The organism is Mycobacterium sp. 3-98 (assembly GCF_035918355.1).
GTDB classification, from domain to species: Bacteria; Actinomycetota; Actinomycetes; order Mycobacteriales; family Mycobacteriaceae; genus Mycobacterium; species Mycobacterium intracellulare.
Genome location: NZ_CP142360.1, coordinates 4,609,412 through 4,667,082, shown reverse-complemented (window position 1 = coordinate 4,667,082; position 57,671 = coordinate 4,609,412). Strand labels below are relative to the sequence as shown.

Below are 57,671 nucleotides of genomic sequence, written 5' to 3'. Positions count from 1 at the left end.
GCGAATCCGGCGTCGGGAAGTGGAACCTGGACCTCGGTGACCTGGTGCCGGCGCTCAGCGTGCGCGACGCGCACGGCTCCAACGGGGAGGGCAGCACCGCGCTGGTGCACATGCCCAGCTTCGACACCGTCGACGGCGAGGGCACCAGCGTGGCGCGCGGTGTCCCGGTGCGCCGCATCGGCAAGCACATGGTGTGCACCGTCTTCGACCTGATGCTCGCGCAGTATGGCGTCGCCCGCGCGGGGTTGCCCGGCGAATGGCCCACCGGCTATGACGACGCGACGCAGCAGAACACCCCCGCGTGGCAGGAAGCGATCACCGGTGTGTCGGCCGCCCAAGCCATCCGCGTCGCGCGGGAATTCGCCCACAGCGCCGAGGAATCCGGCGGCCGCTCCATGATCATCATGGGCGGGGGCATCTGCCACTGGTTCCACGCCGACGCCATCTACCGTGCGGTGCTGGCGCTGCTGATGCTCACCGGGTCGATGGGTCGCAACGGGGGCGGCTGGGCCCATTACGTGGGCCAGGAAAAAGTGCGCCCGCTCACCGGATTCCACACGATGGCGATGGCCACCGACTGGGTGCGCCCGCCGCGCCAGGTGCCCGGCGCCTCGTACTGGTACGCGCACACCGACCAATGGCGCTATGACGGTTACGGCGCGGACAAGCTGTCCAGCCCGGTGGGCCGGGGGCGCTTCGCGGGCAAGCACACCATGGACCTGCTGGCGTCGTCGGTGGCCATGGGATGGAGCCCGTACTACCCGCAGTTCGACCGGTCGAGTTTGGACGTCGCCGACGAGGCGCGCGCCGCGGGTCGCGACGTCGCCGACTACGTCGCCGAGCAGCTCGGCCAGCGCGAACTCAAACTCGCGGTGACCGATCCCGACAACCCCGTCAACTGGCCCCGGGTGCTCACCGTGTGGCGCGCCAACCTGATCGGGTCGTCGGGCAAGGGGGGCGAATACTTCCTGCGCCACCTGCTGGGAACCGACTCCAACGCATCGGCGCTGCCGCCCGAGGACGGGGTGCGGCCCGTCGACGTGACGTGCGAGGGGGAAATCCCCGAGGGCAAGCTCGACCTGATGATGTCGATCGACTTCCGGATGACGTCGACGACCCTGGTTTCGGATGTCGTGCTGCCGGCGGCGACCTGGTACGAAAAGTCCGACATCTCCAGCACCGACATGCACCCCTACGTGCACGCGTTCAGCGCCGCCACCGACCCGCCCTGGGAAACCCGTTCGGACTTCGACGCTTTCGGCGCCATCGCCCGCGCCTTCAGCGCCATGGCTAAGGAGCATCTGGGCACCCGCACCGACGTGGTGCTCAGCGCGCTGCAGCACGACACGCCCGACGCGATGGCCTATCCCGATGGCACCGAATCCGATTGGCTGCGCACCGGTGCGACGCCGGTGCCGGGCCGCACCATGGGCAAGCTCACCGTGGTGGAACGTGACTACGGCGCCATCTACGACAAGTGGCTGACGCTGGGGCCGCTGGTCGACAAGTTCGGGCTGACCACCAAGGGCATCACCGTGCACCCGTTCCGGGAGGTCGAGGAGCTCGCCGCCAAGTTCGGCGTGCTCAAATCCGGTGTGGCAGCGGGCCGCCCGGCCGTGACCACCGCCGCCCGGATGGCCGACGTGCTGCTGCTGCTGTCGGGGACGACCAACGGGCGCCTGGCGGTCGAGGGTTTCCACGAGCTGGAAAAGCGCACGGGACAGCGGCTGGTGCACCTGGCCGAGGGCAGCGAGGACAAGCGCATCAGTTACGCCGACACCCAGGCGCGGCCCGTGCCCGTGGTCACCAGCCCGGAATGGTCGGGCAGCGAAACGGGCGGTCGCCGCTACGCACCATTCACCATCAACATCGAAAACCTCAAGCCGTTCCACACCCTGACCGGGCGGATGCATTTCTATCTCGCCCACGACTGGGTCGAGGAACTCGGCGAGCACCTGCCGGTCTTCCGCCCGCCGCTGGACATGGCGCGCTTGTTCGGCGCACCGACACTCGGGCCGACCGAGGACGGAATCGGGCTCACGGTGCGATACCTGACGCCGCACTCGAAGTGGTCCTTCCACTCCACCTACCAGGACAACCTCTACATGCTCTCGTTGTCCCGCGGCGGCCCGACGATGTGGATGAGCCCCGGCGACGCAGCGAAAATCCAAGTGCGCGATAACGATTGGGTCGAAGCGGTGAACGTCAACGGCATCTACGTGTGCCGGGCGATCGTCTCGCACCGGATGCCCGACGGGGTGGTGTACGTCTACCACGTCCAGGAGCGCACCATCGACACCCCGCGCACCGAAACCAACAACAAGCGGGGCGGCAACCACAACGCGCTCACCCGGGTGCGGATCAAGCCCAGCCACCTGGCCGGCGGCTACGGCCAGCACGCCTTCGCGTTCAACTACCTGGGGCCGACCGGCAACCAGCGCGACGAGGTGACCGTCGTGCGGCGCCGCAGCCAGGAGGTGACGTACTGATGAAGGTCATGGCGCAGTTGGCGATGGTGATGAACCTCGACAAGTGCATCGGTTGTCACACCTGCTCGGTGACCTGCAAGCAGGCGTGGACCAACCGGCCCGGCACCGAATACGTGTGGTTCAACAACGTCGAAACCCGTCCCGGCCAAGGCTATCCGCGCACCTACGAGGACCAGGAGCGCTGGCGGGGCGGCTGGATTCGCGACAAGAAGGGCCGGCTGCGGCTGCGCGACGGCGGCCGCATCCAGAAGCTGCTGCGCATCTTCGCCAACCCGAAGCTGCCCGTCATCGGCGACTACTACGAACCGTGGACCTACGACTACGAGAACCTGACCACGGCTCCCGCGGGTGACACGTTCCCGACCGCCGCGCCCCGAAGCGCGATCAGCGGTGAGCCGATGAAGGTTTCGTGGGGGCCGAACTGGGATGACAACCTGGCCGGCTCGTCGGAGATCCTGGCCGGGGACCCGATCTTGAAGAAGGTCAACGAGGAGATCAAGCTCAAGCTCGAAGAGACCTTCATGTTCTACCTGCCCCGGATCTGTGAGCACTGCCTCAACCCCTCCTGCGTGGCGTCGTGCCCGTCGGGCGCGATGTACAAGCGCAGCGAGGACGGCATCGTGCTGGTGGACCAGGACCGCTGCCGCGGCTGGCGGATGTGCGTGTCCGGATGTCCTTACAAGAAGGTCTATTTCAACCACAAGACGGGCAAAGCCGAGAAGTGCACGCTGTGCTATCCGCGCATGGAGGTCGGGCTGCCGACCATCTGTTCGGAGACCTGCGTGGGCCGGCTGCGCTACCTCGGCGTGGTGCTCTACGACGCCGACCGGGTGCTGGAAGCGGCGTCGGTGGAAAAAGACACCGATCTGTATCGGGCGCAGTGCGAGATCCTGCTGGACCCTAACGATCCGAACGTCATCGCCGGTGCCCGGGCCGAGGGCATCCCCGACGAGTGGATCGAGGCCGCGCAGCGTTCCCCGATCTACGCGCTGATCCACACCTACCAGGTGGCGTTGCCGCTGCACCCGGAATACCGCACCATGCCGATGGTTTGGTACATCCCGCCGCTGTCGCCGGTGGTCGACGCGGTCAGCCGTGACGGGCACGACGGGGAGGACATCGGCAACCTGTTCGGCGCGCTGGACGCGCTGCGCATCCCGATGCAATATCTCGCCGAACTGTTCACCGCCGGCGATACCGCCGTGGTGGAAGGGGTGCTGCGGCGGCTGGCGGCGATGCGCTCCTACATGCGCGACATCAACCTCGGCCGCGACACCCAGCCACACATCCCGCATTCGGTCGGCATGACCGAAGAGCAGATCTACGAGATGTACCGGCTGCTCGCCATCGCGAAATACGAAGAGCGCTACGTGATTCCGACGGCGTTCGCCCCGCAGGCCCGCGAGCTCGAGGAGATGGGCTGTTCGTTGACGGGCGAGGGCGGCCCGGGCATGTACGAATCCGAACCGATACCGGTTTCGGTGGAAACGTTCCACGCGCTCCAGCGCGGCGGCTCCGCGGAAGCAGAACCCGCTCACGCCCGGCCGCGGGTGAACCTGCTCAATTGGGACGGCGGCCAGGTGCCCGCGGGAATGTTCCCCGAGGAGCAGAAGCGGTGAGGCTGCTGTCCGCGCTCCGGGAGCGTTCCACCGGCCGGGCGATGCAGGACCGCCTGGTGTGGCAGGCGGCGTCGCTGCTGCTGGCCTACCCGGACGACGGGTTCACCGAACGCCTGGACGCCGTCGACGAAATCCTCGGCCACATCAGCGGTCCCGCGGCGACGCTCCTCGGGCAGACGGTCGCGGCGCTGCGTGCCCGTGAGCCGATGGCCGCGGCGATGGACTACGTCGCGACGTTCGATATGCGCCGGCGCGCCACCATGTATCTGACGTACTGGACCGCGGGGGACACCCGCAACCGCGGACGGGAGATGCTGGCGTTCGCCACCGCCTACCGCGAGGCGGGTGCGCAGCCACCGAGCGGCGAGGCCCCCGATCATCTGGCCGTGGTGCTCGAATTCGCCGCCACCGTCGACCCGGAGGCCGGACGGCGGCTGCTGACCCAGCACCGTGTGCCGATCGACGTGCTGCGCGGCGCCCTGGCCGAGGCCGAGTCACCGTACGAGCCGGTCGTGGCCGCGATCTGCGAGACCCTGCCGGCGGCCACCGATCAGGAGGTGCGCCGCGCCGAGCGACTGGCGCAGGCCGGGCCGCCCGCCGAAGCCGTTGGGCTGCAACCGTTTACCTTGACCGTGCCACCCCGCAAAGGAACGCCAGGTGTTTAGCAACGTCCTGTTCTGGGATATCGCCCCATACGTCACGCTGTCGGTCCTGATCGTCGGGACCTGGTGGCGCTACCGCTACGACAAGTTCGGCTGGACCTCACGGTCCTCGCAGATCTACGAGTCGCGACTGCTCAGCATCGCCAGCCCCATCTTCCATTTCGGCATCCTGGCGGTCTTCGCCGGACACGTGGTGGGGCTGTTCATCCCGCCGAAGGTCACGCAGCTGATGAAGATGAGCGACCACGTCTACCACATGCAGGCGGTCATCGCCGGCTCGATCGCCGGCGTCGCCACGCTCGTCGGGATCGGGCTGCTCGTCTACCGGCGGTTCACCCGTCCCGCCGTGTCCATGGCTACCACCCGCAGCGACAAGGTGATGTATCTGGTGCTGGTGCTGGCGATCGTGGTGGGCCTGTACTGCGACTTGATCGGCACCGGCCCGCACGGCGGCGAATTCCACTACCGCTACACGGTCGGTTTGTGGTTCCGCCGGATCTGGATACTGCAGCCGCACGGCGAGGTGATGATCAACGCGCCGCTGGACTACCAGCTGCACGCGTTGATCGGCATGGTGCTGTTCACGCTGTGGCCGTTCACCCGGCTGGTGCACGTGTTCAGCGCCCCGGTCGTCTACCTGTTCCGGCCCTACATCGTCTATCGCAGCCGCGAGGCGACGGGCAAGGGCCAACAACTGGTGGGCACGGCGCCGCGCCGCCGGGGCTGGTAGCCGACGGCCAAGGCGCGAAGGCCCCGCCTCGCCGTTCGGTGTGCAACGTGGGCGTTGATTGTGAAGCCGCGCCGGCGACACGCCGATCCGCCGCGCCCCAGGCGCACACTCAACGCCGCTGACGCACACTCGAACGCCGCCCCCGGCGACCTGCCAGTTCGCTATCCACGGCCCCCGCTGCCACAATCTCCGACGTGTCATTTCGCAACGTCGCCATCGTCGCCCACGTCGACCACGGCAAGACCACCCTGGTTGACGCGATGCTGCGGCAGTCGGGTGCGCTGCACCACCGGGGGGACGACGCGGTCGAACGCCTGATGGACTCCGGGGACCTAGAGAAGGAAAAAGGCATCACGATCCTGGCCAAGAACACGGCCGTGCATCGCAAGAACCCGGACGGAACGACGACCGTCATCAACGTCATCGACACCCCGGGCCACGCCGACTTCGGCGGCGAGGTGGAGCGCGGCCTGTCGATGGTGGACGGGGTGCTGCTGCTGGTCGACGCCTCGGAGGGGCCGCTGCCGCAGACCCGGTTCGTGCTGCGTAAGGCCCTGGCCGCCCACCTTCCGGTGATCCTGGTCGTCAACAAGACGGACCGGCCGGACGCCCGGATCTCCGAGGTCGTCTCCGAAAGCCACGACCTGCTGCTCGACGTCGCCTCCGACCTCGACGAGGACGCGCAGAAGGCCGCCGAGGCCGCCCTGGACCTGCCCACGCTGTACGCCTCGGGACGGGCCGGCATCGCCAGCACGACGGAACCGGCCAATGGCGAGAACCCCGAGGGCGACAACCTCGATCCGCTGTTCGACGTGCTGCTCGAGCACATCCCGCCGCCGCAGGGTGATCCCGAAGCCCCGCTGCAGGCGCTGGTCACCAACCTGGACGCGTCGGCGTTCCTGGGCCGGCTCGCGCTGATCCGCATCTACAAGGGCCGTATCCGCAAGGGCCAGCAGGTGGCCTGGATGCGGGAAGTGGACGGCCACCCCGTCATCACGAACGCGAAGATCACCGAGCTGCTGGTGACCGAGGGCGTCGAGCGTTCCTCGACCGACGAGGCCGTCGCCGGGGACATCGTGGCCGTCGCGGGCATTCCGGAGATCATGATCGGCGACACGCTGGCCGACCCGGACCACGCGCACGCGCTGCCGCGCATCACCGTCGACGAGCCCGCGATCTCGGTGACCATCGGCACCAACACCTCGCCGCTGGCGGGCAAGGTGAAGGGGCACAAGCTGACCGCTCGCATGGTGAAGTCGCGCCTGGACGCCGAACTCGTGGGCAACGTCTCCATCAAGGTCGTCGACATCGACCGGCCCGACGCCTGGGAGGTGCAGGGCCGCGGCGAGCTCGCGCTGGCGGTCCTTGTGGAACAGATGCGCCGCGAGGGCTTCGAGCTCACGGTGGGCAAGCCGCAGGTCGTCACGCAGACGATCGACGGCAAGCTGCACGAGCCCTTCGAGGCGATGACCATCGACTGCCCCGAGGAATTCGTCGGCGCCATCACCCAGCTGATGGCCGCCCGCAAGGGCCGCATGGAAGAGATGACCAACCACGCCGCCGGGTGGGTCCGAATGGACTTCATCGTGCCCAGCCGCGGCCTGATCGGCTTCCGCACCGACTTCCTCACGCTGACCCGCGGCACCGGGATCGCCAACGCGGTGTTCGACGGCTACCGGCCGTGGGCCGGGGAGATCCGCGCCCGCCACACCGGGTCGCTGGTGTCCGACCGCGCGGGCACCATCACCCCGTTCGCCATGATCCAGCTCGCCGACCGGGGCCAGTTCTTCGTCGAGCCCGGCCAGGACACCTACGAGGGCATGGTCGTCGGGATCAACCCGCGCGCAGAGGATCTCGACATCAACGTCACCCGCGAGAAGAAGCTGACCAACATGCGGTCGTCGACCGCCGATGTCATCGAAACGTTGGCCCGGCCGCTCGAACTCGATCTCGAGCAGGCCATGGAATTCTGCGCGCAAGACGAATGCGTGGAGGTGACCCCGGAGATCGTGCGGGTGCGCAAGGTCGAGCTGGACGCCACCTCCCGGGCCCGCAGCCGGTCGCGCGCCAAGGCCCGGGGTTAACACCTGGTGGTCGGACGGGCCGCTGTGCGGCTGCTCGATACCCTGATCAGCGTGCCGAGACGCGTCCGTCGCTTGTTCATGGTGCTCGGCGGCCTCGTCTCGTTGGTCGGGCTGGTGGTTTCGGCGTGCACGGTCAACCCGCCGCCGGCGCCGCAGAGCACCGACACGCCGCACAACTCGGTGCCTCCGCCGCCCCGGGTCAGCGAGATCATCATGGGCATCGACTCGATCGGCGCGGGGTTCAATCCGCACCTGCTGTCCGACCTGTCCCCGGTGAACGCGGCGATCAGCGCGTTGGTGTTGCCCAGCGCCTTTCGGCCGGTTCCGGACACCGCCGCGCCGACGGGCTCGCGCTGGGAGATGGACCCGACGCTGTTGGTGTCCGCCGACGTGACCAGCCAGAACCCGTTCACGGTGACCTACAAGATCCGGCCGGAGGCGCAGTGGACCGACAACGCCCCCATCGCCGCCGACGACTTCTGGTACCTGTGGCGCCAGATGGTCAGCCAGCCCGGGGTCGTCGACCCGGCCGGGTATGACCTCATCACCGGCGTGCAGTCGCTGGAGGGCGGCAAGCAGGCGGTGGTGACCTTCGCCCAGCCGTATCCGGCGTGGAAGGAGTTGTTCAGCAACATCCTTCCGGCGCACATCGTCAAGGACGTGCCCGGCGGATTCGCGGCCGGGCTGGCCCGGGCCCTTCCGGTCACGGGCGGGCAGTTCCGGGTGGAGAGCATCGACCCGCAGCGCGACGAGATCCTGGTCGCCCGCAACGACCGCTACTGGGGGCCGCCGGCCAAACCCGCGCTCATCCTCTTCCGGCGCGCCGGGGCGCCCGCCGCCCTGGCCGACTCCGTGCGCAACGGCGACACCCAGGTGGCGCAGGTCCACGGCGGCTCGGCGGCCTTCGCGCAGCTGTCCGCCATTCCCGACGTCCGCACCGCCCGGATCGTGACGCCGCGGGTCATGCAGCTCACGCTGCGGGCCAACGAGCCCAAACTGTCTGATACCCAAGTCCGTAAGGCGATCCTGGGGTTGCTCGACGTCGACCTGCTGGCCGCCGTCGGCGCGGGCAGCGACAACACGGTCACGCTGGATCAGGCCCAGATCCGCGCGCCGAGCGACCCCGGCTACGAGCCGACCGCGCCGCCGGCGATGACGACGGCGGCCGCGCTGACCCTGCTGCAGGGGGCCGGGTACCGGGTCGAACCCAACTCGTCCGCTTCCCCCGCGCCGACCCCGGCGAACACCGGGCCGCCCGAGGTCATCCGCGGCCGGATCAGCAAGGACGGCCAACAGCTGTCGCTGGCGATCGGGGTGGCGGCCAACGACCCGACCTCGGTGGCGGTCGCCAACACCGCCGCCGACCAGTTGCGCAACGTCGGCATCGCCGCGACCGTGCTGGCGCTGGACCCCGTTACCCTCTACCGCGACGCGCTGAACGACGGCCGCGTGGACGCGATCGTCGGCTGGCATCAGGCCGGCGGCAACCTGGCCACCCGGCTCGCCTCCCGCTACGGCTGTCCCGCGCTGCAATCGACCCAGGTCCCGTCCACCGGCGAGACGACGCCGGTCTCGTCCGCTCCCGCCGGGCCCCCACCGTCGACCGGGCCGGGCACCACGACCGCGACACCGACGTCGGCGCCCCTACCCAGCCGCCCCGCGGATCCCAACGCCCTGGTGCAGGCGCCGTCGAACCTCACCGGCATCTGCGATCGCAGCGTCCAGTCGAACATCGACGCCGCCCTCAACGGCACCAAGAGCATCAGCGACGTCATCACCGCCGTCGAACCGCGGCTGTGGAACATGTCCACGGTGCTGCCGATCCTGCAGGACACCACGATCGTCGCGGCCGGACCGAGCGTGCAGAACGTCAGCCTGTCCGGAGCGGTTCCGGTCGGCATCGTCGGCGACGCCGGCCAGTGGATCAAGACCGGGCCGTAACCGCGCTCAGTCGGCGGACGGGCGTGACGCCCGCGGCGGGATCACGGTGTCGACGATGAGGGCCAGCTCGCGGCGGTTCGGCGGCGACCCGTTCAGCAGGAAGTGCTGGTTGATCAGCGCCGAGCCGATCCGGGCGGTCAGCGGCGTGATGGCCGTCGGATCGAGGTCGCCGTCGTCCACGGCGGCCTGCAGGATCGATTCGACGATTTGCAGGCGCGGGCGCACCACGGCATCGGCGAAGATGGCCCGCATCTCGGGTTCGTGCAGGAGCTGATGGATGACGTCCAAACTGGGGAAGGCGGTCTTTCCGGCCAGCAGGTCACGCTGGGCGGTGAACATCGCCAGCAGGTTCTCCCGGGCCGAACGGCCGGACCGCAGTTCGGGCACCGGTGGCAGCGCGAAAACCAAAGCGGCGTGCACCAGCTCGCACTTGGTGTCCCAGCGCCGGTAGAGCGCGGCCTTGCCGGTGTGGGCGCGCGCCGCGATCCCCTCCATGGTCAGGCTGCCGTACCCGACTTCGGTCAGTTCGGCCAGGGTGGCCTCGTAGAGGGCGCGTTCGAGGACCTCGCCTCGCCGGCGGCTCCGGCTGCCGGTCCGGTCTGCGTCCGTGAGCTGAGGCATTTCTTGATAGTAGCCGTGCGCGTTCCTATCTGCTGCTTGTCGGTAGGGTGCCGTCCATGCCTGAGACGCCGCGGCTGCTGTTCGTCCACGCACATCCCGACGACGAAAGCCTCGGCACCGGCGCCACCATCGCCCACTACGCCGCCCGCGGCGCCGACGTCCGCGTGGTCACCTGCACGCTCGGCGAGGAGGGCGAGGTGATCGGCGATCGGTGGGCCGAACTCGCCGTCGATCGCGCCGACCAGCTCGGCGGCTACCGGATCGGCGAATTGACCGCCGCGTTGCGGGCGCTCGGGGTCGGTGGACCCCGCTATCTCGGCGGCGCGGGCCGGTGGCGCGATTCGGGCATGCGCGGCACCCCCACGCGGCACCGGCAACGATTCATCGACGCCGACGAGCGCGAGACCGTCGGCGCGCTGGTGGCCCTGATGCGCGAGCAGCGCCCCCACGTCGTCGTCACCTACGACCCGGCCGGCGGCTATGGCCATCCCGATCACGTGCACGCGCACACGGTGACGACGGCGGCCGTAGCGGCGGCCGGCTCGTCGGGCGGCGCTGCCACGTTTCCCGGCGAGCCGTGGGCCGTGCCGAAGTTCTACTGGTCGGTCTTTTCCACCCGGGCGTTCGAGGCCGGCCTGGCCGCGCTGACGCCCGAGGATCTGCGGCCGGAGTGGTCGCTCCCGTCCGAAGAGGAGTTCACGTTCGGATACGACGACGGCGACATCGACGCCGTCGTCGAGACCGATGAGGATGCGCTGGCCGCCAAGCGGGCGGCGCTCGCGGCGCACGCCACCCAAGTGGTGGTCGGGCCCACCGGTCGCGCGTGCGCCCTGTCCAACAACGTGGCCCTGCCGATCGTGGGGGAGGAGCACTACGTCCTGGCCGCCGGCGACGCGGGGGAGCGCGACGGGCGTGGCTGGGAGACGGATCTGCTCGCAGGGCTCGATCTGACCGCGACCCGTACGCGGTAGGCTGCCAAACAGGCAGCCACGGAAGGAATTCGCATGGACCCCGACCTGGACCCTAATCAGCAGCACTGGCAGGACCGGCTCGACAGCCTGCAGTGGGTTATCGGCTCGATACTCTCCAACATCGACAGCGTTCCGACCTGACCGACACCCAGCCTCGCGTCGCGTCCGTCGAGGACGGCGGCGCCACAGACCCCGCGATCCGTTTCGTTGTCCTGTCCCTCCTGGCGGTCGATGGGGTTCTGTCCGCACTAGCCGGGGCCCTGCTGCTGCCTTTCTATATCGGGACGGTTCCGTTTCCCCTCAGCGGATTGATTTCCGGGCTGGTCAACGCGGCCCTGGTGTGGGCCGCGGGGCGGTGGACCCGGTCACCCCGGTTGGCGGCGCTGCCGCTGTGGACGTGGTTGCTGACGGTGGCGGTGATCAGCATGGGCGGACCGGCCGACGACGTCATCCTGGGTGGTCGCGGCCTGATGGCCTACGGGGCCCTGCTGCTGTTGGTGCTCGGCGTCGTGCCGCCGGTCTGGGTGCTGTGGCGGCGCGGCCGCGGCGGTTGATCTCGGCCTGTACCGAGTGGACATTTCGGCCGGGATGTCGCCCGCTTGCGCCTACGGGCGTGGGTCTACTGTTGACTGTTGCCCATACGGGACCCGCCATGGGTGTCACGAATTCACATGTTGGGACGCACGGATGAAATTCGATCGTGGGGAAGTTACACCAAGGTGCTGTTGACTCCGGGCGAGGAGCCTACCGCTTTGCCTGATCCACAGATTCCGGCGAAGGCCAGTGCGTCGAGGGCCGACGCGTCGGCGCTGCGACGGGTATTGCGGCGGGCCCGAGATGGCGTTGCACTCAACGTCGACGAGGCGGCGCTCGCGATGACCGCGCGCGGCGCGGATCTGGCCGACCTGTGCGCGAGTGCGGCGCGGGTGCGCGACGCGGGCCTGGAGTCGGCCGGACGGCGCGGCCCCGGCGGCGGGCTGCCGATCACGTACTCCCGCAAGGTCTTTATCCCGGTCACCCATCTGTGCCGCGACACCTGTCATTACTGCACCTTCGTCACCGTGCCCGGCAAGCTGCGCGCCCAGGGCGCCGGCATGTACCTCGAACCCGACGAGATCCTCGACATCGCCCGCCGCGGCGGCGAACTCGGTTGCAAGGAAGCGCTATTCACGCTGGGGGATCGGCCGGAGGATCGGTGGCCGGAGGCGCGTGAGTGGCTCGGTCAACGGGGCTACGATTCGACGCTGTCCTACGTGCGGGCGATGGCGATCCGGGTGCTCGAGGAAACCGGGTTGTTGCCACACTTGAACCCCGGCGTGATGAGTTGGTCGGAAATGGCGCGCCTCAAGCCGGTGGCGCCGTCGATGGGCATGATGCTCGAGACGACCTCGCGGCGGCTGTTCGAGACGAAAGGGCTTGCGCACTACGGCAGCCCGGACAAAGATCCGGCGGTCCGGTTGCGCGCATTGACCGATGCGGGCCGGCTGTCGATTCCGTTCACCACCGGCCTGCTGGTCGGCATCGGCGAGACACTCGCCGAACGCGCCGACACCTTGCACGCGATCCGCAAGTCGCACAAGGAGTTCGGCCATGTGCAAGAGGTGATCGTGCAGAACTTCCGGGCCAAGGAACACACCGCCATGGCCGCGGTCCCCGACGCCGGCATCGAGGATTACCTGGCGACGGTGGCGGTGGCGCGGCTGGTGCTCGGCCCGGGGATGCGTATCCAGGCGCCGCCGAACCTGGTCTCGCGCGAGCAGTGCCTGGCGCTGGTCGGCGCCGGAGTCGACGACTGGGGCGGTGTCTCGCCGCTGACGCCCGACCACGTCAACCCGGAGCGGCCGTGGCCGGCCCTGGACGAATTGGCCGCCGTCACCGCCGAAGCCGGTTACGAGCTGGTCCAGCGGCTGACCGCGCAACCCAAATACGTGCAGGGCGGCGCGGCCTGGATCGACCCGCGGGTGTCCGGACACGTGGCGGCGCTGGCCGACCCGGCGACCGGCCTGGCCCGTGACGTCAACCCGGTCGGGTTGCCGTGGCAGGAGCCCGACGACGTCGGTTCGGTGGGCCGGGTCGACCTCAACGCGGCGATCGACAGCGAGGGCCGCAACACCGAAACCCGCAGCGATATCGACAGCGCGTTCGGCGACTGGGAATCGATCCGGGCGCACGTCCACGAGCTGGCCGCGCAGGGCGCCACAGCGCCAGAACGCCTGGACACCGACGTGCTTGCCGCGCTGCGCTCCGCGGAACGCGACCCCGCCGGGTGCAGCGACAACGAATACCTGTCACTGGCCACCGCCGACGGTCCCGCGCTGGAAGCGGTCGCCGCACTGGCGGATTCGTTACGCCGCGACACCGTCGGTGACGACGTGACGTTCGTGGTCAACCGCAACATCAACTTCACCAACATCTGCTACACCGGCTGCCGGTTCTGCGCGTTCGCGCAGCGCAAGGGCGACGCCGACGCGTATTCGCTGTCCACCGACGAGGTCGCCGACCGCGCCTGGGAGGCGCACGTCGAGGGCGCCACCGAGGTGTGCATGCAGGGCGGCATCGACCCTGAGCTGCCGGTCACCGGCTACGCCGACCTGGTCCGGGCCGTCAAGGCGCGGGTGCCGTCGATGCACGTGCACGCGTTCTCTCCGATGGAGATCGCCAACGGTGTGACCAAGAGCGGGTTGAGCGTTCGCGACTGGCTGACCAGCCTGCGCGAGGCGGGCCTGGACACCATCCCGGGCACCGCCGCCGAAATCCTGGACGACGAGGTGCGCTGGGTGCTGACCAAGGGCAAGTTGCCGACGTCGATGTGGATCGAGATCGTCACCACCGCGCACGAGGTCGGGCTGCGGTCGTCATCGACGATGATGTACGGCCACGTCGACAGCCCGCGCCACTGGGTGGGCCATCTCAACGTGCTGCGCGACATCCAGGACCGCACCGGCGGTTTCACCGAGTTCGTGCCGCTACCGTTCGTGCACCAGAGTTCGCCGCTGTATCTGGCCGGCGCGGCCCGGCCCGGACCCACCCATCGCGACAACCGAGCCGTACACGCGCTGGCGCGAATCATGTTGCACGGCCGCATCTCCCAGATCCAGACCAGCTGGGTCAAGCTCGGTGTCGAGCGCACGCAGGTGATGCTCAACGGCGGCGCCAACGACCTGGGCGGCACGCTGATGGAGGAAACCATCTCGCGCATGGCCGGTTCGGAACACGGGTCGGCCAAGACGGTCGCCGAGCTGACCGCGATCGCCGAGGGCATCGGGCGACCCGCGCGCCAGCGCACCACCGACTACACACCGTTGGCCGCCTGACCGCTTGCCGGCCCGGCGCGACGGGTATACCCGACACCGTGACGCGACGAGTTGACGACGACCGGTTCCCGGAGTGGCGGCCATTCGCGGATGCCGTGCAACGGCACGGCCCGGACGCCGGAACCTGGTGTGAGGCCTGGACGGTGCGCGACATCGTCGTCCATCAGGCCGGAAACGCCGAGGAACTCGCCCGGGTGCTCGGCGGCCACCTCGCCGGTCAGCCGGTGGCCACCCGCGGGTTCGAGGAGCGCGAGGGCCCGTTGCGCGCCTTGAACGACGCGGACCTGTGGGACGCGCTGCTGGACCGGATGGCCGCCCTCGGTGACGTCGCGGAGGCGGCCGAAGGGGTGCCCGCCGACACCGACGTCGCCTGGACCGGCCGCACCATGAAGGTGCCGTGGTTCGCCGAGCACATGCGCGAAGAGCTCGTCCTGCACAGCTGGGACATCACCGGCGACGAGCCCGCGGCCCAGGCGAGGCTGGCCGAACCGTGGATGTCGACGCACAGCGTGCTCGCCGTTGGCAAGCCGCTGCTGGCCAAAGGCGCCAGACAGCTGGAGGTCGGCGAGCGGATCGACGCCCGGCTGCGGGCCGAGGGCACCGACGACATCGTTCTGACGGCCGGCGCGGATCAGGTCACCATCGGGTTCGCCGAGCCGGACGGCCCGGCGACCCTGGATACCGATGCGGCCGCGCGGGTGCTGCTGCTGTGGGGGCGCAGGCCCGCCGACCCGTCACGCATTCGCAGCCGCGTCGGACCGGAAACATTGGGACGCGTGCGCCGCCTGCTCGGCGGCTACTGAACCGCTTCGTGCGAAGCGATCGGCTCAGTAGTTGTTACAGGTGACCGCGACCTGGTTGATCGTGTTGTAGTACTTCTGCGCCGCCGGCATGGCCTGGATCTGCTGGGCCATCTGCTCGCGCTTGGGCGGCGGCGCTGCCAGGAAGTTGCGGATGTAGGACTGCGCCACGGGCGACGAGTTCAACTGCTGGGCAGCTGCCGGGTCGGTCGCGTTGAGCGCCGCAATCACCTGTCCGTAGTTACAGGTGGTGTTGATGATCGCGTCCGTGGGGTCGGCGGAAGCGATCCCGGCCGCGGCGGTCAACGCCACTGCCGCGCTGCCAACCGCAACGCCCAATTTGCTCAACGACACCCTCATGTGTGGACACCTTCCCCAGTTAATGCACCGCTCTTACGGCGAGAAAATCTGCCCAGCGGTTGCCGTCCTTCCGATGAGATTACCAGGCCCCGCGAGCGTGCTTGCAACGCAACAGATACCGAAGCGTACCCCGGGACCGAGACTCTGCGCAGGTCAGCGCGTTGGTCGTAGTGTTCGCCCTTGGCGAAACGGGGGCCGCGTGCGGGCCCCGAGACTGTCAGTCTTAAATCGGTATTTCGACAGGCGCGCCAAATGGTTGACCTGTATCTGCAACGTCTAGTATCAGTAACCGAAAGCTTCACCGGAAGAGGACGGACGCGCCGGTGCGAGCTGAACAGCAGCCCACATTGAGTAGTACATGGAGGAGACGTCTGTGACGTACACGATCGCCGAACCCTGTGTCGACATCAAGGACAAGGCCTGTATCGAGGAGTGCCCGGTCGACTGCATCTACGAAGGCGCCCGGATGCTCTACATCCACCCCGACGAATGCGTCGACTGCGGCGCGTGCGAGCCGGTCTGCCCCGTCGAAGCGATCTACTACGAAGACGACGTGCCGGACCAGTGGAGCCAGTACACGCAGATCAACGCCGACTTCTTCGCCGAGCTGGGATCGCCCGGCGGCGCCGCCAAGGTCGGCATGACCGAGAACGACCCGCAGGTGGTCAAGGACCTGCCACCGCAGGGCGAAGGCGACTGAGCGACCCGGTGCCACACCAGCTCAAAAAGCGGCGGCCCGCCGTTTCGGCGTCCCTGCCGGAATTCCCCTGGGACACGCTGGCCGACGCGAAAGCGCAGGCCAGCGCCCACCCCGACGGGATCGTCGACCTCTCCGTCGGCACCCCGGTCGACCCGGTCGCCCCGGTGATCTCCGACGCGCTGGCCGGGGCCGGCGCGGCGTCGGGGTATCCGGCCACCGCGGGCACCGCCCGGCTGCGCGAAGCGGCGGTCGCAGCCCTGGCCCGGCGGTTCGGTGTGACCGGGCTGGCCGAGGCCGACGTGCTGCCGGTGATCGGCAGCAAGGAGCTCATCGCCTGGCTGCCGACCTTGTTGGGCCTGGGCTCCGCGGACATGATCGTGGTGCCCGAGCTGGCATACCCGACCTATGACGTCGGAGCGCGGCTGGCCGGGGCGCGGGTGCTGCGCGCGGATTCGCTCACCCAGCTGGGCCCGCAATCGCCGGCGCTGTACTACCTGAACTCGCCGAGCAACCCGACCGGGCGGGTCCTGGGCGTCGACCACCTGCGCAAAGTCGTCGGATGGGCCCGCGACCGGGGTTGCCTGGTGGCCTCCGACGAGTGCTACCTCGGCTTGGGCTGGGACGCCCAACCGCTGTCGATCCTGCATCCGTCGGTCTGCGACGGCGACCACACCGGGCTGCTGGCGATCCATTCCCTGTCGAAGAGCTCGTCGCTGGCCGGGTACCGCGCCGGCTTCGTCGCCGGTGATTCCGACCTCGTCGCCGAGCTGCTCGCCGTGCGCAAGCACGCCGGGATGATGGTGCCGAGGCCGGTGCAGGCCGCCATGGTGGCCGCCCTGCAGGACGACGCGCACGAGCTGCAACAGCGGCAGCGCTACGAGCGGCGCCGGGCCGCCCTGTTGCCGGCCCTGCGCGCGGCCGGCTTCGCGGTCGACTATTCCGAAGCCGGCCTCTATCTCTGGGTCACCCGCGGCGAGTCCTGTCACGACAGCGTCGCCTGGCTGGCGCAGCGCGGCATCCTGGTGGCCCCCGGGGAGTTCTACGGCCCGCGCGGCGCACAGCATGTGCGCGTTGCCCTGACGGCCAGCGACGAGCGGATCGCTGCCGCGGTGCGCCGGCTCGCCTGACCGTCCGCAGTGCGCGCGCCGCCGCGGGCGGTCCGAACGTGCACAATGCTTCGGAGGCGTTTCACGTTCTTGAACCTCGGGTAAGGACGGTGCTTGTGACCAGTTCGACCGGCAAGCTGCGCATCCCGCTCTCGGTCGGGGACGTCGCCAGGCGTGTGTTTTTGGGAAAGCCACTGATCACCGAGGACATCGCGTCGGAGAAGTTGTCCAATGGCGTTGCGCTGGGGGCGCTTTCGCCGGACGCGGTGTCATCGGTCGCCTACGGTCCCGAGCAGATCCTGATCGAACTGTTGCCGCACGCCGGGTTGGCGGCGTTCCTCCTGTTGCTTCCAATCACCGGCGTCATCCTGCTCATCCTCGTGCTGGTGGCCGCCTCGTACCGGCAGGTGGTCATGGCCTACACCCGGGCCGGCGGCTCCTACATCGTGGCGCGCGACAACTTCGGGCCCCGCGTCGCTCAGATCGCCGCGGCGGCCCTGCTGATCGACTACGTGGTGACCGTCGCGGTGCAATCGGCGGCGGGGACGGTCGCGGTGGTCTCGGCGATCCCCGCGTTGGGTCCCTACAGCCTGGCGATCACGGTCGGCGTGGTGCTCATCATCTGCTACGCGAACCTGCGTGGATTGCGGGAAGCGGGAATGCCGTTCGCGGTGGCGACCTACTCGTTCATCGCCATGGTCGCGCTGACCATCCTGGTCGGAGTCGTCCGCGTAATCGGCGGGGGTTTACCGCTCTACGACCCGGCGCACACGGCAGGGGCCGTGCCGGTTCATCAGGGCAACGGGTTGGTGCTGGGCGCAACGATTCTGGTGTTGTTGCGCGCATTCGCCAACGGGGGTTCGTCGCTGACCGGCGTCGAGGCCATCTCCAACACGGTCGACTACTTCCGAAAGCCCCAGGGCCGCAACGCCCGTCGGGTGCTCACGGCGATGGCCTGCATACTGGGCTTCCTGCTCGCCGGGGTCGCCTACCTGGCCCACGTCACCCACGCCACCCCGTATTTGACCGAATATCCATCGGTCTTGTCGCAGATCGGTCGTGCCGTCTACGGCAACGGCGTGGTCGGTGACGTGTTCTACGTCCTGGTCCAGGCCTCGACGGCGGCCATCTTGTTCACCGGCGCGAACACCAGCTTCAACGGCTTCCCGGCCCTGGCCAGCTTCGTCGCCGAAGACCGTTTCCTGCCACGGCAGCTGACGAAACGCGGTCACCGCCTGGTGTTTTCGAACGGGATCATCACGCTTACGACGCTGTCGGTGGCGCTGCTGGTGGTGACCGGCGGCTCGGTCAACGCGCTGGTTCCCTTCTACGCGATCGGCGTGTTCACCGGATTCTCGATGGCCGGCTACGGCATGACCAAACACCACTTGACGCATCGCGAGCCGGGATGGCGGCACCGGCTGGCGATCAACCTGTCCGCCGCGATCCTGTCGACGATCGTGGTGGGCATCTTCGCGGTGGCGAAGTTCACCGAGGGCGCCTGGCTGGTGGTCGTCGTGTTCCCGCTGCTGGTGTTCGTCCTGACGCGGCTGAACCGCGAATACCGCGCCGAGGCCGCCATTCTCGAGATGTTCCGCACCGATCGCCCGGAACTGGTGAAGTACGCGCGGCACAAGGTGCTGGTGTTCGTCGACTCGGTCGACCTCGCGGTGATCGAAGCGTTGCGCTACGGCCGCGGACTGCGGGCCGACGAACTGGTTGCCGTGCACTTCATGGTCGACCCCGCCCACGCCACGCAACTGCGAAACCGTTGGGACCACTTCGGTCTCGACACTCCGCTGCGGATCGTGGACTGCCCCGACCGGCGGATCAGCAGGTCGGCGCAGCTGCTGGTCGCCAAGGCGCGCGACGAGCATCCGGACACCAACGTGACGGTCCTCCTGCCGCGCCGGACATTCGCGCCGCTGCTGGGGCGGCTGTTGCACGACCGGACCGCGGACAAGGTCGCCCAGGCCGTCAGCCTCATCCCCGACGCCGCGGCGACGATCGTGCCCTATGACGTGGAATCGCGGATCAGGGAGGCCTACCCGGACTCGTTCGAACAGCGCATCGCGCAGCAGATCGACAAGATCCAGGCCTGGGTCTCCCAGGACGAGGACGAGAAGGTCGAGGCCTACGAACACCCCGAACGGCCGTCGTCGGTGATCATGGTGGCCGGCCTGATCTCCGGGCAGCGCGCCACCATCGAAGGACGCGTCAGCGAGGTCGAAGACGTCGCCGAACGCGGGCGAACCCGGCGAGAGATCGTCGTCGGGGACAGCAGCGGGGAGATCACCGTGACGTTCCGCCCCGGGCGCGGGGGCGCCGACATCCAGCCCGGTCAACTGTTGCGGATCAGCGGCAAGGCCCGGCAGGCCGGCCAGCGTTCCCTGTCGATGGTCGATCCGACCTATCAGATCATCGAGGATCCGGCGAAGGAGGCCGAGTCCGGGGCCCCCGAACAAGCCGACCAGTCTTAGCGTCGGTGTGAAACGCACTGCGCAGCAAGGTATTTCGAACTTTCTGTCCCGACGCTCCCGCCCGCCGCGGCGGCCCCCTGGTGCCGCGGACGAAATTGTTTAATCCCGCTAACTGACGTGGCTCCGGTGGGTAAACTGACGCCTGCACAATTACGCCCGACCACGTGAGAAGCGATGGTGCGCCCGATACTCACGGGTGGTCGGGCGAGAAGAGGGGACTGCGCTTTGCGTGCCGCGAACGCCACACCGGTGGCCGTCATCGGGATGGCCTGCCGACTTCCCGGGGGGATCGATTCCCCGCAGGGCCTTTGGGAAGCGTTGCTGCGCGGTGACGATTTCGTCGGCGAGATCCCCGCCGACCGGTGGGACGCGGACCTGTACTACGACCCCGAGCCCGGTGTGCCCGGCCGCTCGGTGACCCGGTGGGGGGCGTTCCTCGACGACGTCGGGGGCTTCGACTGCGACTTCTTCGGGATGACCGAGCGTGAGGCCATCGCGGTCGACCCGCAACACCGCCTGCTGCTGGAAACGTCGTGGGATGCCGTCGAGCACGCCGGCCTCGCCCCCGGGTCCCTGGCCCAGACGCAGACCGGCGTGTTCGTCGGCCTGACACACGGCGACTACGAACTCCTGTCCGCCGATTGCGGCGCCGCCGAAGGACCATACGGGTTCACCGGCACCAGCAACAGCTTCGCGTCCGGACGGGTCGCCTACGCGCTGGGGTTGCACGGTCCGGCGGTCACGGTGGACACGGCGTGCTCGTCGGGGTTGATGGCCGTCCACCAGGCGTGCGGCAGCCTGGCCGCCGGCGAAAGTGACCTCGCCCTGGCCGGTGGCGTGGTGGTGACCCTGGAACCACGCAAGTCCGTTTCGGGTTCGCTGCAAGGCATGCTCTCCCCGACCGGCCGTTGCCACGCCTTCGACGTGCGGGCAGACGGCTTCGTCTCCGGCGAGGGCTGCGTCATGCTGCTACTCAAGCCGCTCGACGATGCGCAACGCGACGGCGACCGCATCCTGGCGGTGCTGCGCGGCACGGCCGCCAACCAGGACGGCCGCACCGTGAACATCGCGGCGCCCTCGGAAACGGCCCAGGTCTCCGTTTACCGAAAGGCGTTGGGCGTGGCGGACATCGACCCGAGGACAATCGGCTACGTCGAGGCGCACGGCACCGGCACCCCGGTCGGCGACCCGATCGAGTTCTCCAGCCTGGCAGCCGTGTACGGAACCGACGGGCCCTGTGTGCTGGGGTCGGTGAAGACCAACTTCGGCCACATGCAGTCGACGTCCGGGCCACTGGGGTTGATGAAGGCGATTCTCGCGCTGCAGCACGGCGTGGTGCCGCGGAATCTGCACTTCACCCGGCTTCCCGATGAGATGGCCCGGATCGAGACGGACCTGTTTGTGCCGCAGTCGAATACGCCGTGGCCCACCGGCTCCGCTCACCCGCGCCGCGCCGCGGTGTCGTCCTATGGAATGTCCGGCACCAACGTGCACGCCATCGTGGAGCAGGCGCCGGCAGACGCCCCCGCGTGGGCACCCGATGGTCCGGACACTCCCGGACCCGTTGGGCCACAACTATTTCCGTTGTCGTCCACCTCGGCCGAGCAGTTACGCGTCACGGCCGCCCGGCTCGCGAGTTGGGTCGACGCGCAGCGCAGCGCCGGTCCCGACCGCGACACCGGCGCCGCCCTGCGGGATCTGGGCTACACGCTATCGCGCCGCCGCGCGCACCGACCGGTACGGACGGTGGTGTGCGCGAATACCTTTGACGAGTTGAGCGCGAGGCTACGCGCGGTCGCCGACAACGTTTTTCCGTACGAGCCGTCCGTGGGCCACGACGACCGCGGACCGGTGTGGGTGTTCTCCGGGCAGGGTTCGCAATGGCCGCGGATGGGCGTCGAACTGCTGGCCACCGAACCGGTGTTCGCCGCCACGATCGCCGCCATCGAGCCGTTGATCGCCGGCGAATCGGGGTTTTCGGTCACCCAGGCCATGACGGCGCCGCAGACGGTGACCGGCATCGACAGGGTCCAGCCGACGATCTTCGCCATGCAGGTCGCGCTCGCCGAGACGATGAAGTCCTACGGGGTGCTCCCCGGTGCCGTCATCGGCCATTCGCTCGGCGAAGCCGCGGCGGCGGTGGTCGCCGGCGGGTTATCGCTCGACGACGGCGTCAAGGTGATCTGCCGCCGCTCGCGGCTGATGGGGCGGGTCGCCGGCAGCGGCGCCATGGCGTCGGTGGAACTGCCGGGCCAGCAAGTCCTTTCGGAACTGTCCATCCGCGGAATCTCCGACGTCGTGCTCTCGGTGGTCGCCTCGCCGACGTCGACCGTCGTCGGCGGCGATGCCCAGGCCATCCGCGACCTGGTCGCGGCATGGCAGGAGCAGGATGTGCTGGCACGCGAGGTGGCGGTGGACGTCGCCTCGCATTCACCGCAGGTGGAGCCGATCCTCGACGAGCTGGTCGAGGCGCTCGCGGACCTGCGGCCGGCGGCCCCCGAGGTCGCGTACTACTCCGCCACCCTGTGGGACCCACGCGAACGGCCGTCCTTCAGCGCCGGCTACTGGGCCGAAAACGTGAGGCACACCGTGCGATTCGCGGCCGCCGTGCAAGCCGCCCTCAAAGACGGCTTCCGCGTCTTTGGTGAGCTGTCGCCGCATCCGCTGCTCACCCACGCTGTCGAGCAGAACGCCGCCAGCCTGGACATGCCCATCGCCGCGCTCGCGGCCATGCGCAGAAGCGAGCCGGAGGCACCACCCGCTTGCGGGGGACAGCTCCCAGTTGGCTTGCGCGGCTTGGTCGCCGACGTGCACAGCGCCGGCGCGCTGGTGGACTTCTCCGTCCAATACCCCAGTGGGCGTTTGGTGGACGCACCGCTGCCGACGTGGACGCATCGCCGGCTGTTGCTGAGCCGCGAGTCGGTAAAGCGGGCGCACGGAGCCTCGCTGCGGGCCGTCCACCCGCTGCTCGGTGCGCACGTGCATCTGCGCGAGGAGCCCGAGCGCCACGTGTGGCAAGGGGAGGTCGGCACCGACGCCCACCCGTGGCTCGCCGACCACCAAATCCACGGAGTGGCAGCGTTTCCCGGCGCCGCCTACTGCGAAATGGCGCTCGCGGCCGCCGCCGCGGCGCTCGGCGAACGCGCCGAGGTGCGCGACGTCACGTTCGAGCGAACGTTGTTGCTGGCCGACCACACGTGGGCTTCTTCAACCGCCACGATCTCCGCGCCCGGGGCCCTCGACTTCACGGTGGACACGCACGAGGAAGGCGAACGCCTCCGCCGGGCCACCGCCGTCCTGCGCGTCGCCGCCGACGATGCGGGACCCGAGCCGCCCCCACACGACCTGGACACGCTGATCGCCAACCACCCGACCCGCATGGAGGGCGCCGAGTTGCGGAAGGCCTTCGACGCCATCGGCATTCAGTACGGGCCTGCGTTCTCGGGTCTGTCCGCGGTGCTGGTCGGCGACGCGGACACCACGACGGTGCTCGCGGAAGTCGCGCTGCCGGGGGCGATCCGCTCGCAGCAGTCGGCCTACTGCTCGCACCCGGCGCTGCTCGACGCCTGCTTCCAGTCCGTGGTCGTCGCACCGGAGGTGCAGCAGGCCGGCGACGGCGCTCTGCTGTTGCCGGTGGGGGTGCGCCGGCTGCGCAACCACCACTCGACGCGCAACGCGCAATACTGCCTCACCCGGGTCACCTCCTCGCGCCCCGGCGAGTGCGAGGCCGACATCGACGTGCTGGACCAATCCGGGACGGTGCTGCTGACCGTCGAGGGGCTACGGCTGGCCGGCGGCACGTCGGAACGCGAACACGCCCACCGGCTGCTCAACGAGCGTTTGTTGACCATCGAATGGGAGCCCCGCGAACTGCCCGAGCCGGCGCACAGCGAGCACGGATCCTGGCTGCTGCTCAGCGCGTCCGACGCCGCCGACGGCCACGACCGCCTGGCCGCACAACTCGCCGAAGCCCTGAATACCGATGGGGCGCAATGCGCGACGGCATCCGTCGGATCGGTGGACACCGCACAGTTGCGTTCGCTGCTGACCGGTGGCGGCCGGACCGCCCCCGACGGCCACGGGCCCCTCAAGGGGCTGGCCGGCGTCGTCGTGGTGACCGCGGCCCCCGACGACCACCCGGACGACCCCCAGGGCCGCCGGCGCGGCCGCGACTACGTGTCGCACCTGGTGACCATCGCCCGCGAACTCTCGGATCTTCCCGGAGAATCGCCGCGGTTGTTCGTGGTGACCCGTAACGCGGCGAGCGTCACAGCCGGCGACGCGCCGAACCTGGCGCAGGGCGGCCTGCGCGGACTGATGCGGGTGATCGATTCGGAGCACCCGCATCTGAGCGCCACCCAGATCGACGTCGACGACGCCACCGGCCCGGAAAAGCTTGTGCTGCAACTGAAGAGCGGCTCCGAAGAGGACGAGACCGCCTGGCGCGACGGCCACTGGTACACCGCCCGGCTGCGGCCCGGTCCGCTGCGTGCGGCCGAACGGCGCACCACCGTCGTCGACCACGAGCGTGACGGCATGCGGCTAGAGATCCGCACCCCCGGCGACCTGGAATCGCTGGAATTCACCGCGTTCGACCGGGTTCCGCCCGGACCCGGCGAGATCGAGGTGGCGGTCACCTCGTCGACCATCAACTTCGCCGACGTGCTCGTGGCGTTCGGGCGCTATCCGACGTTCGAGGGCTACCGGCAGCAATTGGGCGGCGACTTCGCCGGCGTGGTCACCGCCGTCGGGCCGGGCGTCACCGAGCACGAGGTCGGCGACCGCGTCGGCGGGGTGTCCCGGCACGGCTGCTGGGGCACCTTCGTCATCGCCGACGCGCGGCACGCGGTGACACTGCCCGCCGGGGTGCCGCTGGAAGACGCCGCCGCGGTGGCGACCGCGTCGGCGACCGCGTGGTACGGCCTGCACGACCTGGCCCGGATCGCCCCGACGGACAAGGTGCTGATCCACTCCGGCACCGGCGGCGTCGGGCAGGCGGCCATCGCGATCGCCCGGGCCGTCGGTTGTGAGATCTTCGCGACCGCGGGCAGCCCGCAGCGGCGGGAACTGTTGCGCACCATGGGCATCGAACACGTCTACGACTCGCGCAGCACGGAATTCGCCGACCAGATTCGCCGCGACACCGACGGATACGGGGTCGACGTGGTGCTCAATTCGCTGCCCGGCGCCGCGCAGCGGGCGGGCATCGAACTGCTGGCCTTGGGTGGCCGCTTCATCGAACTGGGCAAGCGCGACATCTACGGCGACAGCCGTCTGGGGCTGTTCCCGTTCCGCCGCAACCTCTCGCTGTTCGCCGTCGACCTGGCGCTGCTGACCGTCAGCCACCCGCACACCGTTCGGCGCCTGCTGACCACGGTGTACCAGCGCACCGCGGCGGGCAAGTTGCCGTTGCCGCGCTGCACCCGCTATCCGATCCACGACGCCGCCGCCGCGGTGCGCCTGGTCGCCTCCGCCGGGCACACCGGCAAGGTGGTGCTCGACGTGCCGCGCGCGGGCACCAGCGTGGCGACGGTGCCCCCGGAAAAGGTCCGGCCGTTCCGCGCCGACGGCGCCTACATCATCACGGGCGGGATCGGTGGCCTGGGCCTGTTCCTGGCCGGGAAGATGGCTTCGCGTGGCGGCGCGGCGGGCTGCGGCCGGATCGTGCTCAACTCCCGCTCGCAACCCAACGAGCAAGCGCGCCAAGCCATCGAGCGCCTCCGCGCCGCCGGGGCCGATGTCGTGGTGGAGTGCGGTGACATCGCCGAGCCGCGGACCGCCGAACGGCTGGTGGCGTGCGCGACGGCCACCGGGCTACCGGTGCGGGGGGTGCTGCATGCGGCGGCCGTCGTCGAGGACGCCACGCTGGCGAACGTCACCGATGAACTCATCGACCGGTGCTGGGCGCCAAAGGTGCACGGCGCGTGGAACCTTCATCAAGCGACCGCGGGCGAACCGCTGGATTGGTTCTGTTCCTTCTCGTCGGCCGCCGCGCTGGTGGGTTCGCCGGGGCAGGGCGCCTACGCCGCGGCCAACAGCTGGCTGGACGCGTTCGCCTATTGGCGCCGCGCTCAGGGCCTGCCGACCACCGCGATCGCGTGGGGGGCATGGTCAGAGGTCGGCCGCGCGACGTCCCTCGCCGACGGCGCCGGGATGGCGGTCAAGCCGGCCGAGGGTTTTCGCGCATTCGAGACGCTGCTGCGCTACGACCGCCCCTACTCGGGCTACGCGCCGATCATGGGCACGCCGTGGCTGACCTCTTTCGCGCAACGCAGCCGCTTCGCCGAGGCGTTCGGGTCGGTGGGGCAGGGCAATCCGGACACGGGCAAGTTCCTCGCCGAGCTGCAGGCGTTGCCGCGCGAGGAATGGCCGTCGGCAATCCGACGGCTGGTATCCGGCCAAATCAGCCTCTTGCTGCGGCGCACAATCGATCCGGATCGCCCGCTATCCGACTACGGCCTGGATTCGCTGGGAAATCTGGAGCTGCGGACCCGCATCGAAACCGAGACGGGCGTGCGCATCAGCCCCACCAAGATCACCACCGTCCGCGGTTTGGCGGACCACCTGTGCGACGAGCTGGCGGGTTTGGAAGCGGCGCCGTCGGCGTCTTGACTCGCGGTGTCGCTACCCGCCGTACGCCGGGCGCGGCATCTTGAAGATGCGACGTCCGTTGCGTAACACCGGGACACCGGCCTGCCCCGCGGTGCGCGTCGCGGGCAGGGGTCCCGGGACGTTGGAAGGGTCCGCCGCGGACGCCGACGCTGCTCGAAACATGGTGTCCGGCAACGGTTTGAGTGCGATACCGGCGGTGGGCGCGGGATTCGCAACCGTCCAGGTCTGCGGGACGGACAGCTTGCCCACCAGTGCCGCCCGGCCCAGGCCACCCAGCACGGGACCGCGGACGCCCGCGACTTGCGGCACCGCGGGCGCGGGGATGTCCGGCACGATGGGCACCCCGCCCTCGGCGGCCTTGGCGGCCTGGATATCGGAAAGGTCTAGCCCGTAACCCAATTGCCCCCATCCCAGCAGTGTGCGGGCCCCGGCCAGAAACGTCTGTCCCGGTGTGGTGATGAGTGTGTTGAAGTCGTCGACCGAACCGATAAGGGACAGACCGGATCCGGCCGCCGGCGCCTCGCCAAGGCCGGCCGAGGAAGCGTTCGTGACCACGCCCGACGCCAGCGCCGCGCGGGCCTGACCCGCGGCCGTGCCCACGGCTTCGTTGACCGCGGCGGCCTGGGCCGATTGGCCGTGCGCATTCGTGGTGCGGGGCGGCTCGGTGAACGGCGTGAAAACGGTGGCTGCCGACGACGTTGCGGCGTAGCCGTACATGGCGGTGGCATCCTGCGCCCACATCTCGGCGTAGGCGGTCTCGGTGGCCGCGATCGCCGCGGCGTTCTGTCCGAAGAAGTTGGTCGCGATCAGGGTGAGGAGCGCAAATCGGTTGGCGGCCACCACATGTGGCGGCACCGTTGCGGCGAAGGCCGCCTCATAGGCGGCGGCGGCTGCGCGTGCCTGCGCGGCGGTCTGGCCGGCCTGGGCCGCCGTGGTGGACGCCCACGCCACATACGGTTCGACCGCGGCGGCCATTGCCGTGGCAGCATCGCCGGACCACGCGCGTCCACGCAGTTCCGAAAGCGTGGCGGAGTAGCCGGCGGCGTGGGACTCCAGTTGCGCCGCCAGCGCGTCCCACGCCGAGGCGGCGGCCGACATCGGGGCCGAGCCCGGGCCGGCATACATTCTGGCCGAGTTGATCTCGGGCGGCAGCGCCCCGAAATCAAGCATCGGCGATCCTTTCTGAACAAGCGCACACGCGGTCGCTGCAGGTCCATGCCTGCACTGAAGAGTGGAAGTGGCGGCTATCCGCCCGCGGAAGGACGCGGCATCTTGAATTGGCGTGGGGCCACCCGCAAGACGTTGTTGACCGAGGGCCGCGACAGCAGCGCCGAGGATGCCCCCGCACCCGCCGCCGGAGCCCCGCCCCACATATTGGTCGCCGGCCCTTCGTGCCATGACGGCCCACCGTCGAGCTCGGCATCCGACAGCCAATGCGACTCGGCGACGGTGGCGATCGTCGGGTTCGTCGCCGCCCAGCTCTGCGGGACCGACAGCCGCCCCACCGCGCTCGCGCTGCCCGTGCTCGCGAGGGTCGGCCCGGCGACGCCCGCCGTGCCGGTCGAGACACTCGCCGCCGCGGCGGGGGCGGCGGCTTTGGCGGCTTCGCTCGCCGCCTGCAGGTTGGCGCGGAAGGCCCCGGTGCCGAAGGTGCCCGCCGACGTGACGGTGCGGCTCATGGCGTCGCCGAGATTCACCGGCGCCGTCAGCGTGTTGAAATCGTCGACGGCGTCGAGGGCGGAGCCTGTCGAAGTGCCGCCAGAAGGTGGCGTTTCGGAGAGGTTTTGCAACTTCTGCGGCACGGTCGACATCGTCCGGGACAACGCGGCATGAGATTGCGACGCGGCCGAGCCGTTCGTGGCCTGGGCGACCGCGGCGGCTTGCCCGGGCTGGCCGTCGGCGTTGGTGGTCCGCGGAGGCTCGTGGAACTGCGTCAGCGTCGTCGCGCCCGACGACGAGGCGGCGTAGCCGTACATGGCGGCGGCATCCTGGGCCCACATCTGTTCGTAGGCGCCCTCGGTCGCCCCGATCATCGCGGTGTTCTGTCCCAGGAGGTTGCTCGCGACCAGTTGCGCCAGGAGGGTGCGGTTGGCCGTGACCAGCGCGGGCGGCACCGTCGCGCCGAAGGCCGCCTCGTAGGCGGCCGCCGCGGCCCGCGCCTGGCTGGCCGCCTGTTCGGCCTGGGCCCCCGCGGCCGCCAGCCATGCCACGTACGGGGCCGCCGCGGTGGCCATCGCGGCCGCGGCGCTGCCGGTCCAGCTCTCACCTTCCAGCTGGGCGATCACCGCGGAGTACCCGCGCGACGCGGTCTCCAGCCCGTTGGCCAGCACGTCCCAGGCGGCCGCCGCGGCGACCATCGGCGCCGAGCCGGGGCCGGCATACATTCTGGTCGAGTTGATTTCTGGTGGCAGGGCCCCGAAATCGAGCATTGGTACTTCCTCTTCGTCGGTCGGCCCCGGGAGCATTCCGCCACCAGGCGGCAGAGCCGACTGGCGGTGAACCCGGGACCGTCGCTAGCTCTCGCGGGCGACGACGGCCTCGTGCGTTGCGGCCCAGGCGCGTCGACGAGCAGGCAATGGCAAGCGAGTCAAGGGACTTGATCATCGGAATGTTAAATGAAATTTACTTGGTGTTTACGGCCGCCTCGGCGTCGCCTCGTCTGCTGCAAATTTGCCGGCGACATTGCGGCATGTTCGCCGGATTGTCGACGATCGAGGCTCACGCGCGGTTATGACGGGCTTGCGCGTCTGGCGTCCTGGCCCTTTGGCGCCGGGGGCGGCGCGAAAGCAAATTTTTCTCTGCTTGAGTAAAACCCAACGACCCGCATTCGACGGCCAGAAGCGGTTGACGCACAAGCGATCGACAGCCGGGGTCACCAGCGGGCCGAGTGTCGACGCGCTCGTCAGTTAATTGCGTCCCGGGCCGGTGTTATAGCAAACACGGGTCGCCTCCCGCGTCACGGCGAAGACCGCGCCGGCCGGCGTCGCTCGACCCCTGGGGATTTCGTTTGCTGGCCGAACCCCGTGCGGGGACCGCGGGGGCGCGATCCCCGCCGCCAAAAACTCCGTAAGTTGACCATCTTTACTTGTAGGCTGGTTCTGATCGGGTTTGGTTGATAAGCAATATGGTGAAGGTGTGTGGCGGCGGCGCCGTAGCTGCGCATCGACTTCGTTGCGAACAGGATCGAGAAATGCCGAACAACATCACCTGGCACGAACACAAGATCAGCCGCGGCGAGCGCGAGGAACTCAACGGCCACCAGGGTTGCGTCATCTGGTTCACCGGGCTGAGCGGCAGCGGCAAGAGCACGGTCGCCAACATCGTCGAACAAAAGCTCTACGAGCGGGGCATCCGGAGCTATCTCCTGGACGGCGACAACGTCCGCTACGGGCTCAACGCCGGTCCGGAGCTGCTCGAGGAACGCCATGGGCCCGAGTTCGCCAAGCGGTTCGGGCTGGGATTTTCCGCCGAGGATCGTGAGGAGAACATCCGCCGCATCGGCGCGGTCGCGAAGCTTTTCTGCGAGGCCGGCGTCATCGCTTTGACGGCCTTCATCAGCCCTTACGTGCGTGATCGGGACGCGATCCGGGCCACGCTGGGTGACGGCGATTTCCAGGAGATCTTCATCGACACCCCGATCGAGGTGTGCGAACAGCGCGATCCCAAGGGTCTCTACAAGAAGGCCCGGGCCGGTGAAATCAAGGGATTCACCGGGATCGACGACCCCTACGAAGCCCCGGCGCGCCCGGAGCTGCGCCTCGAGGGCGGAACGAAGGACGCGGACACGCTGGCCGACGAGGTGATCGCCCACCTCGAGAGGGCGGGCATCATCCGGGCCTTGCACCGAGTTCACGACGGCCTGGAGAGCAGCGAGGTCACGGCATGAGCTACACAGGTCACAACGGGAAGCCGATCGTGGAGCGGGTGGCCACGGACGACGCGAGCGGCCGGATCGAGGGGTTGGCGCGCGTGCCGATCTCGAAGGCCACCGCGCACGAAGTCATCAGCCTTTCCTACGGTTTCTTCACCCCACTGACCGGCTTCATGGGCCGCCAAGAGGTCGACGGGACCCTGGACAACTTCGCGCTGCCGGACGGAACGTTGTGGAGCATTCCGATCGTCTTCGACATGTCCGCCGACGACATCGCGGAACTCGATATCAAGGAAGGCGCCAGCGTCGTTCTCGACTATCTCGGGGCCCCCATGGCCGTCTTCGACGTCACCGAGATCTACGAATACGACCTCGAGCGCATGGCCGAAAAAACCTACGGCACAACCGATCCCCGACACCCCGGGGTGAAGAAGACCATGGGCTACGAAAACCGGTTCATCGGCGGGGATGTCACGCTGATCAACGAACCCGTTTTCAACGAGCCCTTCGCAGGCTTCTGGCTCACCCCCAAGCAGCACCAGGACGCGTTGGCCGAGCGGCATTGGCAGCGGGTGGTCGCCCACCAGACCAGGAACGTTCCGCACACCGGGCACGAGGCGTTGATGAAACAGGCGTGGCTGGCCGCGAACGAGGATCAGCCCGTCGACAATCTGAACACGGGCGTGCTGGTGAACGCGATCATCGGCCAGAAGCGGGTGGGCGATTACATCGACGAGGCAATACTGTTGGCGCAGAACGCCCTACGCACCAGCGGATATTTTCGCGAGAACGTGCACATGGTGTCCTTCACCCTCTGGGACATGCGGTATGCGGGGCCGCGCGAGGCCATCTTCCACGCGATCCTGCGGACGAACCTGGGCTGCACGCATCACATGTTCGGGCGAGACCACGCGGGTGTGGGCGATTTCTACCACCCGTACGATTCCCAGAACATCCTCAAGCAGTACCGGGACCAGCTGGGCATCAAGCCGGTGTTCCTGCGGGAGAACTGGTATTGCCCGGTGTGCCTGGAGGTCACCAACTCCGCCCTGTGCGGCCATGATTCACGAGCGCAAAGCTTCAGCGGCAGCCTGATCCGAAGCATCCTGACCGACGAAGTCAAGCCGACGCAGAAGGTGATGCGCCACGAGGTGTTCGAGGTCGTGATGGAGTGCGCCGCAAAGCACGGTCAGGGTTCGCCGTTCGTCACCGAGGAGTACTTGCGGGACAGGCTGCCGGTCTTCACGCTCAACCAATTGGAGGGTTCGTGAGCAGCGACGACAAACACTTCAAGGTCAACGTCTGGATCAACGAGGAGCGGCTGGAGGCGCTGGCGAACGCCGGGATGGCCGACCTGGCCAACGAGGCTTTCGCAGGCATGAAGCTGCTGGAGATATACACCACCGAAGAGCAGAAAAATATTGTCCTGCAACGCTATCCGGGATCCAAGTACGATTCCGCCACCACCCGCTCCATTGAGCTGCTGCCCAAGCAGGCCAAGGACAGGCTGTTGGAGCTGTCGATCGCGATGCATTCCACCGGTCCGGACGTGATGGGCCGCTTCCTCGAGGAAACGAAGCCCTGAGCCGACGGTAGTGCCGCCGCCGCTGTCAGAGATCGGCCAAGCCCGCCGCCAGCAGGACGAGCCCGACCGCGACGAGCAGCGCGGCGACCTCGATGCGACGCCGCGACCGTATCCAGTCCTGCAGCGCGGTCATCGCCGCGCGCGTCGCCGTCGGCGCCAACAGGTAAGCGACCAATGGAATCTCGACAAGTGAGAACGCGATGACGTTGAACATCAGCAGCGCACCCAATTGCGTCATGACCGGCGCTCCGGACGCCAGGATGACCGCCAGGGCGGCTAGGTAATCCACCGACGGCAGCGCGATGCCGAGGCCCGCGGCGGCGGCGACCCACAGGGAACGTCCGTCGAGCAGTCGTCGGAGCCGAGTCGTCAGCCAGGCGGGCCCGCCGCGGTCGCGGTCGGGAGGAACGCCGCGGGATCCCCGCCGCCGGTCCGCGACGATCTTCGCCGCCAGTCCCGCGGCGGCCGCCAATGCCAGTGCGCCGATGAGGATCTGCACGCGGGGCAAGGTGAAGTATGTCGAGCGCAGCAGTACGCGCCGCAGAAGGAACAAGACGGTCGCACCCACCGTCAACCCCATCGCGAACCCGCCGGCCACAAATGCGAGCAACTGCAGCAGCGGTTTGGGGCGATTGAGCATCAGCACCGTCATGCCGATCCGGAACGGCTCCAGGCTCACGGCAAGGGCCATCACACCGATGGTGAACAACATCGCAGATACCGGACCGGTCAGGCGTCCAGCCGGGTGAACTGTTGCCGTCGGTACCGCTCGACGCACGCGGCCCGCCGGATCTTGCCGCTCGTCGTGGTGGGAATCGATCCGGGCGCCACCAGCACCAGGTCGGCCACGTTGAGCCCGTGCGAGTCCGAAATCGCCGCGGTCACATCGTTCTTGAGGGCGTCGAGTCCGCGCTGCCCGTGCTCGCCGGAATCGCCGCGGTTCTTCAGTTCGATGATGGTCACCAATTTCTCGGTCTCGTCCACCGGCACCGAGATCGCCGCGACGCGGCCACCGGTGATCGTCTGCACGGTCGACTCGATGTCCTCCGGATAGTGGTTGCGCCCGTAGACGATCAGCAAATCCTTCATCCTGCCCACGATGAACAACTCGCCGTCGCAGAGAAAGCCGAGATCGCCGGTGCGCAGCCACGGGCCCTCGGGGGTGCCCGGCGACGGGTCGGCCAGGACGGCGCCGAAGGTGCGCTGCGTTTCCTCCGGCTTTTGCCAATAGCCGTCGGCCACGTTGTCGCCGTGGACCCAGATTTCGCCGACCGTTCCGTGCGGGCACTGCGTGCCGGTGTCGGGGTCCACGATTCGTACCGTCGGTGATTGTGGCACGCCGTAGCTCAGCAGCGGCGAGCCGGTCCGTGTGGAGGACGGCTGGGCATTGCCCTCGGCCAGCTTCTCCGGGTCGAAGTGAACGACTTTCGGGGCGCCGGCCTGTGCGCGGCTGGCCACGTAGACGGTCGCCTCCGCCAGGCCGTAGGAGGGTTGCATCATGTCTTCGCGAAAGTTGTACGGGGCGAACCGTTTACAGAACCGGTCGAGCGTTGCGGGATGAATCCGTTCGGCGCCGCTGACGATGCTGATGATGTTGCCCAGGTCGAGCCCGGCCAGGTCCGCGTCCGTCGACTTGCGCGCCGCCAGTTCGAAGGCGAAGTTCGGTGCGGCCGAGAAGACCGGAACGGCTTGGGCCATCGCCTGGATCCACCGTGCGGGCCGCTGCAGGAACGCGACCGGGCTCGTCAGCACGCCGGGGTAACCGCCGAGGATCGGAGCGATGACGCCTTGCATCAGGCCCATGTCGTGGTAGAAGGGCAGCCACGACACGCACACGCTGTCGCGGGGGGCCACGCCGTTGAAATCCGGGAAGTAGGCGGCCATCAGCTGCTGGAAATTCACGTGCAGGTTCCGGTGCGAGACCATGACTCCGGCCGGAAGGCGGGTGGAGCCCGACGTGTACTGCAGGTACGCGATGCTCGGGACGTCGCTGACGCGGATGCCCGGCGGATTCGGATCGTCGAGGCTCAGGGCGTCGACCTCGATGACGGCCGGGGTCGCACCGTGCGCCCGCTGCAGATATTCGTCCACGGCCGCGGCGGCCGTGGAGGTGGTGAGAACGACGGCCGGCCCGGTGTCGGCCAGGACGGCACTGACCCGCTCGTCGTGCGTGCCCGGCTGCGGAACCATCAGCGGTACCGCGATCAGCCCGGCCTGTATCGCGCCGAGGAACGCCACGATGTAGGGGAGGCCTTGGGGGGCAAGGATCACGGCCCGCTCCCCGCTGCTGGCGGTCCGCGTGACCTCGTGCGCAACGTGCAGGGTCCGCCGATACAGCTGCGCCCACGTCAGCGATTCGGTGACGCCCGCCCAGTCCTGCTCGTAATCGGTATAGAGAAAGGCTAACTCGTCGGGCTGCAGACCGGCGCGTTCCCGCAACAGGGAGACGACGGACGTATGTTGCATGCGGGCCAGGTTACCGCCTCGGCCCTTTCGCGTATGACGGTCGTGCGAGGCCCGGGGTGCGAGAAACCGTGGCGGGCCAAACGGCCTATGCGCCTTACGTTTTAGAACCCGTCGCGCCAGTGTCCCAGGTTCCCGGCATCATCGGCGTGCGGGGGCCGTCGTCGAACTCGTCGACGACGAGTGCGCTCAATCCCGCCGGTGCGGCGGCGGTCTTCGTGGGGACGGTTCCGGCGAACCCCATCGTCGGCGCGGGCCGGTCCGAGGCCGTCGTCGCCGGCTCGGGCTCGAGATCCATGTATTCGTAGCCCCGGCCGAGCTGGGAGACCTTGACCCGTTGCCGGCGCTTCTTCGTCGCGTCTTCCTCCGGCAGGGCCACGGCTTCGGCCTCGGCGGCGTCGGCCGCCGCCGCCCTTCGGGCGCGGGCGCTGGTGCTCGCGGCCCGGCGCGCGTCCGCGGCCAGGCCACCGACCATGTAGCCCAGGCCTTGCATCGCCGCGACCGGCGGTCCCGCCGGTGTGGGCGGCGGGGCGCCGGGCGCGGGCGACGCGGGAGCCGCGGCGGGTGTGGAGGCCGGCGTGGGCGCCGGAGATGGCGCCGGGGTCGGCGTGGGCGGCGGGGTGGGTGCCAGTGCCACGGGGACGAGTGCCGGGGCCGGGATGATCGGCACGATCGGGATGGCGTGCAGCCCGGCCAGGCCCGTCAGGCCCGCCAAGCCTCCGATCAGGGTGGGGACGACCAGCGGGACCACGGCGACGGTCAGCAGCGGCACGATGAGCGGAATCAGCACGATCATCTGCTCGAGCAACGTCTTGATCAGCGCGATGGTGTCGGTGATGACCGTGCCGATCACTTCGATGGTGGTGAACAGGATGGTCCACGCGATCGTCGCGGGGTTGCCCGAGGCGAATGCCGCCGCCAGGTCCGCCGCGACGAAGCTGAACATCTGCCCGAGATAGGCGAAGTACGAACCGAAGTCCATCGGGTAGCCCAGCGCGAACGCGATGTTGAACGGGTTCAAAAAGCTCAACGGGTTGCCCAGTGAAGGCAGCCACGGGTCGAAACCGGAGAACATGGACTGGAAGAACGGATTGTTCATCAGCTGGTCGATCAACGGCTGGATGAACCGGTTGTAGAAGTCGACGAACCCGGTCTTCTCCAGCCAGTCCATCCACTGGTCCTGCGTGTCGGGGGGATACGACGACGACTGCTCCGCCGTGGCGGCCAGCGCGGTGGCCTTCATGACCTCGGGAGCCGGCTCGGCCGGCGGCGCGGTGGCCACCGCGGCGGTCGCCACGCCCTCGTAGGTGCTCATCACCGTGGCCGCCTGAACCCACATCCGCGCGTAGTCGGCTTCGTTCACCGCGATCGGAATCGTGTTGATGCCAAAGAAATTCGTCGCCGTCAAGACGGCGTGGGCGGCGTGATTGGCGGCCAGCTCGGGCATCGTCGGCATGGCCGCGAGGGCCACGGTGTAGGCGGTGGCGGCGAGGTCCTGCTGGGCGGCCATGGTCGCGCTGTCGGCGCTGGCCTGCGCCAGCCAGGCGAGATACGGCGCGTGCGCGGCCGCGTACTCCGCGGCGCTCGGACCGTCCCAGCTGCCGGCCTGCACGGCGTCCAGCAGCGCGGTCAGCTCGTCGGCCGTTTCGGCATATTCCACGCTCAGCGAGCTCCAGGTCGCCGCGGACGCCAGCAGCGGGCCCGGCCCCGGTCCGCTGCTGAGCAGCGTCGAATGCACCTCGGGAGGGGAGGCCATCCAGATCGGGGCGGTCATCGCTCGCCGCCGCGCGGATCGGTGTGACGGGAGTGGGCGCGGCGGCACCGCGCCGCTGTGGCGGCGGCATTGAAGGCCACCCATGCCGGACGAAACATGGACGTTGACAGCTCTCTCGGGGTACACCCGCCCCGGGTCGCAGTACGCGATGACGCGAGTGTCCTGGCTCTCGGATCGCCGCTCGCCTCGCCTTCCAGCTTTTCAGCCGTGGCCGTTGAGGTTCGCTCCCCGATGACAGTGGCGGGACCGCGCCGGATTCGCACCGGCTTCCTGCGTCGTCATCACCTTACGGGGTGACATTCTTGCATCCCCTCCGAGCAAATGTCGTCAAATCGTCCCAAGGCGGTCGGCGCGGACCGGCGTGCCCGTGTGTCGGCGCCGTTCCAGGATCCGCAGTCCCAGCGAGAACAGCAGCCGGACCTCGGGGTCGGCCAGCGAGGTCGACAGCAGCTTCTCGATTCGCCGCGCGCGGTAGCGAACCGTATTCGGATGCACCCGCAATGCCTGTGCGGCCGCGGCGATGTCGCCGAAGGCGTCCAGGTAGGTCCGCAGCGTTTCCGCGAGCACCGGATCGTCTTCGCCCAGCTGCACGATCCGCGGATCGATCAGGCGCTCGTCGCTGCCGACCAGGGTCACGATCTCGTCGACCAGGACGGTGGTGCGCGCTTCGGCCAGCGAAGTCACCTGCCCGAACGAAATGGGATGGCGCTCAGCGCTGTCCAGCACGCGATCCACCTCGACGCGCGCCGCGGCGGCCCCGGCCAGGCCCGCGACCGGAGCCGCGATGGCCGCCCGCAGCTGCACCCCGAGCTCGGCGCGCATGGCGCCGATGGTGCCCCGCACCCAGGAGATGACCGACCGATGCTGCGTCTGGGTCCGGGCCACGGGAAGCAGCACGTACGTTCGTGAACCGTTCGAGGCCACCTGGGCGTCGCGGCGGAATGCGCTGGCGCTCAGCGCAATTATGTCGGCGAGCCGGGCCTGGCCGGCCGAAGCGTCGGCGGCGTCCCACCCGATCAGGGCTGCGGTGGTGTCGGCGGCCAGTCCGAGTTCGCCGGCGATGATCGCGGCGTCGACGGGTTCGTCGGCCAGGCCCAGCAATTGCTGGACCCGCCGGGCGTGGGTGGAGGGCCGGGCCGCCAGCCGCCACATGATGCGGGCGGCCAGCACGGCGGCGCCGCGCAACATCTCCTCGGCGTCGTCGGCCAGCGGTGGTGAGCCCTGCTGCACCCAGATGGTTCCGGCGAATTCGCGCGGGCGCCGCGCGTCGGTCGCGGGCTGGTGGATCCCGATGGCCAGCCGCGGGCGCAGGCCCAGCTCGGGCCGCTCGTCGACGCGCACCACCTCGGTGCCCGATCGCAGGGCATCGAAGATGCCCCATTGGCCGATCCACTCCAGATGTTCGGGCGGGCCGGCCCTGCCCAGGATGGAAAGGCGCCGCAACTCGTCGGCTTCGTCGTTGGACGCCGAGTAGGCCAAGACATGGGATTGCGCGTCCTCGATGCTGACCATGCCGTGGATGCGGTCGGCAAGCGACTGCGCCAGCCCGAACAAGTCGGTGCCCGAGTCGTCCATCGCGTCGGCGCGGTCGCCGTGATGCTCGAGGACGTGATTGACCAATTGGTAGAGGCGTTCCCACCGGGCGCGCGGGTCGACGGCCACCACCGCCGCGCCCGCCGCGACGGCCGTGCTCACCAGCGCGGGGGAGGGCTCTTTGACGAAGATGGCCACCGGCACGCGCTCGCGCGCCTGCCTGCCCATCCAACGCATCGCCTCGTCGTCGGCGACCCCCAACAGGAAGAAGACGTCGGCGGCGCCCGCCGCGGCCGCGAGACCCAGGCGCACGTCGTCGGAGTCGATCAGCGCGGCCGAACCCACCGGCAGGTCCAGGCCACGGGGGGCATCGGCGAGGCTGACCAGGGTCGCGTCCAGCGCGAGCAACAGCTGACCCAGCCCCACACCGGCCATGTTGTCCGATTCTACTATGAATCCAGTCGGGTATTGTCCGATCAGCTAACTCCGTGCGCGATCGCCGCGAGGATCCTGGCGTCATGGACGCCGTCACTCAGGTCCCGATGCCGGCCAACGAGCCGGTCCACGACTACGCGCCGCGTTCCCCGGAACGCACCCGGCTGCGCGCCGAACTGACCGCGCTCGCCGAGCATCCGATCGACCTGCCGCACGTCATCGGCGGCGATCACCGGATGGGCGAGGGTGAGCGCATCGATGTCGTCCAGCCGCACCGGCACGCCGCGAAGCTGGGCACCCTGACCAACGCCGTGCACGCCGACGCGACGGCGGCGATCGACGCCGCGATGGCCGCCAAAAGCGGCTGGGCGGCAATGCCGTTCGACGAGCGGGCGGCGGTGTTCCTGCGCGCCGCCGACCTGCTGGCCGGGCCGTGGCGGGAGAAAATCGCCGCCGCGACGATGCTCGGCCAATCCAAGTCCGCCTATCAGGCCGAGATCGACTCGCCGTGCGAGCAGATCGACTTCTGGCGCTTTAACGTGGCGTTCGCGCAACAGATTCTGGCGCAGCAACCGATCAGCGGGCCGGGGGAGTGGAACCGCAGCGAGTACCGCCCGCTCGACGGCTTCGTGTACGCGATCACGCCGTTCAACTTCACCTCCATCGCCGGCAACCTGCCGACCGCCCCGGCGCTGATGGGTAACACCGTGATCTGGAAACCCTCGATCACCCAGACGTTGTCGGCCTATCTGACCATGCAGCTGCTCGAGGCCGCCGGCCTGCCGCCCGGGGTGATCAATCTGGTGGCCGGCGACGGCTTCGCGGTTTCCGATGTGGCGCTGGCCGATCGGCGGCTGGCCGGCATTCACTTCACCGGTTCGACGGCCACCTTCCAGCGGCTGTGGTATCAGGTCGGCACGAATATCGGTCACTACCACAGCTATCCGCGCCTGGTCGGCGAGACCGGCGGCAAGGACTTCGTGGTCGCGCACGCGTCCGCGCGCCCGGATGTGTTGTGCACGGCCCTGATTCGCGGGGCCTTCGACTACCAGGGGCAGAAATGCTCGGCGGCATCGCGGGCCTTCATCCCGCAGTCGGTGTGGCGCCGCATGGGTGACGACTTTTTGGGGGAGACGGCCGCGCTGCGCTACGGCGACGTCACCGATCTCGCCAACTTCGGCGGCGCGCTGATCGACCGGCGCGCCTTCATCAAGAACGTCGACGCCATCGAGCGGGCGAAGGGCGCGCCACACGTGACCATCGCCGTCGGCGGCGAATATGACGACCGCGAAGGCTATTTCGTACGCCCTACCGTCCTGCTGTCCGATGATCCGACCGATGAGTCGTTTTCCACCGAATACTTCGGGCCGCTGCTGTCGGTGCACGTCTATCCCGACGACGATTACGACAGGATCCTCGACGTCGTCGACCGCGGTTCCCGGTACGCGCTGACCGGCGCGGTGATCGCCGATGACCGGGACGCCGTGCTGACGGCCCAGCACCGGCTGCGGTTTGCCGCCGGCAACTTCTACATCAACGACAAGCCGACGGGCGCGGTCGTCGGGCGCCAGCCGTTCGGGGGCTCGCGCGGCTCGGGCACCAACGACAAGGCCGGATCGATGCTGAACCTGTTGCGCTGGACGTCGGCCCGCACCATCAAGGAGACGTTCGTCCCGGCCACCCGGCACACCTACCCGCACATGGGCGCCGAGTGATGCCCGGAGTCTTCGCGAGCACCCTGCGCCCGGCGATCCTGGCGGCGGCACGAGGCGACGTGGTGCGCCGCGCCGCCCAGCGGTTGCCGGTCACCCGTCGCGTGGTGCGCCGCTTCGTCCCCGGGGAGACGATCGGATCCGCGCTGAATGGCGTTGCGGCGCTGCGCTCGTCGGGCCGGCTCGTCAGTGTCGACTATCTGGGCGAGGACGTTCTGAGCGCCGACGACGCCGACGCGGCGGTGCAGGTCTACCTGGAGCTGATCGACGGTCTGGGGCGCCTCGATGCCGGGGGCGGCGTGGTGCGGCCGCTGGAGGTCTCGATAAAGTTGTCCGCGCTGGGGCAGACGCTGGGGCGCGACGGGCACAAGATCGCGCGGGAGAACGCGTGGTCGATCTGCGATGCGGCCGGGCGCGCGGGCGTGTGGGTGACGGTGGACGCGGAGAACCACACCACCACCGAGTCGACGCTGTCCATCGCGCGCGATCTGCGGGCCGAGTTCCCTTGGCTGGGCGTGGCTTTGCAGGCATATCTGCGGCGCACGCCGGGCGACTGCGAGGAGTTCGCGGCGTCCGGGGCCCGGGTCCGGCTGTGCAAGGGCGCCTACGACGAGCCCGCGTCGGTGGCGTATCGCGGGCGGGCCGAGGTGACGGAGGCGTACCTGGCCTGCCTGCGGGTGCTGATGACCGGGACTGGCTACCCGATGGTGGCCTCCCACGACCCCGCTGTGATCAACGCGGCCAGCGCCATTGCCCGCGAATCGGGCCGTGGCGCCGGCGAATTCGAATACCAGATGCTGTACGGCATCCGCGACGACGAGCAGCGCCGCCTCACCGGGGCCGGTAACCACGTGCGCGTGTATCTGCCGTTCGGCACGCAGTGGTACGGGTACTTCATGCGGCGACTGGCCGAGCGGCCCGCCAACCTGACGTTCTTCTTGCGGGCTTTGGTCGGGCGCTGAGCCGGTCGCGTTGAGTGTGCGCTCACGGCTTCGAGTGTGAGCGTACGGCGGCGACACGCCGATGATCCCCGCCGAGGATCCACACGCAAAGCCGACGATTCACACGCAAAGCCCAGGATTCACACGCAAAGCCCTGTCACTGAGCGCGGCGGGGCCGCGGCCGGTCGCTGGCGAAGCCGCGCACCACGTGGGCGCGCACGAACTCCGCCGCCACATCGGGATCGTCCATGTCCAGGGTCGACGACGGAGTGCTGAAGAGCGAGAACAGGATCCGAGCGAACCACTCGCCGGCCGCCTCGACATCGAGATCCTTGCGCACCTCACCCGTGAGCCTGGCGGCCGACAGTTACGGGGCGAAGAACTCGACGCATTCGCGCAGCAGCACGCGGGCGTCCTTGGTCAACAACAGACTGATCGCATCCTCGTCAAAATACTTCTCGAAGGCAATGGTCCGCCGCGCCTGGGTGACGAATACCGCTGCGCGACTGAGCTTGTCCTCCAGCGTGCTGCCGCGGCTCATCGCCTTGGTCATCTCGCGGTAGAACTGCTGCGACGCGTGCTCGGCGCACGCCTCGACAATCGCGGCCTTGTCGCTGAAGTATTCATAGATGGTGCTGCGGGATACCCTCGCTTGCTTGGCGATGTCGACGATCGTCGCCTTGTCCAATCCCTGCTTGCCGAAACACGTGAACGCCGATTCGACGATGAGCTCGCGGGTGTCTGCGGCCTGGGCCGGTTGAGTCGTCACAAGACCAACGCCCCCTCAACCCGCCGGCGCGAGGATCAGCCCACTGGTGGGCACGCCGGTTCCGGAGGTGACCAGAACGTGCTCGACGTTGTCGACCTGGTTGTGCGAGGTGCCGCGGACCTGGCGCACCCCCTCGGTGATGCCGTTCATCCCGTGGATGTACGCCTCACCCAACAGGCCGCCGTTGGTGTTGATCGGAAGATCGCCGCCCAACGACAGCCGCTCGACGGTGGCGAAGTCCTTGGCCTCGCCGCGCCCGCAGAAGCCCAGTTCCTCGAGCTGGGTGAACACGAACGGCGTGAAATGGTCGTAGATGAAGGCGGTTTGGATGTCTTGCGGCTTGAGACCCGAATCGCGCCACAGCTGACGGGCCACCACCCCCATCTCGGGCAGACCGGTGATGTCGTCGCGGTAGTAGCTCGTCATCATCTCGCCGTTGTAGGCCGCGCCCTGCGCGGCCGCGGTGATGATGGCAGGGGGCTGCCGCAGGTCGCGGGCGCGTTCGGCGCTGGTGACGACGAGCGCGACACCGCCGTCGCTCTCCTGGCAGCAGTCCAGCAACCGCAGCACAGGTTCGACGATCCAGCGCGAATTCTGATGATCTTCCAACGTGATCGGACGCTCGTAGAACCAGGCGTCGGGGTTTGTCGCCGCATGCTTTCGGTCGACGACGGCGATCCGGCCGAAGTCCTCGTTGGTGACGCCGTACGTCGACATGTACCGCTGGGCGTGCATCGCGACCCAGGCCGCGGGAGTGAGCAGCCCGAACGGCGCGTAATGCGCCATGAACAACGGGGTTTCGGCCATGCTGCGCCCACTGCCGCCGAACCGGAACCCGGAACGTTCGTTGAAGGCGCGCCAGCACACCACCACATCGGCGACGCCCGTGGCGACCGCCATCGCCGCGTGCACCACCGTGCCGGCGGCGGCGCCCCCGCCGTGGTGCACGCGGGAGAAGAAGCTCAGATCGCCGATGCCCACGTTGCGGGCGATGTCGATCTCGTCGCTGGAATCCATGGTGAACGTGACCATGCCGTCGACGTCGCCGGGGGTGAGGCCGGCGTCGTCCAGTGCGGCGCTGACCGCCTCGCACGCCAATTGGAGTTCGCTGCGCCCGGATTCCTTGGAGAACTCCGTCTGACCGATCCCGACGATGGCCGCCGCGCCCGGCAACCGGCTCATGCGCCCGGCCCGTCGAGAAGGCTGAGCACCGCGGTGCCGGAGACGTGGTCGCCCAGGCTGTTGGCCCCCGCGAAGGTCACCTCGACGAAGTTCTCGCCCCCCGAGCCTTCACGCTTTCCGGTGACGCTGCCGGTGAACCGCAGCGGATCGTCCGGAAAGCACGGCACGCCCAGGCGGATCGACAGGTTCTTGACCATCGCCTCGGGCCCCGCCCAATCGGTGAGGAAGCGTACGCAATAGCCGTTGGTGGTCAGGATGTTCATGAACAAGTTCGGCGAACCCTGCTGCTTGGCGTAGTCACGGTCGTGATGCACGGGCATGAAGTCACGGGTGGCGATCGCGCCGGCAACGATCATCGTTGTGGTGATCGGGATTTCCAGGGGCGTGACCTCGTCACCGACCGAAATGTCCCGCCACTGCAAAGTGCGGTTCGCGGTGGTCGTCATGCCTGTCCTTCCGAATCGATTGCGTCAAGGCGCGCTGACCGACCGCGGGGCCGGAATTGATGCAACACGAGGCCGTCGTCGAACGTCTGGTAGTAGACCTGTACCGCCAATCCGGTTGTCACGTCGGGGGGATCGATGCCGGTCAGGTTGGACACCAGCCGCACCCCTTCCTCGAGTTCCACCAGCGCGACGACGTAGGGATACTCGAAGAACGGAAACTTGGGTTCGTGTGGCATCACGTAGCTGTACACCGTGCCGAGGCCGGAAGCCTCGATCGTGTCCCACTCGAGAGAACGGCAGTGCGGGCACATTGGCCGGGGCGGGTGCCGGAGCTGCCCGCAGCCACCGCATTGCTGAATCAGGAGTTTGTTCTCCCGCAATCCATTCCAGAAGAATTCGGTGTCCGGGGTGATCGCCGGCGCCAGACGGGCCGCCATCAGTTCGCCGGCCTGAATCGCAGCACCCGGAATCGCTGCCGCCCCAACACTTCGCCGTTCTGGTCGGTGTAGGTGGTCAGCCACGTCAGGAAGAAACCGGTGCCCAGCGCCGTCTTCTTCTCGTCGGAGACCGATTCGTAGACCGTCGTCGCGCTGATCACATCGCCCAGCCGAGGGTAACGTTCGATCTCGAACTCCGAATTGGTCGCCACCGTGCTGGTGTAGCCGGCCTCGTCGAGGAATTCCGTTGGGTTGCTTTTGATCTCGATCGGCGCCCCGCCCCGTTCGCCGATTCCCTCCAGTATCGGCGATGGCATCGTCCACGTCTGCAGCATCACCGGTGGCGACACGATGCCGCCGAACCGGGACGAGGCCGCGAACTCCGGGTCGAGGTACACCGGGTTCATGTCGGCCATCGCGTACGCCCAGTGCCGGATCATCGGCTGGTTCACCGGGTCCGGCGCCACCGAGGGCTTCCCGGTGCCGCCGGTCGGCTGCCCGACGAGGGCCCGCACCTTGGCGCTGACGGATTCTGGGTCGGTCACGTAGCAAGCCCCTCTCGCAGAACACCTTGATCCGACAGATTGATGCGATCTGTCTCGCGAGTTGTGTGTACTCTGCGCCGTCGCATGGTGTCAATACAACAGCAAAGTGCGCGAGGAGCTCCGGAATTCATGCAAATGACGATTGACGGCGGCCGCTGGGACGGGTACACCAAGTGATCAGATGACCGGAGGAAGCACATGGCCGATTCGCCCGCCCTTGTTCAGTCCTATCCGCTCTACATCGACGGCGACTGGGTCGAGCCGCAGGACGGCCGCTATGACGACATCTCTCCGTCCACCGAGGACGTGATCGCCACCGCGCCCGACGCCAGCATCGCCCAGGTCGGTGAGGCGATCGCCGCCGCGCGCCGCGCGTTCGACAGCGGACCCTGGCGCACCATGAGCGCCGAGGAGCGCGCCGGGTGCCTCAACCAGTTGGGCGAGGCGCTGAGCAAACACGCCGACGACTTCTTCGCGCTGTCCCAGGTGGAGTGGGGCTGCGTTGCGAACGAACGCATCATGCAGATCGACGGCGCCGGCTTCATGTCGATGCACGCCGCCCAGCTGGCCACCCAGTTGAAGGACGAAGCGGTCACCGGGATGGGCGCCGGCACCACGTTGCTGCGCCATGAACCCCTGGGTGTCGTGTCGGTGTTGACCCCGTGGAACTTCCCGCACTGCCTCAACGTGATGAAGCTGAATCATGCTCTGGCCGCAGGCAATACCGTCGTGCTCAAGCCCTCGCCGCTGACCCCACTGGCCGGGCTGGCGCTCGCGCGGATCATCGACGAACACACCGATATCCCGCCGGGCGTGGTCAACGTCGTCACCCCCTCCGGGGTCGAGGCGGCCAAGTTGCTGACCACCGATCCGCGGATCGACATGGTGAGCTTCACCGGCAGCTCGGTGGTCGGCCGCCAGGTCATGTCCGCCGCCGGCGACACGATGAAGCGGATCCTGCTCGAGCTCGGCGGCAAGTCCGCCAGCATCGTCCTGGACGACGCGCAGGTGACCGACGAGATGCTGCAGCAGATGCTGTTCGACTGCTGCTCGCTGCACGCCGGACAGGCCTGCATCCTGCACAGCCGGCTGCTGCTGCCGGACTCGCTACACGACGACGTCGTCGACCGGCTCGCCGCGCTGGCGCGCGAGGTCAAGGTGGGCGATCCCACCGATCCCGACGTTCAGATGGGCCCCCTGATCAGCGCGGCGCAGCGCGACCGGGTCGAGGCCCACGTCGCCGGTGCGCTCGACGACGGGGCGAAGCTGGTGACCGGCGGCGGCCGTCCGGCCGGCTTGGACATCGGGTTCTACTTCGAACCGACGATTCTGTCCGATGTCGAGCCGAATTCGACCATCGCGCAAGAGGAAGTGTTCGGTCCGGTGTTGACGGTGCTGCGCTACCGCGACGACGACGACGCCGTCGCCATCGCGAACAATTCGCAATACGGCCTCTCCGGGGCGGTGTGGGGCGGCGACGTCGACCGCGCCGTCGGCGTCGCACGCCGCATCCGCACCGGACAGATCGCGGTCAACGGCTGCGGCCCGGGCGGCGCGCCGTTCGGCGGCTTCAAACTCAGCGGGCTGGGCCGCGAGGGCGGCGGCATCGGCGGGCTACACCAGTACATGGAGCCGATGGCCGTCGGCGTCCCCGCGTGACGGGCTCCGCTCCACGAAATGCCCTGCGCCAGAGGCACATCCGACGCCGACATGATGCCTTAACGTCGGGCCCGCCGGGCGCCGGCCCGGTCCACCTTTGGTAAACCGTGCGTCCCATGCCAAGCTGCTGACATGGCCATCGAGATCGCCCGCCCCAAACTCGAAGGAAACGTCGCCGTCGGCGAAGACCGCCAGATCGGCTTCGCCGAATTCGGTGACCCGCAGGGCCGCGCGGTCTTCTGGCTGCACGGCACCCCCGGCGCGCGCCGCCAGATCCCCACCGAGGCCCGCCTGTACGCCGAGAACCACAAGATCCGGCTGATCGGCCTGGACCGCCCCGGGATCGGCTCGTCGACACCACATCGGTACGAGAACATTCGCGCGTTCGCCGAGGACGTGCGGACCATCGCGGACACGCTCGGCATCGACAAGATGGCCGTCATCGGCCTGTCCGGCGGCGGTCCGTACGCGCTCGCCTCGGGCGCGGTGTTGTCCGATCGCGTCGTCGCCGCCGGCATCCTCGGCGGCGTCGCGCCCTTCCTCGGCGACGAGGGGATCACCAGCGGCCTGATGAATCTGGGCAAGCGGGTGGCGCCGCTGCTGCGGCTGGGCGGTGACCCGCTGCGGATCGGTGCGAGCCTGGTGGTCCGGGCGATCCGCCCGGTCGCGAACCCCGCGCTGTTTTTGTATGCCGCGATATCGCCCGAGGGCGACCGGCGCCTGCTGACCCGGCCCGAGTTCGGGGCCATGTTCCTCGACGACCTGCTCAACGGCAGCCGCAAGCAGCTGGCGGCCCCGTTCAACGACATCATCCTGTTCACCCGGGACTGGGGATTCCGGCTCGACGAGGTCAAGGTCCCGGTGCGCTGGTGGCACGGCGACAGCGACCACATCGTGCCGTTCGCCCACGGCGAGCACGTCGTGGCCAGGCTGCCCGACTGCGAGCTGATCGTGCTCCCGGGCGAAAGCCACCTCGGCGGGCTGGGGCGCGGCGAGGAGATCCTGTCCACCCTGATGAAGATCTGGGACGAGCGGGGCTGACCTCGTCCGGCGCCGGGTAGCCTGCTGACGTGCTGCTGGCGTCCCTTGATCCCTCGGTCCTGACCGCCACCGATGTCGCCGACGCGGTGCGCATCGACGGCACCGTGCTCAGCCGCAGCGACCTCGCCGGAGCCGCGACGTCGGTGGCCGAACGGGTGGGCGGCGCGGGCCGCGTCGCCATCCTGGCCGCCCCGACCGCCGCGACGGTGCTGGCCGTCACCGGCTGCCTGATCGCGGGTGTGCCCTTCGTCCCGGTGCCCGCCGACGTCGGCGCCGCCGAACGCCGCCACATGCTCACGGACTCGGGAGCCCAGGCCTGGCTTGGGGCAGCGCCCCCAAAAGACTCGGCGCCCGAGGGGCTGCCGCACATCCCGGTGCGGCTGCACGCTCGCTCCTGGCACCGCTATCCCGAGCCCTCGCCGGACGCCACCGCGATGATCATCTACACCTCGGGCACCACCGGGTTGCCCAAAGGGGTGGTGCTGAGCCGGCGCGCGATCGCCGCCGACCTCGACGCGCTGGCGCAAGCCTGGCAATGGACGGCCGACGACGTCCTGGTGCACGGCTTGCCGCTCTTTCACGTGCACGGCCTGGTGCTGGGCCTGCTCGGCTCGTTGCGGGTCGGGAATCGCTTCATCCACACCGGGAAGCCGACGCCGGAGGGCTACGCCCAGGCCCGCACCGACTTCGGCGGCACGCTGTTTTTCGGCGTGCCCACCGTGTGGTCGCGGGTCGGCGCCGACGAGGCGGCCGCCCGGGCGCTGGGCCCGGCGCGGCTGCTGGTCTCCGGAAGCGCACCGCTGCCGGTTCCGGTGTTCGACCGGTTGGCCGCCCTCACCGGGCACCAGCCCGTCGAACGCTACGGCGCCTCGGAATCGCTGATCACCATTTCGACGCGGGCCGACGGCGAGCGGCGACCGGGGTGGGTCGGCCTGCCGCTGGCCGGGGTGCAGACCCGGGTGCTCGACGACGACGGCGCCGCGGTGCCGCACGACGGCGAAACCGTCGGAAAGCTCCACGTTCGCGGTCCGATGATGTTCGACGGCTACCTGAACCGGCCGGACGCCACCGCCGAGGCGTTCGACGCCGACGGCTGGTACCGCACCGGTGACGTCGCCGTCATCGACGGCGGGGGGATGCACCGCATCGTGGGACGCGAGTCGGTCGACCTGATCAAGTCCGGCGGCTACCGCATCGGTGCGGGCGAGATCGAGACGGTGCTGCTCGGTCATCCGGGCGTGCAGGAGGCCGCGGTGGTCGGGATGCCCGACGCGGACCTGGGTCAGCGCATCGTCGCCTACATCGTCGGATCCGCCAACGGCGACGAACTGATCGACTATGTCGCGCAACAACTTTCGGTGCACAAGCGACCACGCGAGGTGCGCGTCGTCGACACGCTGCCCCGCAACGCCATGGGTAAGGTCCTCAAAAAGGAGCTGCTGTCCGACGGCTGAGCGCCTTGCGCGCGAGCGCAACCCCACCGCGAATTTCGGCTCGATTCTTCGCAGTCCCGTTACGCCCGCGGTCCCAGCGGCGGCAGGTACCGTCGTAACGGTGCAAGGACGGAACGTACCCCCCGCCGGCGCCGCCGCGACCGTCGTAACCGCGCCCACGCCGATGCGGCGGATCGCCGTCGCCTGCCTCGTGGGCTCGGCGATCGAGTTCTACGACTTCATGATCTATGGCACCGCGGCGGCACTGGTGTTCCCGATGGTGTTCTTCCCGCACCTCAGCCCCTCCGGAGCCACGATCGCCTCGATGGGGACGTTCGCGACGGCTTTTCTGTCCCGGCCCCTCGGCGCGGCCGTGTTCGGATACTTCGGGGATCGGCTGGGGCGCAAGAAGACCCTGGTCGCCACGCTGCTGATCATGGGCGTGTCAACGGTGTGCGTCGGCCTGGTCCCCAGCTCCGGGGTGATCGGTGCCGCGGCACCGCTGATCTTGGTCGCGCTTCGGCTGCTGCAAGGGTTCGCCGTCGGCGGCGAATGGGCGGGGTCGGCGTTGCTGAGCGCCGAATACGCGCCGGCCGACCGGCGCGGCCGATACGGCGTGTTCACCTTGATGGGCGGCGGCATCGCGGCCGTGCTGAGCAGTGCGACCTTTCTCGCGGTCAACCTCACCATCGGCGAGGGCAGTGCGGCGTTCCTGCAGTGGGGATGGCGGGTGCCGTTTTTGCTCAGCGCGGTGTTGGTCGGGCTCGCGCTGTATGTGCGCCTGAACATCGAGGAGACCCCGGTGTTCGCGGAGGAGAAGGCGCGGCAGCTGATCCCCAAGACCCCGCTCGCGGAGCTGCTGCGGCTGCAGCGCCGTGAGATCGCGCTGGCCGCGGGCAGCATCCTCGGCGCGTTGGGGTTCATCTACATGGCCCACACCTATCTGGCCATGTACGCGCACTCCCACCTGGGGTATTCGCGCAACTTCATCTGGTTCGTCGGCGCGCTGTGCGGGGTCGCGAGCATGGCCTTCATGGCGGTCTCGGCCACTCTGTGCGACCGGCTCGGGCGCCGCCGCATCATGCTGGTGGGGTGGAGCTGTTGTCTGCTGTGGTCGTTTCTGGTGATGCCGCTGCTGAACACCGGCAAACCCGTGGGGTACGCGGCGGCGATCGTCGGCATGTGCACGGCCGCGGCGATCGGCTCCGGCCCGACGGCGGCGTTCATCCCCGAACTGTTCGCCACCCGCTACCGCTACAGCGGAACGGCGCTGGCGCAAAACCTCGCCGGCATCGTCGGTAGCGCGTCGCCGCCGCTGATCGCCGGGACCCTGCAGACGACATACGGCAGCTGGGCGATCGGCTTCATGCTGGCCGCCCTCACGGCGGTCAGCCTGGCGTGCACCTATCTGCTGCCCGAAACCAACGGCACGGCGCTCGGCGTCGGTTAGTTGGCGTGCAGGTCCTCGTTGAGGGCGATGCCCTGGCCGCCGCGCGCCACCACCTCCACGGCCCCGCTCAGCGAATTGCGCCGGAACAACAGATTATTGCCGCCGGAGAACTCCCGCGCCTTCATCTGTTTGCCCTCGGGTGTGATGACCTTGGTGCCCGCCGTGACATAGAGGCCGGCCTCCACGACGCAGTCGTCGCCCAGTGAGATGCCCAGGCCGGCGTTGGCGCCGAGCAGGCACCGCTTGCCGATCGAAATGACCTCGGTGCCACCGCCGGACAGCGTGCCCATGATCGAGGCCCCACCGCCGACATCGGAGCCGTCGCCCACCACCACGCCGGCCGAGATGCGGCCCTCCACCATCGACGCTCCCAGCGTGCCGGCGTTGTAGTTGACGAAGCCTTCGTGCATCACCGTCGTCCCCGGGGCCAGGTGGGCGCCGAGCCGCACCCGGTCGGCGTCGGCGATGCGCACCCCGGTCGGCAACACGTAGTCGACCATCCGCGGGAACTTGTCGACGCCGTAGACCGTCACCGGTCCGTGGCGGCGCAGCCGGGCCCGCACGGCCTCGAACCCCTCGACGGCGCAGGGCCCGCGATTAGTCCAGACCACATTCGTCAATACCCCGAAGAAGCCGCCGGCGTTCAGCCCGTGCGGCGCCACCAGTCGGTGCGACAGCAGATGCAGCCGCAGGTAGGCGTCGTAGGCGTCGGCGGCCGCCTCGTCGAGCGAGCCGATCACCGTGCGCACGGCGACGGTCTCGGTGCCGCGGTCGTCGTCCCGGCCGATCAATGCGGTCAGCTCGGGGGGAACGTCGGACAGCGCGAGTCGCGACGTGGCACTCGTGCCCGACTCGGTCAGTTCCGGTGCGGGAAACCATGTGTCGAGGATCGATCCGTCGGCGGCCAGCGTTGCCAGCCCGATACCTGCAGCTCCAGTCACGGCGGTCAGGTTACTTCCTGGGTGGTTGCGCGGGTCCGTCCACCCTGCACGGCAACGCGGACCCGGACGCCGCGAAATACACGGAGTGCGCCGCCGCCTGTGAAACGCTGGCCCGCGCAACGTGATTCGGAGGCCCTCGCTGCGCAGCCGCTGCGCTGCGGGTGTCGAGGCCCACCGTCTTACCAGGTCAACCGCGTGAACTCGGCCGTTTCGGGGTACCTCGGTCCCGGGGATCGGCTGGTCACGTCCTGAGCCTGGTGGGGAGCCACCGGCGCGGGTCCGCAAGGGGCCGGCTCGTTTAGAGAAGGAGAACACCATGTCCTTTGTCACCACACGCCCCGAGGCGCTGATGGCCGCGGCGAGCATGCTCGAAGCGCTCGGCTCCTCGATGGACGCCCAAAACGCCGCCGCCGCGGCGCCCACCACGAGCATCGCCCCGGCGGCGGCCGACGAAGTGTCCGCGCTGCAGGCCGCGCAGTTTTCCGCCTACGGCGCCTGGTATCAGCAGGTCAGCGCCCAGGCGAAGGCGATCCACCAGACGATGGTCAACAACCTGGACACCAGCGCCGGTTCCTATGGCGAGACCGAAACCGCGAATCGGGTGACGACCGCCGCCTCGTCGCTGTCGCCGCTTGCCGCCTCACCGACTGCGGCGGCCGACCCCCCGCCCGCGGGGAGCACCACGCTCGGGACCGGGATCGGGTGGGGCCAGAACGTCGGTGCCGCCGCGTCGGACTTCATCACCCTGGGGGAGGGGCAATTCGCCCCCGTCACCGGCGCCGCGGGGATTCCCAACTTCACTCCCGGGCTCACCTCGGCGTCAGCGCCCGCGCCCGCGGCCCCCGCCGCAGTCGGTGCCGCGCCGGTGCTGGCGAGCATGGGCCGCGGGCCCGCGATCGGCGCGTTGTCGGTGCCGCCCAGCTGGGCGGCCGGCGGTGTCCCGTCGGTGAACGCCACCCCGACGCAGTTGGTCGGCGCGGGCTTTACCAGCGCCGCGCCCCACGCCGCGCCGGTGACGACCGTGCCGGGCGGCCTGCCGTCGATGGCCACGAGCGGACGCGGCGGCTATGGCCTCGGCGCGCCGCGCTACGGGGTCAAGCCGACCGTCATGCCCAAGCCAGCCATCTAGCACCCCACGAACCACAACCGAGAATAGGAGCGACGCAATGTCTTTCGACTTTGGAGCACTTCCCCCCGAGATCAACTCCCTCCGCATGTACACCGGGGCGGGGGCCGCGCCGATGATGGCCGCCGCGGCGGCCTTCAGCAGCCTCGCCGACGAATTGAGTACGACGGCCTCGGCCAGCCAGTCGGCGATCTCTAACCTGACCGGCGAGGAGTGGATCGGGCCCTCCTCATCCGCGATGGCCACCGCGGTCGAGCCCTACATCACGTGGATGCACACCACCGCGGCCCAGCTGCAGCAGGCGGCCTCCCAGGCCATGGCGTCGGCGGCGGCCTACGAGGCGGCATTTGCGATGACGGTCCCGCCCCCGCTGATCGCGGCGAACAGGGCCCAACTCGCGGCCCTGATCGCGACGAACGTCTTGGGTCAGAACACCGCGGCCATCGCGGCCACCGAGGCGCAGTACGGCGAAATGTGGTCCCAGGATGCCGCCGCCATGTATGGCTACGCGGCGGCGTCGGCGGCCGCGGCCAAGCTGAGCCCCCTGACCTCGCCGGCGCCGACGAACAACCCGGGCGGGCTTGGGGCGCAGGCCGCGGCCGTCTCCCAGGCCGCGGCAACGGGCGCGCAGACGAGCGGCCTCCAGCAGACCGTCACCAACGCGCCCAACGCGGTTCGGGCACTGGCGGCCCCGATGGCCGACCCGCCGTCGGCACTGAGCGGGCTGGACAGCTTCTTGGGCAACCCGGTGGTGAACAACGTCGGCAACGCCGGTTTCGACGTGGTCTCCTGGAACGTGTTCAACACCATGGTGTCCAACATCCTCTACAACCACACCCTCGACGTGGCGGCGGCCACCGGCACGGCCGGCGAGGTGGGGGGCGCGGTCGGCGGCGGCATGTTGGTAAGCGCGGCGGCCCCGGCGAGCACCGCGGGCGTCGGCGCCGCGCCGGTGCTGGCGAGCATGGCGTCGGCATCACCGGTCGGCGGCTTGTCGACGCCCGCCGCGTGGTCCGCGGCCACGCCCGCGCCTGCCGCCGCGACGCCCGTGAGTTCGGGGTGGACCGCGCCGGTTGAAGAGCCGCGCACGACGTGGGCGACGGGCATGCCGGCGGTGGCCTCGGCCGGGCGCGGCGGCTACGGCATGGGCCCGCGTTACGGGGTCAAGCCGACGGTGATGCCCACGCGGTTGCTCGTGTAGCCGCTGCGTCCGGCGGCTCGCCATCACGGTCACCACTGGTGTTGATGGTGGCGACCCGCTGCGCCCGGCTCCGCCGCGCTTGCGATCGCCACTGGGTGTTGATGGTGGCGACCCGCTGCGCCCGGCTCCGCCGCGCTTGCGATCGCCACTACCCTGAGACCGTGCTGGACTTACGCGGGGATCCGATCGCGCTGACCGCGGCGCTGGTCGACATCCCCAGCGAATCGAGGAACGAGGCGCGCCTGGCCGACGAGGTCGAGGCAGCGCTACGCGCGCAGACCTCCGGCTTCGAGGTCGTCCGCAACGGCAACGCCGTGTTGGCGCGAACCCGACACCAGCGGCCGTCGCGGGTGCTGCTGGCCGGCCACCTGGACACCGTCCCGGTGGCCGGAAACCTGCCCAGCCGTCACGAGGGCGGCGAGCTGCACGGCTGCGGCACCGCCGACATGAAATCCGGGGACGCCGTGTTCCTCCATCTCGCCGCCACCGTCGCCGAACCCGTGCACGATCTGACGCTGGTGATGTACGACTGCGAGGAAATCGACGCGGCGGCAAACGGTTTGGGCCGCATCGAACGGGAACTGCCGGACTGGCTGGCCGCCGACGTGGCCATCCTGGGCGAACCGACGGGCGGCTACATCGAAGCCGGTTGCCAGGGCACCCTGCGCGTGGTCGTCAGCGCCGCCGGGACCCGCGCCCACTCGGCGCGATCCTGGTTGGGGGACAACGCTATTCACAAACTGGGTGCTGTGCTCGAACGGCTGGCCGCGTACGAGGCACGCAGCGTGGACATCGACGGCTGCACGTACCGCGAGGGCTTGTCGGCCGTGCGCATCGACGGCGGGGTGGCGGGCAACGTCATTCCCGATGCTGCCGCGGTGACGGTCAACTTCCGCTTTGCCCCGGACCGGTCGGTGCCCGACGCGCTGCAACACGTGCACGACGTGCTCGCCGGACTGGACGTGCACATCGAACAGACCGACGCCGCGGCCGGGGCGATGCCCGGGCTGTCCCAGCCCGCCGCCAAGGCGTTGGTCGAGGCGGCGGGCGGTAACGTGCGGGCCAAGTACGGCTGGACCGACGTCGCACGGTTCGCCGCGCTGGGTATACCGGCGGTCAACTTCGGCCCCGGCGACCCGAATTTGGCGCACCGGCGCGACGAACGCGTGGCGGTCGCCAACATCACCGCGGCGGTGGACATGCTGCGCCGCTACCTGGGCGGCTAGCCGCCGCAGCGCCGAGCCTGCGCGGCGGCGTCGGCGGCGGCCGCGTGCATCCCGATCGACGTCAGCTCGTCCGACACCGCCCGCAACGCCTCGGCATCGCCCGCGGTGAGCGCGCGGGCGTGGGCCAACGCGATTCTGCCCACGACACAATCGATCTCGTCGCAGAGCCGGGCCAACGGATCGCCGGCCCGGCTGTCGCCCAACCGCACGGCCTCGTGCCAGACGCGCACCGCCACGGCCCGCTGCCCGCCGCGCTCGGCCGCGCGGGCGGCCTCGCGCGCGGCGGCCACCGCGCCGTGCGAGTCGCGCAGCAACGCCAGCCGCCACGCGCGCGCCACCCCGAGCTCGGGGGCGAACAACGCCGACTTGGTTCCGTGCCGGGATTCGGCCCTGCTCAACGCTTTTGCCGCGGCAGCGGTATCTCCGAGCTGGGACAGCGCGGTGGCCAGCAGCGTCAGCGACAGCGGCCCCCACGAATAGCCGGTGCGCTCCAGAGTGGCGGTCGCCGGGATCAAAATGTCTGCTGCGGAAGCGAATTCACCGCCGGCAAGCAGCACATGCGCCAGCAGCACCTCGCCGATCGCGCGGCCCGGCTGCTGCAGTTCGGCGAAATCGGTGAACTGCCGGGCCAATTGGCGGGCCTCGTCGAGCCTGCCCGCCATCAACAACGTGGTCGTCTGGCCCAGCCCGATGGTGAAGCGCAGCAACCCGGGGTGTTCGGCTCCCAGGGCGCGCTGCGCCAACCGCTCGACGTCACCGAACCGGCCCTGCCGCGCCGCGCACAACGCGGCCGCGCTGCCGGCCCAGGCCACCGCCTGGTCGTCGGCCGACGCCGAGGCCAACACCTCCTCGGCGACCTTCACCGCGTGCCCGACGTTGCCCGCGTTCATCGCGAAGGTCGCGCTAAGCGCGTCCAGCGTGGTCCGCGGCCCGGCATCCGCGACGCGATTGCGGACGGTCCGCAAGAACGCCGTCGCACGCTCGGGCTCGCTCAGCATCCAGAACTGGTTCGCCGCCCGCAGCAACGCCCACTCCATCAGGGCGGCTTCGGTCAACCCGGCGGAGTCGACGTCGGCCAACAGCGCATCGGCCTCGCGGCCGCGGCCCTGCCAGCCCAGCGCGTGCGCGAGCGCGAGCCGCGCGGCCAGCCCGCCGGAGCGCTCGAGCGCCGAGCGGGCCAGCCGCTCGCCCAGCGCCATGTCACCCAGCCTCAGCGCCTGCTGCGCGGCGGCGACGACGTCGGCGGGCCGTTGGCGCGCGTCGCTGTCTCGCGCCAACGACATCAGCCGCAGCCGGTCGCTGGGATGCTCGGATGGACGCTGCGACAGCAACGTGACCAGCTCGGTGCGCCGTTGTCGCGCGTGGTCGGGGTCCAGCGCGGCCAGCGTCCGCTCGGCGAACAGCGGGTGGGCCGTGTAGACGACGGGGTCCTCGGAGGCCCCGCCCCGCACCCGGGTCTCGGCGGCGCCCCACCTGACCGCCTCGGCCACCGCGCCGTCGCCGGCCAGGACGGTCAGGTCGGCGAGCGACAGCGGCTCGCACACGGCGAGATACTCCAGCACCGACCGGGCCGGCGCGGGCAACTCGGCGAGGAAGGCGTCGACCTCCGCGGGCGGCGTCGTCCCGCCGGGCGGCTCGATATCGATCCGGTCGAGCAGGCCGTCGCTCCACAGCGCGGCGATCGCATCGGGGGAGGCGTCGGCGCGGGCGGTCACGATCAGCCGCGCCGTCCCGACCCGCGCCAGCTGGTAGACCAGCGTGGCCGACAGCACGTCCAGGTGTTGGGCATCGTCGACGACAAGCAGCAGGTCGTCGCCGCCCAGCGAGGCGCGCGCGGCCCGCAGCAGCGCGGCCGGCTTGCCGATGTCGGCGATCTGCACCAGGTGGCTGAAGGCCCCGAAGGGCACCGCGCGTTCGGTCGGGGTGCCGGTGACCCAGCGGACGAGCGCGTCGGGATGTTGACCGGCGAAGTGCTCGGCGGCCACGCGGGCCAAGGTGGATTTGCCGACGCCGTCGGGCCCCAACACCGCCGCTCCCCGGCCCCCCGCGGCCAACGCCGCATCCAGCCGCTCTGAGGCCGTCGCATGTTGGGGGACGTTCCATCGAATCGGCACTGCCGGATTTTATGGCGCGCGGGCCCGTCGGCACGGCGAAAGCCCCACATATGAGCGGTGATCGCAATTGGTCTACCTTTGGCGGATATGCCCGGGGAACGCGATTCAGCCCGCGAGTGGGCGGTGTGTGTGTACTGCGCGTCCGGTCCGCAGCATCCCGAATTGCTCGGTGTCGCTGCAGAACTCGGCGAGGCCATCGCGGAGCGCGGCTGGACGCTGGTGTGGGGCGGTGGCCGCGTTTCGGCGATGGGCGCGGTGGCGAGCGCGGCGCGGGCCCGCGGGGGCCGGACCGTCGGCGTCATCCCCCAGGTCTTGATGCGGCGCGAGATCGCCGACGCGGACGCCGACGAGCTGATCGTCAGCGACACCCTGCACGAGCGCAAGCAGATCATGGAAGACCGCGCCGACGCGTTCATCGCGCTGCCGGGCGGCATCGGCACCCTCGACGAGTTGCTCGACACCTGGACCACGGCCTACCTCGGTCTCCACGACAAACCCATCGTGCTGCTGGACCCCGTCGGCCACTACGAGGGGCTGTGGACGTGGTTGTGCGGCTTGCTCGACAGCGGTTACGTCTCCCAGGTGGCGATGGACCGATTGGTGCTGGTCGACAAGGTGGGCGCGGCGCTGGACGCGTGCGCGCCCGGCTGAGCCCGCCGGCCCGTCCCAGCCCCTACTAGGCTGTCCGCCGAGCTTGACTTTTACCAAACGAATCGAGGGGATCACGTGTCCGATCGTGACGGGGGAGCGCGCACGGCGGTCAAACTGACCGACATCGCATCTCGGGTGCCGGCCGTGCTGGCCGACCTGCCGGTGATCGCGCGCGGCGTGCTGACCGGGCTGGCGGCCCAGCCGGGGTCCAAGAAATCGATCGGCACGGTGTTCCAGGAGCGGGCCGCCCGCTACGGCGACCGGATCTTTTTGCGCTTCGGCGACCAGCAACTGACCTACCGCGACGCCAACGCGGCGGCCAACCGGTACGCCGCGGTGCTGGCCGCGCGCGGCGTCGGCCACGGCGACGTCGTCGCCATCATGCTGCGCAACTCGCCCAACGCCGTGCTGGCCATGCTGGCCGCGGTCAAGTGCGGTGCGGTCGCCGGCATGCTCAACTACCACCAGCGCGGCGAGGTCCTCGCGCACAGTCTCGGCCTGCTGGAGGCCAAGGTGCTCATCGCCGAGACCGATCTGGTCAGCGCCGTGGCGGAGTGCGGCGGCTCGGGCGGCACCCAGACGCTGACCGTCGAAGACCTCGAACGGTTCGCGGCGAGCGCCCCGGCCACCAACCCGGCGTCGGCGTC

The 57,671-nt window shown here is 69.3% G+C and carries 42 protein-coding genes, 1 pseudogene and 1 riboswitch (2 of these 44 running past the window's edge); of the genes and pseudogenes, 28 read left to right on the top strand and 15 right to left on the bottom strand.

Annotated elements, in window-relative coordinates; translation table 11 throughout:
* From QGN30_RS21765 to QGN30_RS21740, 6 genes are all read left to right on the top strand, one after another.
* Positions 1 to 2,489 carry the 3' portion of a nitrate reductase subunit alpha gene (locus QGN30_RS21765; RefSeq protein ID WP_248923545.1) on the top strand. 1,210 nt of this gene lie to the left of the window's left edge, so only the last 2,489 of its 3,699 coding nucleotides appear in the window; the start codon falls outside the window, past its left edge; its stop codon occupies positions 2,487 to 2,489.
* The gene (gene narH / locus QGN30_RS21760; RefSeq protein ID WP_036458345.1) at positions 2,489 to 4,108 is read left to right on the top strand and encodes a nitrate reductase subunit beta; all 1,620 of its coding nucleotides are present in this window, start codon (positions 2,489 to 2,491) and stop codon (positions 4,106 to 4,108) included. Before QGN30_RS21765 ends, narH begins: the two co-directional genes overlap by 1 nt.
* Complete coding sequence (gene narJ / locus QGN30_RS21755) at positions 4,105 to 4,773, top strand: nitrate reductase molybdenum cofactor assembly chaperone (protein WP_014379424.1); 669 nt, start codon at positions 4,105 to 4,107, stop codon at positions 4,771 to 4,773. Before narH ends, narJ begins: the two co-directional genes overlap by 4 nt.
* The gene (gene narI, locus QGN30_RS21750) at positions 4,766 to 5,500 is read left to right on the top strand and encodes a respiratory nitrate reductase subunit gamma (protein WP_008254506.1); all 735 of its coding nucleotides are present in this window, start codon (positions 4,766 to 4,768) and stop codon (positions 5,498 to 5,500) included. Before narJ ends, narI begins: the two co-directional genes overlap by 8 nt.
* Positions 5,501 to 5,694: 194 nt before the next feature.
* Positions 5,695 to 7,584 carry a translational GTPase TypA gene (typA, locus tag QGN30_RS21745; RefSeq protein ID WP_014379425.1) on the top strand — a complete coding sequence of 630 codons (1,890 nt, stop codon included), beginning with the start codon at positions 5,695 to 5,697 and terminating at the stop codon, positions 7,582 to 7,584.
* 45 nt (positions 7,585 to 7,629) lie between these two features.
* Positions 7,630 to 9,525, top strand: coding sequence for an ABC transporter family substrate-binding protein (locus tag QGN30_RS21740; RefSeq protein ID WP_248923662.1), 1,896 nt, complete (start codon positions 7,630 to 7,632; stop codon positions 9,523 to 9,525).
* 6 nt (positions 9,526 to 9,531) lie between these two features.
* Here QGN30_RS21740 and QGN30_RS21735 read toward each other — a convergent pair whose 3' ends face one another.
* Entirely contained in the window at positions 9,532 to 10,146 is a 615-nt protein-coding gene (locus tag QGN30_RS21735; protein WP_248923546.1) for a TetR/AcrR family transcriptional regulator, read from the bottom strand.
* A gap of 56 nt (positions 10,147 to 10,202) precedes the next feature.
* On the opposite strand from QGN30_RS21735, the gene mshB reads away from it, so the two are divergent.
* From mshB to QGN30_RS21715, 4 genes are all read left to right on the top strand, one after another.
* Positions 10,203 to 11,117, top strand: coding sequence for an N-acetyl-1-D-myo-inositol-2-amino-2-deoxy-alpha-D-glucopyranoside deacetylase (mshB, locus tag QGN30_RS21730; RefSeq protein WP_248923547.1), 915 nt, complete (start codon positions 10,203 to 10,205; stop codon positions 11,115 to 11,117).
* Positions 11,118 to 11,209: 92 nt separating this feature from the next.
* A complete protein-coding gene (locus tag QGN30_RS21725; RefSeq protein WP_008254516.1) occupies positions 11,210 to 11,671 on the top strand; it encodes a hypothetical protein in 462 nt (153 codons plus the stop codon).
* A 117-nt stretch (positions 11,672 to 11,788) separates the two neighbouring features.
* Positions 11,789 to 14,431: a bifunctional FO biosynthesis protein CofGH gene (locus QGN30_RS21720; protein WP_051473022.1), complete on the top strand. Its 2,643-nt coding sequence runs from the start codon at positions 11,789 to 11,791 to the stop codon at positions 14,429 to 14,431.
* 38 nt (positions 14,432 to 14,469) lie between these two features.
* Positions 14,470 to 15,234: a maleylpyruvate isomerase N-terminal domain-containing protein gene (locus QGN30_RS21715; RefSeq protein ID WP_248923548.1), complete on the top strand. Its 765-nt coding sequence runs from the start codon at positions 14,470 to 14,472 to the stop codon at positions 15,232 to 15,234.
* Positions 15,235 to 15,258: 24 nt separating this feature from the next.
* Here the strand turns inward: QGN30_RS21715 and QGN30_RS21710 are convergent, their stop codons facing one another.
* A complete protein-coding gene (locus tag QGN30_RS21710) occupies positions 15,259 to 15,591 on the bottom strand; it encodes a hemophore-related protein (RefSeq protein WP_008254522.1) in 333 nt (110 codons plus the stop codon).
* A gap of 373 nt (positions 15,592 to 15,964) precedes the next feature.
* Here QGN30_RS21710 and fdxA point away from each other — a divergent pair, with 373 nt between their 5' ends.
* From fdxA to pks2, 4 genes are all read left to right on the top strand, one after another.
* Positions 15,965 to 16,291 carry a ferredoxin gene (gene fdxA, locus QGN30_RS21705; protein WP_007773662.1) on the top strand — a complete coding sequence of 109 codons (327 nt, stop codon included), beginning with the start codon at positions 15,965 to 15,967 and terminating at the stop codon, positions 16,289 to 16,291.
* An 8-nt stretch (positions 16,292 to 16,299) separates the two neighbouring features.
* Positions 16,300 to 17,418 carry a succinyldiaminopimelate transaminase gene (dapC, locus tag QGN30_RS21700; protein WP_014384043.1) on the top strand — a complete coding sequence of 373 codons (1,119 nt, stop codon included), beginning with the start codon at positions 16,300 to 16,302 and terminating at the stop codon, positions 17,416 to 17,418.
* A 95-nt stretch (positions 17,419 to 17,513) separates the two neighbouring features.
* Positions 17,514 to 19,877 carry an APC family permease gene (locus QGN30_RS21695; protein WP_202288619.1) on the top strand — a complete coding sequence of 788 codons (2,364 nt, stop codon included), beginning with the start codon at positions 17,514 to 17,516 and terminating at the stop codon, positions 19,875 to 19,877.
* 225 nt (positions 19,878 to 20,102) lie between these two features.
* The gene (gene pks2 / locus QGN30_RS21690) at positions 20,103 to 26,489 is read left to right on the top strand and encodes a sulfolipid-1 biosynthesis phthioceranic/hydroxyphthioceranic acid synthase (protein WP_283106470.1); all 6,387 of its coding nucleotides are present in this window, start codon (positions 20,103 to 20,105) and stop codon (positions 26,487 to 26,489) included.
* Between the two features lie 12 nt (positions 26,490 to 26,501).
* Here pks2 and QGN30_RS21685 read toward each other — a convergent pair whose 3' ends face one another.
* Complete coding sequence (locus QGN30_RS21685; protein WP_009952339.1) at positions 26,502 to 27,659, bottom strand: PPE family protein; 1,158 nt, start codon at positions 27,657 to 27,659, stop codon at positions 26,502 to 26,504.
* 74 nt (positions 27,660 to 27,733) lie between these two features.
* Positions 27,734 to 28,918, bottom strand: coding sequence for a PPE family protein (locus QGN30_RS21680; RefSeq protein WP_014384047.1), 1,185 nt, complete (start codon positions 28,916 to 28,918; stop codon positions 27,734 to 27,736).
* Positions 28,919 to 29,679: 761 nt separating this feature from the next.
* On the opposite strand from QGN30_RS21680, the gene cysC reads away from it, so the two are divergent.
* The 3 genes from cysC to QGN30_RS21665 are packed head-to-tail and all read left to right on the top strand — an operon-like array spanning position 29,680 to position 31,945.
* Positions 29,680 to 30,375: an adenylyl-sulfate kinase gene (cysC, locus tag QGN30_RS21675; protein WP_009952337.1), complete on the top strand. Its 696-nt coding sequence runs from the start codon at positions 29,680 to 29,682 to the stop codon at positions 30,373 to 30,375.
* Positions 30,372 to 31,631 (top strand): sulfate adenylyltransferase, encoded by a 1,260-nt coding sequence (gene sat, locus QGN30_RS21670; protein WP_248923549.1) that lies wholly within the window; start codon positions 30,372 to 30,374, stop codon positions 31,629 to 31,631. The genes cysC and sat overlap by 4 nt, the downstream gene beginning before the upstream one ends.
* Positions 31,628 to 31,945: a DUF6955 family protein gene (locus tag QGN30_RS21665; protein WP_008254554.1), complete on the top strand. Its 318-nt coding sequence runs from the start codon at positions 31,628 to 31,630 to the stop codon at positions 31,943 to 31,945. The genes sat and QGN30_RS21665 overlap by 4 nt, the downstream gene beginning before the upstream one ends.
* 25 nt (positions 31,946 to 31,970) lie before the next feature.
* Here QGN30_RS21665 and QGN30_RS21660 read toward each other — a convergent pair whose 3' ends face one another.
* The 4 genes from QGN30_RS21660 to QGN30_RS21645 form a co-directional block, all read right to left on the bottom strand.
* Positions 31,971 to 32,657 carry a GAP family protein gene (locus tag QGN30_RS21660; protein WP_248923550.1) on the bottom strand — a complete coding sequence of 229 codons (687 nt, stop codon included), beginning with the start codon at positions 32,655 to 32,657 and terminating at the stop codon, positions 31,971 to 31,973.
* A gap of 17 nt (positions 32,658 to 32,674) precedes the next feature.
* Positions 32,675 to 34,411, bottom strand: a complete 1,737-nt coding sequence (gene fadD21, locus QGN30_RS21655) for a fatty-acid--AMP ligase FAAL21/FadD21 (RefSeq protein ID WP_248923551.1) — start codon at positions 34,409 to 34,411, stop codon at positions 32,675 to 32,677.
* Positions 34,412 to 34,505: 94 nt separating this feature from the next.
* Positions 34,506 to 36,182 carry a PPE family protein gene (locus QGN30_RS21650; protein ID WP_014382002.1) on the bottom strand — a complete coding sequence of 559 codons (1,677 nt, stop codon included), beginning with the start codon at positions 36,180 to 36,182 and terminating at the stop codon, positions 34,506 to 34,508.
* Between the two features lie 135 nt (positions 36,183 to 36,317).
* A riboswitch (cobalamin riboswitch) is annotated at positions 36,318 to 36,499 on the bottom strand.
* A gap of 10 nt (positions 36,500 to 36,509) precedes the next feature.
* Positions 36,510 to 38,150, bottom strand: coding sequence for a PucR family transcriptional regulator (locus QGN30_RS21645; protein ID WP_248923552.1), 1,641 nt, complete (start codon positions 38,148 to 38,150; stop codon positions 36,510 to 36,512).
* 83 nt (positions 38,151 to 38,233) lie between these two features.
* Between QGN30_RS21645 and pruA the strand changes: the two genes are divergently transcribed.
* Together pruA and QGN30_RS21635 are read left to right on the top strand one after the other, a co-directional pair.
* Complete coding sequence (gene pruA, locus QGN30_RS21640) at positions 38,234 to 39,865, top strand: L-glutamate gamma-semialdehyde dehydrogenase (RefSeq protein WP_008254563.1); 1,632 nt, start codon at positions 38,234 to 38,236, stop codon at positions 39,863 to 39,865.
* The gene (locus QGN30_RS21635; protein ID WP_029385475.1) at positions 39,865 to 40,824 is read left to right on the top strand and encodes a proline dehydrogenase family protein; all 960 of its coding nucleotides are present in this window, start codon (positions 39,865 to 39,867) and stop codon (positions 40,822 to 40,824) included. Before pruA ends, QGN30_RS21635 begins: the two co-directional genes overlap by 1 nt.
* Before the next feature lie 136 nt (positions 40,825 to 40,960).
* Here QGN30_RS21635 and QGN30_RS21630 read toward each other — a convergent pair.
* The 5 genes and pseudogenes from QGN30_RS21630 to QGN30_RS21610 form a co-directional block, all read right to left on the bottom strand.
* A pseudogene (locus QGN30_RS21630) lies at positions 40,961 to 41,572 on the bottom strand (TetR/AcrR family transcriptional regulator).
* 15 nt (positions 41,573 to 41,587) lie between these two features.
* The gene (locus QGN30_RS21625) at positions 41,588 to 42,754 is read right to left on the bottom strand and encodes a lipid-transfer protein (RefSeq protein WP_248923553.1); all 1,167 of its coding nucleotides are present in this window, start codon (positions 42,752 to 42,754) and stop codon (positions 41,588 to 41,590) included.
* Positions 42,751 to 43,200: a MaoC family dehydratase gene (locus QGN30_RS21620; RefSeq protein WP_020821903.1), complete on the bottom strand. Its 450-nt coding sequence runs from the start codon at positions 43,198 to 43,200 to the stop codon at positions 42,751 to 42,753. Before QGN30_RS21620 ends, QGN30_RS21625 begins: the two co-directional genes overlap by 4 nt.
* Complete coding sequence (locus QGN30_RS21615) at positions 43,197 to 43,637, bottom strand: Zn-ribbon domain-containing OB-fold protein (protein ID WP_248923554.1); 441 nt, start codon at positions 43,635 to 43,637, stop codon at positions 43,197 to 43,199. Before QGN30_RS21615 ends, QGN30_RS21620 begins: the two co-directional genes overlap by 4 nt.
* Positions 43,637 to 44,182, bottom strand: coding sequence for an FAS1-like dehydratase domain-containing protein (locus QGN30_RS21610; protein ID WP_009957215.1), 546 nt, complete (start codon positions 44,180 to 44,182; stop codon positions 43,637 to 43,639). The genes QGN30_RS21615 and QGN30_RS21610 overlap by 1 nt, the downstream gene beginning before the upstream one ends.
* Positions 44,183 to 44,380: 198 nt before the next feature.
* Between QGN30_RS21610 and QGN30_RS21605 the strand changes: the two genes are divergently transcribed.
* The 4 genes from QGN30_RS21605 to QGN30_RS21590 all read left to right on the top strand — a co-directional run bounded on the left by QGN30_RS21605 (position 44,381) and on the right by QGN30_RS21590 (position 49,765).
* The gene (locus QGN30_RS21605) at positions 44,381 to 45,841 is read left to right on the top strand and encodes an aldehyde dehydrogenase family protein (RefSeq protein ID WP_014379450.1); all 1,461 of its coding nucleotides are present in this window, start codon (positions 44,381 to 44,383) and stop codon (positions 45,839 to 45,841) included.
* A gap of 132 nt (positions 45,842 to 45,973) precedes the next feature.
* Entirely contained in the window at positions 45,974 to 46,882 is a 909-nt protein-coding gene (locus QGN30_RS21600) for an alpha/beta fold hydrolase (RefSeq protein WP_248923555.1), read from the top strand.
* A 29-nt stretch (positions 46,883 to 46,911) separates the two neighbouring features.
* Positions 46,912 to 48,336 (top strand): acyl-CoA synthetase, encoded by a 1,425-nt coding sequence (locus QGN30_RS21595; protein ID WP_009957211.1) that lies wholly within the window; start codon positions 46,912 to 46,914, stop codon positions 48,334 to 48,336.
* Between the two features lie 163 nt (positions 48,337 to 48,499).
* Positions 48,500 to 49,765: an MFS transporter gene (locus QGN30_RS21590; protein ID WP_248923664.1), complete on the top strand. Its 1,266-nt coding sequence runs from the start codon at positions 48,500 to 48,502 to the stop codon at positions 49,763 to 49,765.
* Here QGN30_RS21590 and dapD read toward each other — a convergent pair.
* Positions 49,762 to 50,715 (bottom strand): 2,3,4,5-tetrahydropyridine-2,6-dicarboxylate N-succinyltransferase, encoded by a 954-nt coding sequence (dapD, locus tag QGN30_RS21585; RefSeq protein ID WP_085978334.1) that lies wholly within the window; start codon positions 50,713 to 50,715, stop codon positions 49,762 to 49,764. The two genes, QGN30_RS21590 and dapD, sit on opposite strands and share 4 nt — an antisense overlap.
* Before the next feature lie 307 nt (positions 50,716 to 51,022).
* Here dapD and QGN30_RS21580 point away from each other — a divergent pair, with 307 nt between their 5' ends.
* From QGN30_RS21580 to dapE, 3 genes are all read left to right on the top strand, one after another.
* The gene (locus QGN30_RS21580) at positions 51,023 to 51,835 is read left to right on the top strand and encodes a PPE family protein, SVP subgroup (protein ID WP_014379453.1); all 813 of its coding nucleotides are present in this window, start codon (positions 51,023 to 51,025) and stop codon (positions 51,833 to 51,835) included.
* 37 nt (positions 51,836 to 51,872) lie between these two features.
* Positions 51,873 to 53,033: a PPE family protein gene (locus QGN30_RS21575; protein ID WP_020415601.1), complete on the top strand. Its 1,161-nt coding sequence runs from the start codon at positions 51,873 to 51,875 to the stop codon at positions 53,031 to 53,033.
* Between the two features lie 161 nt (positions 53,034 to 53,194).
* The gene (gene dapE, locus QGN30_RS21570) at positions 53,195 to 54,259 is read left to right on the top strand and encodes a succinyl-diaminopimelate desuccinylase (protein ID WP_026071533.1); all 1,065 of its coding nucleotides are present in this window, start codon (positions 53,195 to 53,197) and stop codon (positions 54,257 to 54,259) included.
* Here the strand turns inward: dapE and QGN30_RS21565 are convergent.
* Positions 54,256 to 56,373, bottom strand: coding sequence for an AAA family ATPase (locus QGN30_RS21565; protein ID WP_248923556.1), 2,118 nt, complete (start codon positions 56,371 to 56,373; stop codon positions 54,256 to 54,258). The genes dapE and QGN30_RS21565 overlap by 4 nt on opposite strands.
* A gap of 87 nt (positions 56,374 to 56,460) precedes the next feature.
* On the opposite strand from QGN30_RS21565, the gene QGN30_RS21560 reads away from it, so the two are divergent.
* A complete protein-coding gene (locus QGN30_RS21560; RefSeq protein WP_020188822.1) occupies positions 56,461 to 57,024 on the top strand; it encodes a TIGR00730 family Rossman fold protein in 564 nt (187 codons plus the stop codon).
* A gap of 75 nt (positions 57,025 to 57,099) precedes the next feature.
* On the top strand, positions 57,100 to 57,671 hold the beginning of the coding sequence (gene fadD6, locus QGN30_RS21555) for a long-chain-acyl-CoA synthetase FadD6 (protein WP_009956208.1). It continues 1,207 nt past the right edge of the window; 572 of the gene's 1,779 nt are visible here — the first part of the coding sequence; its start codon is at positions 57,100 to 57,102; its stop codon lies beyond the right edge, outside the window.

Excerpts from the sequence above, each read along its gene's own strand:
- narH (WP_036458345.1), top strand. The coding sequence starts at position 2,489 with ATGAAGGTCATGGCGCAGTTGGCGATGGTGATGAACCTCGACAAGTGC.
- QGN30_RS21735 (WP_248923546.1), bottom strand. The coding sequence starts at position 10,146 with ATGCCTCAGCTCACGGACGCAGACCGGACCGGCAGCCGGAGCCGCCGG.
- mshB (WP_248923547.1), top strand. The coding sequence starts at position 10,203 with ATGCCTGAGACGCCGCGGCTGCTGTTCGTCCACGCACATCCCGACGAC.
- QGN30_RS21720 (WP_051473022.1), top strand. The coding sequence starts at position 11,789 with ATGTTGGGACGCACGGATGAAATTCGATCGTGGGGAAGTTACACCAAG.
- QGN30_RS21710 (WP_008254522.1), bottom strand. The coding sequence starts at position 15,591 with ATGAGGGTGTCGTTGAGCAAATTGGGCGTTGCGGTTGGCAGCGCGGCA.
- QGN30_RS21685 (WP_009952339.1), bottom strand. The coding sequence starts at position 27,659 with ATGCTTGATTTCGGGGCGCTGCCGCCCGAGATCAACTCGGCCAGAATG.
- QGN30_RS21680 (WP_014384047.1), bottom strand. The coding sequence starts at position 28,918 with ATGCTCGATTTCGGGGCCCTGCCACCAGAAATCAACTCGACCAGAATG.
- cysC (WP_009952337.1), top strand. The coding sequence starts at position 29,680 with ATGCCGAACAACATCACCTGGCACGAACACAAGATCAGCCGCGGCGAG.
- sat (WP_248923549.1), top strand. The coding sequence starts at position 30,372 with ATGAGCTACACAGGTCACAACGGGAAGCCGATCGTGGAGCGGGTGGCC.
- QGN30_RS21660 (WP_248923550.1), bottom strand. The coding sequence starts at position 32,657 with ATGTTGTTCACCATCGGTGTGATGGCCCTTGCCGTGAGCCTGGAGCCG.
- fadD21 (WP_248923551.1), bottom strand. The coding sequence starts at position 34,411 with ATGCAACATACGTCCGTCGTCTCCCTGTTGCGGGAACGCGCCGGTCTG.
- QGN30_RS21650 (WP_014382002.1), bottom strand. The coding sequence starts at position 36,182 with ATGACCGCCCCGATCTGGATGGCCTCCCCTCCCGAGGTGCATTCGACG.
- QGN30_RS21645 (WP_248923552.1), bottom strand. The coding sequence starts at position 38,150 with ATGGCCGGTGTGGGGCTGGGTCAGCTGTTGCTCGCGCTGGACGCGACC.
- pruA (WP_008254563.1), top strand. The coding sequence starts at position 38,234 with ATGGACGCCGTCACTCAGGTCCCGATGCCGGCCAACGAGCCGGTCCAC.
- QGN30_RS21635 (WP_029385475.1), top strand. The coding sequence starts at position 39,865 with ATGCCCGGAGTCTTCGCGAGCACCCTGCGCCCGGCGATCCTGGCGGCG.
- QGN30_RS21625 (WP_248923553.1), bottom strand. The coding sequence starts at position 42,754 with ATGAGCCGGTTGCCGGGCGCGGCGGCCATCGTCGGGATCGGTCAGACG.
- QGN30_RS21620 (WP_020821903.1), bottom strand. The coding sequence starts at position 43,200 with ATGACGACCACCGCGAACCGCACTTTGCAGTGGCGGGACATTTCGGTC.
- QGN30_RS21615 (WP_248923554.1), bottom strand. The coding sequence starts at position 43,637 with ATGGCGGCCCGTCTGGCGCCGGCGATCACCCCGGACACCGAATTCTTC.
- QGN30_RS21605 (WP_014379450.1), top strand. The coding sequence starts at position 44,381 with ATGGCCGATTCGCCCGCCCTTGTTCAGTCCTATCCGCTCTACATCGAC.
- QGN30_RS21600 (WP_248923555.1), top strand. The coding sequence starts at position 45,974 with ATGGCCATCGAGATCGCCCGCCCCAAACTCGAAGGAAACGTCGCCGTC.
- QGN30_RS21590 (WP_248923664.1), top strand. The coding sequence starts at position 48,500 with ATGCGGCGGATCGCCGTCGCCTGCCTCGTGGGCTCGGCGATCGAGTTC.
- QGN30_RS21580 (WP_014379453.1), top strand. The coding sequence starts at position 51,023 with ATGTCCTTTGTCACCACACGCCCCGAGGCGCTGATGGCCGCGGCGAGC.
- QGN30_RS21575 (WP_020415601.1), top strand. The coding sequence starts at position 51,873 with ATGTCTTTCGACTTTGGAGCACTTCCCCCCGAGATCAACTCCCTCCGC.
- QGN30_RS21560 (WP_020188822.1), top strand. The coding sequence starts at position 56,461 with ATGCCCGGGGAACGCGATTCAGCCCGCGAGTGGGCGGTGTGTGTGTAC.